Raw genomic sequence first — 57,671 nt, forward strand, 5'->3', positions numbered from 1 at the left:
GAAAGCTTTTTATGAACAGCGTTCTCAAGGTGAACTTACCCCTGCGCAACTGTGTGACTTAATGGGTGAAAAGTGGGCAGACTGGTATGGTGATTCAATGTCACAAGCTGATCGCTACTTTTGGGCAAGCAAGCTCCATTTCAGTATCTCTGAAGTAAGTTTTTACAATTATCCTTACCTGTTTGGTTATCTGTTTAGTTTGGGCGTTTACTCTCAGCGAGAAGAAAAAGGTGCCCAGTTCTACAGTGATTACATTGCGTTGCTACGAGATACGGGCTCAATGAAGGCTGAGCAAGTGGTTGAAAAACACTTAGGCATGGATCTGACCAAAGCCGATTTTTGGCAACAGAGTATTGACCGAGTCAAAGAGAAAGTAGATGCTTTTGAAGTTTTACTCAATAGTGTCGAATAGGCACATGACCACTGTGGTTAAATCGAGTAGAATCAAGCATATAACAGTAGAAGCACTTCAATCTGTTTCAATCAATATCGCTTTATTGGACTAGATTGAAAAATTACGATCTAAGGCGGGATTTCCCTTCATAAGTGAGATCCCCTCAACATATTTCGTTTCTACAATTCATTAACATACCGCTGTGCAATAAAGGAGTCGAGCATGACGAAATCTCTCTTTCGCCAATCGTTTTTATTTGACAGCCTAGATCTATCTCAAGAAATGCCAAGTGGTGAGATCACGCTTGATAACGGCATTTCTGCGATCCTTCATGAGAGAGGCGTGCTGGAAGTGGTTCCTGCCACTCAATCTGAAGAGACAAAAAGTATTATTTTATCGTGTGGTATTCATGGAGATGAAACCGCACCCATGGAGCTGGTGGACAAGATTGTTGATGACATCTTCTCTGGCTTCCAACCGCTAGAACATCGCTGCCTGTTTATCATTGCTCATCCTGAAGCAACGAATCAGCATACGCGCTTTGTAGAAGAAAACCTAAATCGTTTGTTTGACGAACGCGCTCACAATCCAACGAAAGAAGTGGCAATTGCGGATAATCTCAAAGTCATCGTCAATCGCTTTTATGCGAGTGTAGAAGAGAGTTTGCGTTGGCACTTGGATTTACATTGTGCCATTCGTGGTTCGAAGCATTATACCTTTGCGGTCAGCCCTAAAACACGTCACCCAGTAAGAGGGCGTGAACTGTTTGACTTCTTATCGAGTGGTCACATTGAAGCTGTTTTACTGTCGAATGCGCCTTCAAGTACATTTAGCTGGTTTAGTGCGGAAAACTATGCGGCTCAAGCGTTGACGCTTGAATTAGGCCAAGTTGCCCGAATAGGCGAGAATAACCTGGAAAAGTTGATAGCGTTTGATCTTGCAATGCGCGATTTGATCGGTGGAACACAAGCAGAGCATTTGCCAAAAGCCACTAAGATGTATCGTGTGAGCCGCACTCTTGTGAGACTTCACGAAGAGTTCGACTTCCTGTTTGATGACGACGTAGAAAACTTTACGACATTTAAACATGGTGAGGTGTTTGGTCGAGATGGTGATAAACCTCTAATGGCGAAAAACGAAGACGAAGCGATTGTGTTTCCAAATCGTCGTGTCGCTGTAGGCCAACGCGCTGCTCTAATGGTGTGTGAAGTTAAAGTTCGTTACGATCATGGTCAACTTGTCTACGATTAATCGCGTTATTAGCATAAGCTTGTCGTAACGCTTTCTATTTCTATGGCTTAACGGTATCGTTAAGCCATTATTTTATCTGCGAAGACCATTTGGTCTAGGTTATGGATTTCAACCAGTTAGTCGTTCAAAAACGCCAAAGATGGCTTAAGTACACCATGTTAATCGTTGCCCTTCTTATCGCAATGAGTAGCTTATATCTCATGGTGGGCGAGATTTTTATTTCCCCTTTCTCTGAATGGTCCTCTCTGGAACAGCAACTTATCAGCCAGCTTCGCATGCCACGCTTACTTGCCACTATTGCCATTGGTGCATCGTTAGCACTTTCTGGGGCTGTACTTCAAGTATTACTCGGAAACGTCTTGGCTGAGCCCGGTGTCTTAGGGATATCCGGTGGTGCCAGCGTTATGATGGTGTTGGTGCTTTTCTTTTTCCCAATGGCTGCGACGCCAATCGGCTTTATGATCGCAGCGGTGATTGGCGCACTTATTTTCACTCTTATCTTAGTTTCCATGGCGAAGGCTTTGCATCTCACCACCACACGTTTATTGCTAGTGGGTGTCGCGTTGGGAATTTTGTCGAGCGCCATTGTGACTTGGGCATTCTATTTTAGTGATGACCTCAGTCTTCGTCAGTTAATGTATTGGTTGATGGGTAGTGTAGGGGGTACAAGCTGGTATCAGCATACGCTCACCTTAGTCATGTTGCCGATCGTTGTTTGGCTTTGTTTACAGGGCAAAACGCTCGACAAACTGATGATGGGTGAGGTTCACGCCAAACAACTGGGTGTTGATGTCGAATCTCATCGTCTAAAGCTCATCGGGGCTATCTCTATCTTGGTTGGTGGCGCGGTGGCTCTAGGTGGAATCATCGGCTTCGTTGGATTAGTTGTACCGCATTTACTTCGTTTAGCGTTTGGCACGGAGAATCGATACCTTCTTCCTATTTCAGCGCTTTCTGGTGCGTTATTGCTTGTTTTCGCAGACTTAATTGCCAGAACGGCAATGGATTCAGCTGAGCTGCCTTTGGGGGTTGTCACAACCAGTTTGGGTGCGCCTGTGTTTATTTGGATGTTGGTAAAGAATCATGATTCGCGTTAACAGTATACAAATGAACAGCCGTTTATTGCCGCTATCTTTTACCTGTCAGCATGGAGAAGTGCTTCATGTGATAGGGCCCAATGGAAGTGGGAAAAGTACCTTGCTAGCCGCAATTTCTGGGGTCATTGAGGCGAAAGGTGAGGTATTTATTGATGAGAAAGCGTTGCATGAAATGGACTTAGAGTCCCTCGCTATGTATCGCGCTTATTTATCGCAGTCTGCTCGTCCGGCTTTTAACATCGATGTGTACCAGTACTTATCTTTATCTGTTCCAGCTTGCAGCAAGTCCGAAAGTGAAACCCTAGTGAGTGTGGTGAATGAGCTGGCATCACTGGTGCAAATTGAAGATAAACTGCATCGTTCTATCCATCAGCTATCCGGCGGAGAATGGCAACGGGTGCGCTTAGCTGCTATCTGTTTACAAGTGTGGCCTGCGCTCAATCCTTATGCGAAAGTTCTTCTACTAGATGAACCCGCCGCACCATTGGATATTGGCCAAGAGGTGATGTTGTATCGATTAATCCGTCGCATCTCAGAGCTTGGTATTACGGTCATTATGGCCAACCATGATTTGAATAGAGCCTTGCGTCATGCCGATAGAGTACTGTTGTTGGATAAAGGCGTCTTACAGGCTTTTGGTAGCGCTGAAGAAGTCCTCACTGAAGAACAGTTGTCTGCAACGTTTAACACGAACGTGAAAAAGGTGCATGTGGAAGGAAAGCCACTTCTCTTTTTTGATGATGAGTGACCTCCTCAAACCCTCATCATTGGGACGTGCACAATAAATTACGACAGACCGAAAACATTCCACTAGTCTTAAAGTTAGGTTTCTACTAGGACTCACAGCATGAAATGGATTGCGACTTTAGCATTACTAGTGTGCATTACAGCGTCAGTACAGGCGAGTCCCCAAATAAACTTAATGACTGAAGAATTTCCTCCGTTTGGTTATTACGACGATAAAGGACGATTGGTCGGTGCGGGTGTTGAGATAGTTCAAGGGGTAATGGTAGAGCTAGGTTATACGACCAATATTTCTGTCGTGCCGTGGTCGAGGGGGATCAAATTACTCGATATGGAATCGAATCATGCTCTGTTTTGTATGGCTCGAACACCAGAACGTGAAGATAAGTACGAGTGGGTTGGGCCATTAATCTCAGATGGTGTATACCTTTATCAAAGTGCTGGAAGTGCCCCGTTGATCAGAAATGTTCAACAGGCCAAGGTATTAGATGATATTGCTGTTACCGCCAATTATCCTGAGCACTCACATCTGCAGGGTTTAGGCTTCAAAAATCTATTATTAACAGAGAAACCTTCTCGCAATATTCAAATGTTGATGCGCAATCGAATTGATGCGATTGCAGCGGGTGAGTTTGCCTTGCCCAACTTGCTAGAGAGTGAAGGGTTTACAGTCGACCAAGTTAGAAAAACAGAGGTGAAACTATTTGAGGTTGATCTCTATGTTGCTTTTTCAAAAGGAACGGATAAAAAGATTCTAGAGGATTGGCAGATAGCTTTTGAACGTTTCCAACAGACTAAAGAGTATCGAGAAATCATCGAGCGTTACACCGGAATGTAAAAGCCTATTTTTATCTTTGAGATAAACAAAAAAGGATGAGTTGTGGCTCATCCTTTTGTTCGTGTCTTTACGCCGCTTATTGCGTCAACGGAGCTAGGTCCGCTGGACGGTAGTAAACCGATTTTAGTACTTTACCCTGACGAATCGTTTTAGCTTCAGATACAAAATCTTCCGCGCATTTCGCAATAATGTAATCGCCTTTTTGAACAGCCATTAGCTTGATACCTTGTTCAGCATAGTGCGCTTCGGTTTCAGAATACTCTTGTTCTGTTCGGCACACTTTACTCATGTTGCTTGAATGCACTTCATCCCAACAAGGCAAGAACTCAATACCACGGTTAACAGCAACGTTGAGCAGCAGATCAATCAAGTAGCTAATGGCTAGGTTGTCTTCAACCTTGGCGTGACCTAGGTGAACTAAACGGCCCATAAGAACATAAACACTATCAATGATCGCATCCGCTTGCTCCATCTTGCTGTCTGCTTCGGCAAGCTCGGTCAGCTCTTCGATCGCTAGAGAGGTGTGCAAAGTGTCAGCCTTGTCATCTAAGCTCTCTGGGCTCGCTACTGGCAAGTCGAAAGTGCTACGAAATTCGGTGATGTCGCGGTAAAGGTGATCAAAGAGCTCTTGGGTCAGTTTAGATAAATGCATTATCAGGTCCGTTGTAAAATGATTGCGCCATTTTAGCAAAATCAAAATGGCTATGTTATGCAAAAATAAGTGTTAGATGAAAATAAGTTGACGCGAAAAGTGAACCTAGGCGAAAAGATAAGGAAACAGCTTTTTCCTCTCGTCTTCCGTCAAGTTAGACACTCTTTCAATATTGGTGTCTGGGATATCTTCCGGATTAGGGTAGTGGCGCAACACCTTTTCCATACTTTCTTCGCGAATGAGATGAAATATCGGGTATGGAGAGCGGTTAGTGAGGTTTTCATCATCTTCAGGGGCTGCACCACCGAAACAGTAGTTCGGGTGGAAGGTGGCCACTTGATAAATCCCTTGCCAATCTTGTTGTTTAATCAAAGCTTCGACCCAATCGATAAACGCATTGTAGTCGTAAAAGTCATCGAGCAAGTTAGGAACGACAACAAGCGTGGTCTCTAGCTCATCAGGAGTATGGTTCTCTAGGAGCATAAGCTCTTGAAGAATGTCTTCCAGTAATGTCTCTTCCGTGACAGCGTCACTCACAAAAGTTTTAATCTGTTCATTTCGCTGCGGCTTGGCGGCGAATGGGCATAAATTCAGCCCAATAACGACATCATTGAGCCACTGTTCAACTTGCTCTTGAACTTCAGAAGATGAGTATTGCTTCGTCATTGAAATCTCATAAATCTAAGGTGTTTATTGCCGTAGAGTCTAGCGTATTTCAACATTGGACAGAAAACTTTTCACAACCTCTAGGGCGTTTTTGTCGTTAAATCTTGCTCACCAATAGGCTCTAATTGGTACAGCTTATGGCATAGGAAGAAAATACCAGCAAAGAGCAATGAGCTGCCAACAATCACGTTAGACCATCCACCGGTTTGCCAACAGTAAATAAGCCAGAATCCTCCAGCGCTTCCACCAATATAGTAGTGAACTAAGTAGAGAGCGGTTGCGGTTGATTTTGCACTGACTGCTTTTTGACTTACCCATCCATAAGCGAGCGTGTGAGTGAAGAAAGCCCCAAAGCTTATGAGCATCAAGCCAAGTAGCATCAGTGGCATTTGCTCACTGACGGCGATGAGAGTCCCGAGTACCGTCACCAATGTGCCTGCCACCATACCGGATTGAGACGAGAAATGATGAGTCCACTGCCCAGTTAGTTTAGAGCTGACTGTTCCACCCAGATAACAGAGGAAAATCAGTGAAGCAGCGCCGACTGACAGGTTATGAGGGGCATCGGTGAGGCGAAAACCCATGACGGAGTATAGATTAACGAAGAGAGCAAAGTTGAGGCCACCAATGAGCATCGCACAATAAATCTTTGGGTTTTTAATGTGTTGGATTAAGGCGCGATTGTGGTGGAAGAACAAGCCCGATTGCGGCTTGAAGTTCTTCTGATGTGGCAGCAGAGTGATAACAACGCACGCGCCGACAAAGGTGAATATGGCAAGCAGCCCAACAGCATGTTGCCAACTTAATAAGTCAGTCAGGATGCCTCCAGCAATTCGTCCACAGATACCGCCTAATGAATTTGCTGCGATATAGCCCCCGATAGCGTACGAAAAAGCTTTAGGTGATAGCTCTTCTACCATATAAGCGACGGCAACGGCGGCAAATGCCGCGAGCGCCATTCCCATTAATGCGCGCGTAGCAATGAGAAATACGACGGACTCGCTCGTGAGCATGAGTAGCCCAATTAAGGGCATTGAGAATAAGCTGATAGCCATCGCTCGTCGTCGGCCAATAGATTCTGAAATGATCGCCCACGGTACAAGGCAAACCGACAATCCAAGGGTAGTAGCCGCGAATACCCAGTTAATTTGCGTATTGCTAAGGTGAAAGTAGTTCGCAAGAAGTGGCAGCATTGGCTGCATAAGGTAGAGATTACAAAATACAATAAAAGAGCCTAAGCCCAGAGCCCAAGTGATTTTTTTGTAGCCATCGGTGTGGTATTCGATCATGACTCAGTAAAGCTCTCTAAGGAAGTCGGTTAGTTGTGATCAAATTAGCAGTCGAAGTTAAATTAATAAAATATATTAAAATTATCATTGTAATATCATTTGGATATCAATATGGACAGCCGGCAGTTAAAGTACTTCGTATCTGTGGCCGATTACGGCCATTTCACTAAAGCTGCGAAGGCCCTGCGAATTGCTCAGCCAGCGCTCAGTATCGCAATAAAGAAGTTTGAAGCTCAGTTAGGGCTGCAATTATTCGAAAGGGGCGATAAACAAATTAGCCTTACTCAAGAGGGCAAAGTGCTTTATGGTCACGCGGTTGGAATTCTTCGCCAAATGAAAGATGCTGAGCTGGCGATGAATGAATTAATAGGGCTTGAGAAAGGGGAGGTTAGGCTAGGGGCTCCGAGCATGATGGGCTCTTACTTCTTTCCAGAGATACTAATGGCTTTTAAACACAAGTACCCCAACTTAAAGCTCACGCTGGTGGATGCAGGCACTCAATCTATTCGTTCGATGTTAATGAATGGGGAGCTCGATATTGGTGTTATCGTGAATCAAGATGTGCCAGATGATCTTGAAGTCGACCCGTTAATCTGCGCAGAAATGGTAGCGGTAGTCGGGCAAGAGCATCCGTTTGCGAATAAAGAATCGATACGAATTGAGGAGTTCCTCTCAGAAGAGTTGGTGATGTTTAAGCCGGGTTACTTTCACCGCGAGTTTGTCGATGAAGCGTCGAAGACACACCAAATCACCCCGCAATTTTCATTTGAAACCAATTTGCTGCCCATGATTCTAAATATTGTTAAACACGAGTATGCGATAACGGCACTACTGAAATTAGTGACAGACAATGAATCTGATGTTTGTGCCGTGTCATTTACTCCTAAGGTTGAGCTCGATCTAGCCCTCGCTTGGAGAAAGCACGGATATCAGTCAATCGCGGATAAGACCTTTATTGAGTTTATTAAAGAACATTCGAATGCTCAATAAACATGAGGTTCTACTAATTTCTGTCTAAATCCCATTCAGAGACACTTAGAACTTGATTGTGAAAATACCACGCTAAATGAACTGGTGATAAGAGTATTTTTTAATTCACACTGTAACCTTCCTATCTAAGTACTCAATGACAATGAAAAAATTATGCGCATATACATTAATGGGAAAGTGTATATTTACCTTTATTGTAATCATATTGACTAATTGGCCTGTCATTTTGAATGGTTCTTATTTTCCAATATACAACTAAGTTCGTTAATGTTAGTTTCGTTATGACAATAATCCACAAGTTTTTTAGTGGTTTAGGTGAGTGCGTCAATATGTTGTTCTATCGATTTAGAAAGGCTACAAGATTTATTGCTGCTCTAATCTAAATGATAATTAGCTGTTCGTTTTTATGAGTATTAGTGAAGTTTTGGCAATGCATACGGAAAGTATTGAAATAAAAAATGGAACCCTAGATATAAGTGTTCATAGTCAAAAATTAGCGCTCAATGAATTACTTGACTTTGCCTCTAGAGAAAATCCTAAAAGAGGTTTTTTGTTTGTTTCCAAAGTACTTGGTAAGCATATTCCTGTTAAGCCAAACATGATGCGTAAGACGTATGATTTATTAGCGTCAGATCTTTTTGAAGATGTATCTACCTTCATGGTTGGAATGGCAGAGACAGCGACTGGTTTGGGGGCTGGCGTAGCAGATAGCCTCGCTCGAAAACAAAAAAGAGATGTTTATTATCAGCATACGACTCGACATGAATGCAATAAACCGATCTGGTTTACATTGGATGAATCTCATAGTCACGCCGTGGATCATATCTTATACGAACCTGATTCAAGATTGTTTGGGCAGATTTTATCATGTGAAAGGTTAGTACTTGTAGACGACGAAATATCAACAGGAAGAACGCTAGGGCTACTGGGAACTAAGCTACTGAACAGGCTCCCGAATGTAAAAGAGGTTGTTATTGTTTCACTCGTAAACTGGTTAGGTGAAAAAGACCATTCACAGTATGCCGATTGGCGAGCCCAGTATCTTATGTTTCATTGCTTGAAGGTAAATTTACATTTGAATCAAAACCAGGCTTGAATCTTTCTCTCCCAAAGTCTGTCGATTCGGGTCTTGTTAGAAAAGGTTATAGGTCTGATTTAGGTAGATTTGCAATGCAGATGCCGTACAAGGGCCATGTGGCTGCCATCGATATAGATAAGCCGAGGACTGTTATCGGAGATGGTGAGTATTTATATTTGCCTTTCTTGATAGCAGAATTAGCGGAAAAGAGAGGTGGCGAAGTTCTTTTTCAGTCGACAACTCGGTCGCCGGTAATGGTTGGAAATGGAATACAAACGAAGAGATCTTTTAAAGTGGATCACCGGGATATAGAACACTATATCTATAATTTACAAGACTCGAATAGATTGCCGATACATCTTTTAGAAGACGAATCGTCGAGAAGCTCTAATGAGCTAGCTGTTTTGTTTTCGCCGCTGAAAGGTGAAGAGCTCTCATGAAGAAAATACTTTTCACCGATATTGATGATTGCTTTATTTCGACAGCGAATAAATTTAACAACGAAGAAGTATTAACTATTGCGGCAACGGATATAGATGGAAATGCTCGTTCCTTTATCTCTAAGAAACAACTGGCTTTACTAGATCTATTTGTGACTAGTGGGGTCGAAATTATTCCTGTTACAGGTCGAAGTTACAGCACATTGATGAGATTAACAGTAGGTTCATTGTTGAACTCTTGGAAAGTCGTGTCTCATGGCGCAATGATTGTAAAATCAAATGGGGATTATTGTGAGCAGTGGTTAGAATACCTGAATAGCAATTTTCCACTAGAAAACTGGTCAGAAACACTGTCTAGATTTAATCAAGTATTAAATTATTCGATCCGCCACTTAGGTGTCAGTGCCAAAAGCTATATTGTTTCAGAGCAAGGGGTGGATTGTTATATTTGTATAAAATGCGTTGAAGGAATTGACTACACTAATGTATTTGACGCGATATTAGGTCATTCTGAATTAGATCTCGATGATTTTAAAATACACAGAAATGGTAGAAATGTAGCATTACTCCCCCTTATGCAAGAAAGCAGTTAGCGGTTAAGTTCTTAAAAGAGAAAATTTGCGTCGAAGAAGAATGTCTTGCTCTTGGTATGGGTGATAGTTTATCCGATATTCCCTTTATGAAGCAGACAGATTTCTCCTTCATACCTAGTCAAAGTCAGATTGCGGGTACACTGTCATGGTGAAAAGTCAAATGACTCCGGTTTTATCACCGCTGAAGGGAAGCTATGAGCTTAATGATTGCCAGTTTTTATTAGAAGAGGTTAACTGCGAATACTCTACCATTGAAGAGAAGGAAATGCTGATTCAATCGGGTAAGCGCCATTATTCAGAGCTATTATCTCAGGAGGCGAAACCTACAGATGAATATCAAAAGCTCTTTTTTGATTTTACTGAGCGTTACAAAGTAAAACTCGCCAGCCATATTTATACACTCGCTAAACATATCAATGACAGCAAAATGGGGCCAATTGTTATTGTGTCGTTAGCACGTGCTGGTACGCCTATAGGAGTCTTAGTAAAGAAAGCACTGATTCACTTTTTTTCTCGTGACTGTGTTCACTACAGCATCAGTATAATCCGAGATCGTGGGATAGATGCAGTTGCCCTTGATTACATTGTGAAGATCAAAAGACATGACCCTGCTTCACTCTTGTTTTTAGATGGTTGGACAGCAAAAGGCGTGATCACGGAAGAGCTGAAACGTTCCATTATTAGATACAATGTATCGGAAGAAACTGAGATTTTACCTGAACTTTACGTTGTGTCAGATACTGGAGGCGTTGCGGATTACTGCGCTACTAGGGAAGATTATCCGATTCCGTCCTCCATGCTTAACTCCACTGTATCTGGCCTTATATCGAGAAGTATTTGGAAGGATCCTTACAAAGACGCGTTTCATGGATGTGTCATCAATACGCATTTAGAAAATGTAGACCATTCACAGTGGTTTGTAGATACAGTTTTCCAAACAATGAAACAAACTTCTTTGGATTGTCGAGAGGTCTGCGAACCTATGAGCAGGAAATGTTCTTCCAAAGACAAGATGTCTAACTTCATCGGGATGATAGCCAAAAAATACTCGGTCATCGAACTAAACCATATTAAACCAGGAATCGCAGAGTCAACCAGAGTAATGTTGAGAAGAGTGCCATCATTACTCTTAGTCAAATCACTGGATAACCAAAAAATTAGGCATTTACTGATGTTAGCGAAGGAGAAGAAGATCAGAGTATTAGAAGATCCTTCGCTGCTTTTTGAGGCTTGTGCTCTTATAAAAACACTCAACCTTGAGGAAGATAAATGATTCAATCGAGTTACTTTTCTCTCGGAGCCACGCTTTACACGCCATGTAACCATCGACATTTAAAAAAAATTGTACGAGATGGCATGGGTTCTAAGAGTATGGTCTTCTGTACAGAAGATTCGGTGTCGTTACATGATTTAAAATTTTCATTAAACAACCTACAGGAAGCCATTCAAGGACTCGATGAAGTTGGGCAACCATTCCGTCGATTCATTAGACCCAGGAACTCGAATATATTGTCCCAAATACTAGATTTTCAAGGGGTTGAAAATATAGACGGTTTCGTTTTGCCTAAGTTCGACTTGAAAACAAGTGTCGAATACAACAAGGTGCTTCAAGGACATGAACATAAGTTTAAGTTGATGCCTACTTTGGAATCACTAGATGTGATGAATCCGAATAAGTTGAATCACATAAGAGAATTGCTGCAAGGTATTAATGGTGAAGTTATTTGTTTACGGATCGGTGGAAATGACCTCTTTAATTTGCTGGGTATAAAGCGTATGCCAAGGCAAACAATTTATGAGACACCACTACGAACCATAATCGATAATTTGATTATCGCCTTTAGGCCTTATGGGTATGAATTGTCTGCTCCAGTTTTTGACATGCTTCATGACCAAGAAACCCTAATTAGAGAGCTTGAAATGGATGTCAGTTATGGATTTTTTGGAAAGACTGCTATCCATCCAACGCAAGTTAAGATCATTGAAGATTACTTCCATAATTATTCGTCAATTCATATTGACCAAGCTGAATCTGTACTGAGTGAACTTCCATCAGCTGTATTTAAAATGAATGGTCAAATGATGGAAGCTGCATGTCACGGCAATTGGGCGAGAAGAACAAAGAGTTTAGCAAACTCATACTGAATTAATGATAAATAAGAGTATAGATATAATCTTACCTTGTAACCTTCTATAGCAGTACATTTAACTATGGTAAAAACATTTCATAATAATAAGTCGATTAAAAAAGCCAGTATTGATCCTGTTTCACCACAAGCTAAGGGAAAGGAAAATAAACAATCTGTAAAAAAATTTACGCATGTTGAACCAACGGTCAATGTTGAAACAACTGTCGAAACAGAACAATATGTTGAGCGCAATAAAACGGGAAAAGGGAGTGTTAAGAAGTCACCCTCTGTATTATTTACCAATAAAATTAGCACCATACAGAGCGATATTGTTGAGGTCGATCCTAATATAAAAGCTAGTATCGATCGAGTAAGTGCTCGAGAGTTTAGAGATATTGAGTTGGATAATAGCGAGTATATTCTGGTAAATAATATTTACCAGACCATCGACTTTGATGATTTTGGATCTCAACTCGAGTTTGGTAATCAAGAATCTAGACGATTTCAAGATATCCAAGGTTTCTTATCGGATTACGCCAAGATTGGTAAAGTCGATAGGATATTGGAATTAGGTCAAAGTATAATTCATCTTGCTAAGAGTATTAATATCGATGTATTTAATCCAAATAAGCTTGGAACCAAAATATCGAGATTCTTAGGCAGCCATCAAGATAAAGTTAGAAAGATTAAATTCGAATTTGATAGCGCTAGTGATCGAATTGATGCGAGGATCAATAGAGTATTTGATAATACCTCTGAAATTCAGAGGACATTGTCTGAATTTCAATCGTTAAAAACAGAACTTCAGGGTCTACATAGAGGGATACAACTGAAGATGGTCGCATTATCAATGAAGATTGACTCTGAAGTTAGTCAAAGAAATTCCATGAAAGAAGGGAATAACACTGTCTTTGATGACAGTTTTAATGAACACAAAAGGCGCTGGGAACGGAAAAATCAAACTCTATTTTCTCTCAATCAATCGGTCAGTTTGACTTTTCCTCAAATCGATCTTTATACATCAAATCTTGTAGCGAGCTTTGAACGATTAGAGGAGATAAAAGTGAACATAATACAAGTATGGAAACAACAATTCTTGACAGTAATAGCGGTTGATGAGTCAAACGACTCGATTCTTTACTATGAGCTTAGTGATATTCAAGATAATTTGATTCGTAATATAGAGGGCTTGCGATAAATGGCATTTAAACCTAAAACTTTCAAAGCAAAAACAGTAGATTCAAATTTCAATACTAGTGATGTTGTCCCAAAGGCAGAATCATCCTCATTAGTAATAAATAGTCCTACGAGCGAGATTATCACAACAGGTCGCGGAGAAGTTCTTCCAGCAATTCAACCTTATGTAGAAGACGCTATAAACACATATAAACATGACCTGAATGAAGCAGATTTAAGTGAGCAAGACGTGCTTCGTCGTATCGTTGGGCAACTGAATCAAATCGATATTTATTCATCCAACGGTATCGCCACGTTGGGACAAGAGTCCGCAGAAATGATCTCTAAGTACTCGGATTCTATGCTAAGTCAGGTTAGGACCAAAGATCTTGAGGAAATGGGTGAGAATCTTAATCAAGTCGTTGGTTTAGCAAAAGGTGTCGATCTAAGCGGTCTGATTGGCAAAGAAAGCTTTTTTGGAAAGTTGGTCTCTAAGTTTAGGAATACCAAGGAAGCAATACTTGCACAATTCAATTCTGTAAGTACACAGCTTGAGAGAGTCGTTAAGGAAATTGACTCGCAACAAGGGCGTTTGCGGGAAAGGTCAGTTCAGTTAGAGACTGTGTTCACACAAAACATCGCTCAATATAAAGCCTTAACTGAAGCAATAGTTTACGGGGAAGCAAGAGGACTCTTGATCAATGAACGAATGTCGAGTTTGGAAGCACAATTAGTGAATGAAACATCGCCCTTAAAGATGCAAGAGCTGAGTGATCTCCAATCGACCCATAGTCGCATTGAAAAGCGTGTACACGATTTGAAGTCATTACAAATGTTAGCTCTGCAAACTGCCCCGATGATCAGGATGGTGCAGACAAACAACGTTACGCTGGTAGAGAAATTCGACAACATTAAAACGTTAACGATCCCAGCATGGAAGAAGCAGTTCACATTGGCGATTTCAATGCTCGAGCAAAAGAAATCATTGGAACTGGCTGGAAAAATTGATGATGCCACGAACGATTTAATTAGGAAAAACGCAGATCTCCTGAAACAAAATACCTTGCAATCAGCACGAGCAAACCAACGTTCAGTTGTTGATATTGAGACTTTAGAACATGTCCAGAACAGCTTGATTTCGACCCTCGAAGACGTAGTTTCCATTGAGCAAGAAGGGGCTCGAAACAGAAGAATTGCTGATGAAACCATGGTCAACATGAAAAATGAACTTTCTAACTTTATGAAAAAGAATAAGGAATAATTAATGGCAATTAATTTAGAAAAAGGCAGCACAATCAATCTTACTAAAGCTGAGCCAGCACTAAGCAAATTAAGGTTGGGGCTTGGATGGGACCTATTACCATCAGAGCCCCCGATAGATATTGATTGCTGTGTTTTTATCTGTAAGCACGATGCCCAAGAGCAACCTAAGTTGATTTCGGATCATCATTTTATTTTTTACAACAACCTAAAGTGCCCACAAGGTGCAGTTGTGCATCAAGGAGATAATCGTACTGGAGCGGGTGACGGCGATGACGAAGTCATTAACCTTGACCTTCAGTTAATTGATCCTGCTGCAGAGGAGTTGTCAATTTTCGTGACAATCCATAATGACACTCGTGGTTTTTCGCATGTGAGCACGAGTTACATTAGATTGTATAACGAAGCAAATGGTAATTTGATTGCTGAGTACAAGCTTGGCCAAGAATTTGCGAATGAGTCAGCGGTACAAGTTGGTTCATTAGTTAAAAATGCTAACGAATGGGAATTCCATGCAGTAGGGGCAGGGTACCAACTGGGTCTTGGCGATATTGTTGCTGGATATCAATAAGGAAGAGATTATGTCTATTAACTTGTCGAAAAACTCTACGATTTCCCTTACCAAAGAAGTAGAGAAACTCTCCAATATAACCGTAGGACTAGGTTGGGATGTCGCTAAAGCAAAGAACAAAGGCTTCTTTGCATCCTTGTTTAGCTCTAGCACCATTGATCTAGACGCATCATGTTTGCTTATTGATGAACATCGCCAAGTGTTAGATTCTGTTTGGTTTCGTCAGCTTAAATCCGAATGTTTGGCTGTGCAGCATCAGGGCGACAATACCACGGGAGAAGGTGACGGTGATGATGAACAGATTAAGATTAATTTGAAGAATCTACCTAAAGCGGTGAAGTACATTGCTATTACCGTCAACAGTTTTACAGGTCAAACGTTTGATAAAGTGGATAACGCTTTCTGTCGTGTTCTGGACCAATCTTCAAAGGAGATTTGTCGTGTGACTTTAAATGATCAAGGGAGCCACACAGGTATCTATATCGGACTATTGAGCCGAAATAATGAAGAGTGGAACTTTACTTCAAAAGCCATCACAACAAATGGTCAAAATGTAAAACAAATCGCAAGCACCGTAGTACAGCACATCTAGCACTTGAAGCAGTTAGTGGTGTAAATAATAAAAAACGTTCAATGTTATCATTGAGCGTTTTTTTATTAGCAAGGAGAGACCGGTGATAACTTAGGTAGATAACTCAGCTCAAAGTTGCTTGGATTCTAACGTTTCACCACGACGTCACCGATTTTCTATATCGGCCATGCGCCCGCTCCATGGGCATTCACCTTTCCATTATATAGTCGGCATTTAATGCCTTTTTCGTTGAAGTAAGGTAAACACGAGCACTTCGATGATGGTAAAACTATGATAGCAGCATTACAGGGCATTCTTATAACCCACAATCTTATCTAATTTGCGTCGGTTTACATTTCTCAACTTTCACTGAAATTACTTTTTTGAACTACTTCACTAATTGGATCAAAATTAGGCTAATTGGTTAAAGTTTGAAAACTGTGATTTTTGTGGCAGTTACCGTGTAGCTATATGCATTACTTCTGATTTGAATCAAGTTACCTTGCTTAATGTCCTAAAATATCAATAAATAACGCCCGTTTTTCGGGTTAATTTCCAGTTTACAAAAGTGAACTTCCTATTGTTCTACTACTAATTGGGTAGTAAAGTTTAATTATTGAGTTAACAATTTTAAACGAAAACTATGAAGCTGAAGCAAGTGACATTTACTCAACAAGATCGCGAGTTGCTCGATAACTATTTTCGAATTGCCGATACCATTGCCGATCTGATTGGGCCACATTGTGAAGTGGTGATTCATTCCTTTGAAAGCTTCGAAAGCTCAGTGGTGAAAATTGTTAATGGTCATCACACGGGGCGAGCTATCGGCTCACCCATCACCGATCTTGGTTTAAAGATGTGGAGTAACTTTGAGAAAACGGGTGAAGTGTCACCCAGCAGTTACTTTACAAACAGTAGTGAAGGCGCTCTGTTAAAGTCTACGACCTGTATATTAGCGGGTTCTGAAGGTAAAGCGATTGGCATGTTGTGCGTCAACATGAACCTCTCATTTCCATTTCCAGAAATTGTTAAAACGCTGATGCCGGATGTCTCGGCGGTCACGACTGTCGTGAATGAAAACTTCAGCACCAATGCTAGCGATGTGATTCAACAAGCACTTGATAGTGCCATTGATGACATCGAAAAAGACACGGCAATATCCCCTAAAAGTAAGAATAAAGCGATAACAAAGCGCCTTTTTGACAATGGCGTATTTGAACTGAAAGAGACCACAACTTTGGTTTCAGAACGTTTAAATATTACCCGTCAGGCGGTTTATAAATACCTGCGTGAGTTCAAAGCAGATCTGTGCGAAAACTAATTTTTATTAAATAAGGTGAAACAATGAAACACATAATCAATACCAAAGAAGCTCCAGAAGCGATTGGACCTTACTCTCAAGGCACAACGTTTTCGGATTTGGTGTTTACGTCTGGTCAATTGCCTCTGCATCCAGAAACGATGACTTTTGTTGAAGGTGGTATTACCGAACAGGCGCGTCAGTCGCTAGAAAATCTAAAAGCAGTCTTAGAAGCGAGTGGGGCGAGTATCGATACCGTTATCAAAACGACGTGTTTTTTGTCTGACATGGAAAACTTCGCGGCATTTAATGCGGTATATGCAGACGTATTTGGTACAGAGAATGCTCCAGCACGTTCATGTGTAGAAGCAGCAAGACTCCCAAAGGACGCATTGGTTGAAGTTGAAGCCATTGCATACAAGAAATAGCCAACATTGGCAAAACATGGGTATCAATAGGAGAGCCTCATGAGTATTTCATTTATTGGATTAAGCGTTCTGTTTTTTGGCTTCTATGCGATGCTAGCCAATTTCAAGAAACAGAAAAAAACATTTAACTTCCGTGTACTAAGTGCACTGGCTGCGGGCCTTTTATTCGGTGGTGCTATCCAACTGGTGTTTGGTGTTGGAACGGTAGCAACGGCAGGCTTTGAAGAGCTCATTTCTGTTTTCGGTAAAGGCTACATTAAGCTGCTACAAATGATTGTTATCCCGCTTGTTTTCGTGGCGATGATCTCTTCAATCATGAACGTTGATGGTGGAGGCGCGCTTTCACGCATTGCACCAAAAATCATTGGTATTTTACTTCTAACGTGTGCAATTTCTGCAGCAGTTGGTATCGCGAGTATCTACATGTTCGGCATTGATGCAAACGCGTTAGTAAGCACCATGGGTACCAACAGTGCTATCGAAGCACGCGGCGACTCACTGATCGCAACTCAAGATGCGATGGCAAGTAGCGGTCTGTCTGGCATGGCACTGTCTATCATTCCATCGAATATTTTTGACATGCTAACGGGTTCTCAACGTACTTCTACATTGTCTACTGTTCTGTTTGGTATGTTCCTTGGTTACAGCATTCTTCAAGTTAAGAAACGTAAACCAGAGAAAGTGCAAAGCTTTGTCGATTTCATCAACTCTGCGAAAGAAGTGGTGCTGTCGATGGTACGTGAAATCTTGAAGCTAACGCCATACGGTGTCTTTGCACTGATGACAACATTCATGATGACCAACGATCTGTTCGCACTGGCTGAAATGGGACGCTTCCTAGTCGCAAGTTACGTGGCGATTGGCATTATGTTCGCGATTCACTTCGTGATGGTTTCTATGTTTGGTTTGTCACCAATGAAGTTCATGAAAAAGACATGGCCAGTGTTAGTCTTCGGTTTTGGTTCTCGCTCAAGCATGGCAGCGATTCCACTGAACGTAGAAACACAAACACAGCGTTTGGGTGTTGATGAAGAAACGGCAAACATGTCAGCGACATTTGGTACCAGTATCGGTCAAAATGGTTGTGCCGGTATCTACCCTGCGATGCTTGCTATCATGGCGGCACAAGTGATGGGTATGCCAGTTGATATGAGCTTCATCCTGCAGTTGATTGCGGTGATTGCGATTGCCTCATTCGGTATCGCGGGTGTCGGTGGTGGTGCAACCTTTGCAGCGGTCGCTGTACTGACTATCATGGGCCTAGACATCACGGTTGTGGCGATTCTTGTCTCGATTGAAGCGTTAATCGATATGGCTCGTACTGCGCTTAACATCTCCGGTTCTATGTTGTCTGGTGTGTTGACCGCGAAGAAGAATGGCTCTCTTAATGAGCAAGAGTACAACGCAGATAATGCCGCGACACCTTCGAATGAAGCAACGGTATAAATCTGAGTTTTACAGCCAGTAATAAAGTAGGGCACTCCTTAGTGGGTGCTCTTTCCCATTTCCCTGAACATCAGGCTATTTAGGTACAAAAAGATGAAAGTTGTCGTTGTTGGCGGTAACGCCGCGGGTATGAGCTTCGCAGCAAAATATAAAAGAAATCAACCTTCTGATGAGATCGTCGTAATTGAGAAACGTGATTACATTTCGTTTGGTGGATGCGGTTTGCCTTACTTTGCTGCAGGCATGTTTGACGATACCAAACGTATGATTTCTCGCACTCCGGAGCAAGCGATTAAGTCTGGTTTAGATGTTCGAGTGAATACCGAAGTGGTAGCGGTAGACAGAGCAAGCCGACAGGTAACTGTGTCGCATCAAAATCAAGAAAGTACGATGGATTACGACATGCTTATCATTGCAACAGGCGCACGTCCTATGGTGCCGCTATTTGGGGAATATAACCCTGAACATGTTTATACGCTGACGAGCCAAGAAGATGGTTTAGCTGTAAAAAAAGCGTTTGAAGATACTAGCAAGCAGCGAGTATGCGTCATTGGTGGCGGGTTTATTGGCCTTGAGGTGTTTGATGCTGCCCATTTGCTGAGCAAAGATGTGACGATTATCGAACGCGAGCAACATGTTATGAGCCGTCAATTTAGCCCAGAGATGATAAAGGTGGTGGAAAGCGCTATCCGAGAATCGGGAGCGGAGCTAAAAACAGGCTGCAGTGTGTCTGCCATTCGCGATGCGAAGAGCGGCGGCTACCTTGTAGAGACGGATAATGGAACCGTTGAAGCGGATGTGGTTATCTTATCCCTTGGCTTTAAGCCAAATACAGAGATGTTTGATCTGCCAAAAGCCGCAAACGGTGCGCTGTTAGTGGACGAGTTTGGCGCGACTGAAGATGCACATATTTTCGCAGTAGGCGATTGTGCGGTGGTACACCACATGGCGCTTGGCCAATCCATTTATGTACCTTTGGCAACAACGGCAAACAAACAAGCTCGTATGATGGCAGATAAACTTGCGGGTAAAGACACTCATATGACGGGTTTCCTAGGGTCGTCTTGTTTGAAAGTTCTCGACTATGAACTGGCCTGCACTGGCGTTTCAGAGTTGTTGGCTCAAGAGCATGGTTTAGAGGTAAAAGTGTCGACCATTTCAGACAAGAACCAAACGGATTACTACCCGGGGCAAGAAGACATTAAGGTGAAGTTGGTGTATCACCCAGAAACCAAGGTGCTACTTGGCGGCGAAATTGTCGGTAAGAAAGGTGCGGTGGGGCGAATTAACGCGTTAGCTGTTGCGATTACCGCGAAACTGACGACTCAACAATTAGGCTATATGGACTTTTGTTATGCGCCACCGTTCGCACGCACGTGGGATGCATTAAACGTTGCCGGTAACGTTGCCAAATAGCGGTATTCGACAAGAATCAAAAAAGCCAACCGATGGGTTGGCTTTTTGCTTTCTGGAGTCTAGATGTGAGAATGAGTCGACAGGGGCGAATGATTACGAACGATAAATCTTATCGAAGTTACCTGGGTTCCAGCCGAGCATCACGCGATCACCAATCTTCAAAACTGGAACAGAGCGAGCACCCAGCGCATCTAATTCTTTACGACCACGCTGCATTTTGGCATTGCATAGTCGGTATTTAATGCCTTTTGAGTCTAAGTAACGCTGTGCGTCTTTGCAGTGTGGGCACTTATCTTTGATGTATAGGACAACTCGTTTCATTGCAAAGCTCTCTTAATAAAATAACGAAGTAGATAGCGGTACATTGGACCGCGCGGCAGTGTATCCCAAATGGTCAGGTGTTTAAAGATACACCTCGATTTTGGAATGAATCACAACGCCTTTTTCGCTACACTGTGCGCCTTAGAAATTCTTCACTTAGAGCTACATGCTTCATGCCGCAATCTAATCAATCTTCGATCCTGCGATATATACAAGGCTACCCAGAGAACATTGTGTCTCAAGTTGAACAGCTGATCACATCCAATCGGTTGGTAAATTGGTTTGAATCTCGATATCCGGAGAACCACACCATAAAAAGTGAAAAAGCGCTCTTTGAGTACACTATGGCGATCAAGAATCGTTATATGAAAAAGACCGCGCCACTGAGTAAAGTGTCTACGACAACAAAATACATTTGATCAATAATGCGCTCGGCCTGCACACGTACGTTAATCGCGTTCATGGTAATAAAGTGAAGACAAAGAATGAGATTAGAATTGCCAGTGTATTCAAAACGGCTCCGGAGCCGTTGCTTCGAATGTTGGTAGTTCACGAGTTGGCTCATATCAAAGAAAAAAATCACGACAAGGCCTTTTACCAACTGTGTTGTCATATGGAACCTGACTATCATCAGCTTGAGCTGGACGCTCGATTATTCATGATCTATCAAGAACTGAAAGACGCTTAACTCGCGCTTGGACAAACTCAATGAAGACAGAGAAACAACAAAAACCATCGTACAGGCCGGGCAAACCTAAAAAAAATCGAAATGCAGGCAGTAACAAACGCTCTTTAAAAAAAGCGGAGAATGATGCGATAGGCGAACATAACATCATGAAATTCGCTGTGGTGAAAAGTGTTGCTGGCTTGCACAAACGTAATAAGCACCAAGGCCGATATGACTTTAATGTTTTGACTGCGGCAACGCCGGAGTTGAAGGAGCAGCTGGTTAGGAACCCCAAAGGCGATAGCAGTATTGATTTTTCTAATTCCAAATCTGTTAAGTTGTTGAACAAAGCGCTGCTCGCTCATCATTACAATGTGAAAGAATGGGATATCCCTGATGGCTACTTATGCCCACCGATTCCAGGGCGTGCGGACTATATTCATCGAGCAGCCGACCTTTTGCTCACTGAAGGGAAAGGGCTGAAACATTCATTGGTGCGAATGCTAGATGTGGGTGTCGGGGCGAACTGTATTTATCCAATTGTTGCGGCAGTGGATTATGGTTGGCAGGTTAAAGCCAGTGATATCGATTCGGTTTCCGTGGAATGCGCAAACGAGATAGCACAGTCCAATTCCGTGCTGTCTGGCAAGATTGAATGCCATGTTCAATCTGACAGTCGCCATTTCTTCAAGCATATTATAAAGCCAGGTGAGCATTACGATATCACCACATGTAACCCACCATTTCATAAATCTCTCGAAGAGGCACAACAGGGAACGGACCGTAAGTTGGCAAACCTGAATGCTAATCGGAAGAAGCGTGGTAACGGTGAAACTCAACTCACTACGAAAGCGGGCTCGCCTAAATCAAGTGCTTTGAACTTTGGTGGCCAAAAAGCAGAACTGTGGTGCCCGGGCGGCGAAGCGGCTTTTATCAAAAATATGGCATTCGAAAGTCGTGATTTTGCGAACCAAGTGTTGTGGTTTTCAACGCTAATTTCTAAGAAAGAGAATGTTCGTTGGATGCGCAAGAATCTTGAAAAAGCAGGAGCATTGGAAGCGCGTGTGGTCGAGATGCAACAGGGACAAAAGATCAGCCGCTTCATCGCATGGACATTCAAAACTGAAGCCGAAAGAAGAAAGTGGCTGAGTTTAAAGTGCTAAGCTTAATTTAACATCAGTGTTTATTTGGAGGGCATATGGAGTTTGAAATCTATCTGCCTGTGAGCCCAAATGGATATGTGACAGTCTGAATGTTCTCTTTGCCTTCTTGCTATTTTCGGCTGCCTCGCTTTCGTTCGAATTGTTTATCTTGAATACAAGAAGGTAAACCGAGTTCGGCGCGCAAGAAGTCGCCGTCAGAAAAACTCAAAGCACACAGTAGACGACTGATTAACCTGTCTATGCCACCTTTACCATTCTCTAGGCTAAGCTATCGAGCTGCTTCTGATATTTCTCTTTCAACGCTTCATTGCCGGCTTGCTCTTCGAGTCGAATTAACAGCTGTAGAGAAGGTTTTTTCAATCCGTATCGTTGATGGAATTTCATGAGTCGAATACGGGCATCCGTATATTTCCCTTGTTCAATCTCTAGGTTAGCAATCTGCAGTATTGAACGAGCTCGGTTCGGGTCGTGATCGAGAGTGCGTTGAAAATAGGTATAAGCTTGTTCTTTGTTACCTGATTTTAAAGCGCAGAGTGCGGCATTCTCATAACTTGCAGACACCAAGTAGTAATAAGGCTGATCAATAGCTTGATTGAAGTAGCGGTCAGCTTGCGCATATTCCCCTTGCTTACACAAAAATGTTCCGTAATTGTTGAGTACATTGCCGTTTCGTGGATGTTGCTTCAATGCAGAACGATAGTATTGACGTGCCATATCGGGCTCGCCCACTTTTTCATAGTAATGCGCGATGGAAAGTTGAGAACGGTAGTAATTAGGTGCATGAGTCAGTGCTTTCTCTAAGTTTGCCCGCGCCTTCACCATGTTGCCTTGACCCATGTATCCAAGACCTAAAGCAATGCGTGATTCCGCCATTTCGATATCGCTTGATTGCGGAGCAGTGTCTACGGTCTCCGTCACTGTGACACAAGCAGACAGCGTTAATGCCAAGGTGATGGGTATGATTTTCATGGTTTCTTCCTCAAACGACTTTGCGACAACTCATAATAAGTGTGTTGATGTATATAAAAATAGTTAGAGACCAACGTTGCGACGTGGTTGGCAATTGGCCGAGTAATCAATGAGATAAGTCGTGTCGGTATAAAAAAGAGCCGCAATGGGCTCTTTTAAATACACTGTTTAGGAAGGCAATAAGCAATATGGGCTTAATCGTCTTTCGTGAAATGGTCTTCGCTGAAGTGTTCCAAATCGTAAGGTGTTTGCTGGTAAACACAGTAGTTTAACCAGTTAGAAAATAGCAAATGGCCATGACTTCGCCAGCTAGCGCATGGTTTATTGTCTGGGTTGTTATTCGGGTAGTAATTAATTGGAATTGCAGGTTCCATGCCTTCGCCTAAGTCACGTATGTACTCGTTGTGAAGTGTATGAGCATCGTATTCAGGGTGACCAGTAACGAACACGTTTCGCTTATCCTTGGTTGCTGCTAGATAAACACCCGCGACGTCAGAAGTCGCTAGAATGTCCAAATCGGTGTGCTCTTCTAAGTACTCAGGTGAAAAGTCAGCGTAACGCGAGTGAGGCGCTAGGAATGTATCATCAAAACCACGTAAAACAGGGTGGTAAGGTTGATGAATCTTATGATGATATACACCTGACAACTTCTCTTTTCTTGTACGTTTTGGTAAATCAAACAGAAGCTTTAAGCCCGCTTGCGCAGCCCAACACACGTAAAGTGTGGAAGTAACGTGCTGTTTTGCCCAGCTCATAATGGTTTGTAGGTGATCCCAATAAATCACATCTTCAAACTGCACCAAGCCAAGTGGCGCACCGGTGATAATCAATCCATCAAAGTTACGGTCTTTGACCATCTCAAACTGGCGGTAAAAGTTATCGAGGTGTTCTGTAGGGGTATTCTTACTTGGTCTGTTATCAATACGCAGAAGTTCCACATCCACTTGAAGTGGACTGTTCGATAGTAGACGTAAGAACTGAGTTTCAGTCTCAATTTTCTTTGGCATTAAGTTCAGGATCAATACCTTCAGAGGACGGATCTCCTGAGTTGAGGCGCGAGACTCCGGCATAATGAAGATGTTTTCATTACGAAGTACATCAGATGCAGGTAATTGATCAGGTATCTTAATTGGCACAGCTTTCTCCCTAAGCGTATAGACGTCTATACATCTAAAGCTAACGTAATCGGTTGGCATTGTCGATAGAAAAAACCAACTATTTTTCGTAACATGCCATCCTCACTCGATGTACGAGACTCAAATGACAGCAAAGCTCACCTTAATAAGGGGATTGCCTGGCTCTGGAAAGTCCACCTTGGCGAAAACATACACCGATGCGACGCATTTAGAAGCCGACATGTACTTTGTCGATAGGGATGGTGATTACCATTACGACGCATCTAAAGTAAGGCTAGCTCATAACTGGTGCCAAGAAGAAACTCAAGCGGCTCTATTAAGAGGAGAGAGTGTAGTTGTATCCAACACCTTTATTCGGTGCTGGGAAATGCAGTTTTATACTCAGCTTGCGAAACGGCTACAGATAGATCTCGAAGTGATTGAGTGCAATGGCGAATATCCAAACATACATGGTGTGAGTCATGAAACCATTAATCAAATGAAGAAGCGTTGGCAGAAATGGCGAAACGATCAGCAATCGTAGAAATGACGTCCTATGGCGTATATAGCACTTGGGATTCACGTTCAAAACAGCTTCCTAAGATCCAAGAATTTACAACTCAAGTGGTGGCCGATGAGGCGGTAGAATTTGGCTTTGTCGTAAATATCAAGAAAGGTAAAGGTGAAGTCATCCATTACCGAATAGAGCACCCAGGAGTACTTGGTAAAAAAGGCCAACTATTAGAGTCTTTTGAAGGAGAAGAACACATCGGCAACAACGATTGGGAGTTTTATCTCGGCGACACTATTCAACTTCTTTATCCTGATGGCGGCTTTGAATCCAACCTTGGTCCTTGGAGAATGGTTATCGAGATGGGTGGAAAGATTGTCGCGGAAAAACTTTTCACCTCTATGCAAGAGATGAAGGGCAGTTTTGGAAACAGCGCGGTTTTTAACGCCGCGCAATGTCAAAAAGTAAGATTAGACTTACGAACTATCTAGCGAAGTAGCTTTTTCAGTGCCTTGAGTGTCAACGGCTTGAAAAATAGGTACCCTTGGAGCAACTGCACGTTATGTTTGCTTAACAGCTCACTTTGTTCTTCAGTTTCAACCCCTTCAGCCACGATTGTCACGTTTAACTTGTGGCCCAGTTCAATGATAGTACTCAGCACTGGTGCGTTGACCGTATCGACGCCAATTGTGTCCACGAAGCACTTATCAATTTTTAGATAGTTAAACGGTGCATCATTGAGCAAAGACAGCGATGTTTGCCCGGTTCCGAAATCATCTATAGCAATAATTACCCCTTCACTGGCGAGTGCATCCAGCACTTTTATACCACTTTCATCGAGCGCCTGTCGCTCGGTGATTTCGATGCATAGGTGATAACCTGCATCGTTCATTGCATTGTGGTAGCGCTTTAATGTTTGTACACAATGCTTTTCTTCAAGGTAACTCGGTGGAATGTTTACACCAACATGGAGTGGTTTGTTGGGTTGAGTTGGTTGTAAGTCTGTCAGCGCTCTTTGCAAGACAACATCAGTGAGTTGATTGATAAGCCCTTGCTGTTCAGCAAGAGGAATGAAAATATCAGGTCTCACCAAACCAAGTTTTGGGTGTTCCCAGCGTACTAATGCTTCAACTCCTTCGACTTCATGGGACTGACTGTTGACAAGCGGTTGATATAACAAGAAAAGCTCATTCCTTTTTAGGCCTGATTTCAAATCATCCAAAAGAGAGTCGCGTTGGCGATATCTTCTCGTAAAACCATGAATGAGCAAAGAGAGTAGAAACGCTGTTGGAATGGTAATGATCGCGATAGATATTAGTTTGGAATACACGGTTACCGGGCGTGCTTCTACTAATATGTCATAGTCATACAGGAGCGAAGCATGAACATGGTGTAACCCATTGGAAGAGAAGGGTTGCTCTGGTGGGTACAACAAGTCCTTGAACTTAATAGAAACTCGACTTAATTGTGTGCTGGCATCTCGACGTAATGTTTCAATTAAATAGTTACGATTGACGAGCGCGACGATCCCACTGTTTTCTTTATCGGGGAAAGCATCAACAACGGCGAGAGAGCGTTGCGAAATATCATTGCCGTAGTCGAAGAGGTACTCGCCACTGTCAAACTCCCACTTTTGAAACACACTATTGATATCGACTTCTATGTTACCTCGCTTGGAAGAGCAGACGATCACTCCTTCATCTACGATAACAAGTTCACGAAGTTGGTTCTCATATAGGAGCTGTTCTTGCATAACTTCACACTGGTCTTCACTTTGTGCGATGAGCGCAGATTCTGCATGCAGCTCTGTGATGATGCTATCGATATAGTTGGCGTAGAAACGACTAATTGCTACTAATTCAGATTTAACGTCTTTCTGGGCGAAGTAGTAAGAGATTGGAATCGCGACGAGTATAGGGATGAGAAAAAGTGCCAAGAATGATTTAGTTTCAATAGTAATAGAGTGGCTTGTATTTGTCTGACCCATGCTTTGACTTGTATTTATAGTGTTGATGCTATCGTAATGATAGTGTTATTAGGGGAAAAAGTATCTTTTGCACTCAATAAATTACAAAAATATCACATAACACAAGTGTTTATCTCAATTATGAAATGTCACGGTTTGATTTATTGAGTAGATAAAAGGCGATACCTAGCCATAAAAGACTTTGAACCCAGAGTCTGATTACATGATCGACGATGGCATCTGCACTAGCACCCATGTGATTAACCTTTAGCAAGGCTGGGATGGCTTGGCCGCTCGGAAAAATGGATGACAGGCTTAGAAGCGGTGTTGGAATGCTCTCCACAGGCCATATGAAGCCTGAAGTAAATATTAGCGGCATGGATAGAAACAGTGCAATAACCGTGACTAGCTCTCTTCTTGGCACAGCCTGTCCCAGAACAACTCCAATAGCCGTGCTGCATACGAACATTGGGATAAAAATCGAGAATAGGTCAAATGCCGCCCCAAGTTGTGAAATGGCGTAGAAGTCTAAGCTAAACCCGAAATAGTACATGGCAAGTACAAGATAGATGACGCCCAGCACTGATACTCGTGTTAATAGAGTTGCTAATGGTCCTGCTTGGGTCCAGTAGTCGTTAGAGGTTCGCTGTGTCGCACCCATTAGGCCAGACGCATGATTAGTGTTTGTTGTAGTATCAATACGAACACAGCGGGTACGACATAGTTGAGATAGCCAATTTCAGGGTTGAATGTCGGTTTCATGTTTACGTGAAATGCTGCATATTGCTGTTCTGCCATTGACATTGGTACGCCTTCAGAGAGGAGTCTGACAACATTGACCTTTCCAGCAAGTGTCCCGCCGGCATGAGCTAAGCCTTCAACAATGGTGCCGTAAACCAGAAAATAGGAAGCGTCACCCGCAAACGCGAGGGTAGGACTTTTCTCCAACATTAAATCGCGATAGAAATGCTCTGGGATGACAAAAATGCCACTCACATCGCCATTTAGTAAATGCTCTTTTGCTTCTTCAATGCTGCCGCTACGCGCTACGATGTTGACCTGAGGGGTAGCATCGACCATTCGCTCAAGCTGGTAGCTTGCTTGGCTTTTGTCCAGGTTTACAACGGTTATCTCTTGCTCTGTAGGCGTTTGGTTGATGTAGGGGAGCGGGTACAAAAAGGAGTAAAAGATAACACCGCCGAAAACCGTGAGTGCGACAACCGGGTTAGTGAAAATCGCCTTAAACTCAGAGCGCAAAAGTTGAAAGAGTGACATCAATTGGTCTCCGTGTTAGCCGTATTTTGTGTGGCTCTTTTAATCAAATATCCGCAAGCCAGTGCTGGTATGAGATACCCAATCATAGGCGTGAGTTGATTAAGGCTATGCCAAATACTCGCTCCGTAGCTTGCCTGTCCAACTTGCATTTCAATATAGTGACTAATCGGCAGCAGTGATCGCCAGAATTGAGCTAGGCTGTTCATATCACTGACTGGGAAAGTAATGCCCATAAAAGCGAAACTCGGGGCAGTAAAAGCACCTGCAAAGCTCATGGCTCTCGCTGCATCCAATGACAAGAAATAGAACAAGGTAGCCATGATGAGACAACAAACAACGGTGACGACCTGCGCTATTGCGATAATCAACAGGCTGCCTTGCATTGGCCAGTTAAGAACCCCGTAGAACAGCCATAAAAATCCTATACCTTGCAAAAGATATAACGGTAGGTAAGGGAGTAATGTTCTGATCACATTGAGAAAAGGTTGTCTATTTAGCCATTGGTGAACGCCTCTTTCTCTGTTATTGGCAGATAAAGTCATTATGCCCGTTACAATGATACCTATTTGCCAAATGGCAGGAATAATGGCGCCCACTAGAAACTGAGCGTAATTGCTATTGAGATTAAACAGCGCAGTAATTTGAGTTTGAATCGGTAGAGCCTTACCAAGCGCAGCGGATAAGGTTGAGTTTCCTTGGCCCAAGTTATTCCCCATTGCCAACTTAGTATTAAGGGTGCCTTGTGCTTGCATAACGGCTGAGTTAATCAGCTTGCCGACAAGGATGTATTGGCTGTTGTAGAACACAGAGACCTGAGGTGAACGACCTAGCCTAACTTGCTTATCAAACTCGTGTGGAATCACGACGTATGCATAGATGTCGCTTTTTGTTAGGTCTCGTTTCGCTTCGGCTGCTGAGCTGTATTGTTGTGTAATGGCCAGTGTTGGTGTGGCTTCCAAGTGCCGAGTAAAACTGCGCGAAAGTTGGCTTTGATCCAAGTCGACGACACCAATAGGCAGGTTAGTCGCAATGCCTTGAGAAAATATCCACCAAATCGTAAGTGCCAGCGCAACTGGCACCCACGTAAGGGAAGATAGAAGCCAAATATCACGCTTGACGATACTAAGCTGTGTCTTAACGGCGTTTTCACTCATGCGATTGACCTACTTCGCTCTATTGATCTTCTGGCTGCTGTCTAGCTCAACCACAAGGCTCATGCCCATTCGAAGCTGAACACTTTTGTCGACGGGTTTTGCTTCGATCTCGAAAGTTCTCAAGTCAAAACCTTGTGATGAGTCGGTAGAACGCCATGTGGCGAAGTCACCCATCGGCGCAATATGACTCACGACGAATGGAATTGTTGAATCCAATGCAGGGAGATAAGCGTCAAACTGTGTGCCTTTTTCAAAATGCTTCAATCGATCTTCTCGTACGTTTAGAACCGCCCAAGAGTCATTGGTATCGATAATGGTGACGACAGGGAAGCCTTGAGGCGCAAGTTCGCCACTGTGCAGCAATACTTGGGAGACCTCACCGTTAAACCAACTCGAAATTCGAGTGTCATTGGCATAAGCTTCTACTTCAGCTACCGCACCTTCTGCCATACGGGCTTTTTCTGCTGCCGCAGTTTTAGTTTCACTTCGCGCACCTTCTTGCGTCATCTGATACATCTGATAAGCAGCACTTTCTGTGTATTGAGCCGCTTTCCATTGAGTTTTCGCTTCATCACGCTTCTGTTCTGATACGACGCCGTCTTTATATAAGTTGTTGACTCGTAGATAGGTTTTCTCCATCAGTTGAGCCGCTACTTGTGCTTTGAGCCATTGATCTTTTGCCGCTTGTATCTGCTGTTGTCTTGCGCCAGTTTCTGCTTCTTTCGCGATTGCACCAGCCGCTTTTTGGCCTGCGATCGCCTGCTCAAGTTTTGCATCAATCTCTGGAGTGTGAAGCGTGAATATCAAGTCCCCTTGCTGGACGTTGTCGCCTTTGCGAACCAGCACTTGATCGATTCGGCCTGGCACTTTAGACGAGATACTGTACTGCTGCGCTTCAATCTGTCCTTGTAAACGAATAGGTTGGGGTTGATGTGCTTGGTAAAATTGATAGCTAATCCAACCAGTTACACTAAGAGCCGCAACAGCTAGGGCGATGGGTTTAAGTTGTTTCATGTTAGATCCTTACTGGTTGCTCGAGGTGATTGAAGTGCGTTCATAGGTATCAAACGCATCCATTTGGCTAGATAACGCTAAAAGCTTGGTGAGCGAAAGTAGGTAATTGAACTTCGCCGCTGACTGTTGCGTTTTTATGCTGGCAAGGTAGAGCTCAGCATCGACGACATCCAGAGAAGTTGATAGGCCTTGCGCAAACGCTTTTTGACGAAGAGATAAGTTTTCGCTGGCCAGTGTAAGGCTCGATTCTAAACCGTTAACCTCTTGTTTTGCCTGCTGGGCTTCGAGGTAGGTCTTCTGGACCAGCACCGATAAGTCCTGTTTGGCTTGGGCTTTTAAATACTGAACCTGTGAGACTGCGCTGTGCGCGGCTTTGACCTTTTGGTTTCTACCGCCATTTTCTATCAGTGGCACACTTACCCCGATGCCGACCATCCAATCGGGTTTCATTTGGCTAGCCAGTGAGTCTTCTTCATACAGACTGTAATCTCCATACAAATAGACTTCAGGGTAATACTTACCTTTTTCAGCCTTAATCAGGCTGCTCGCTTGCTTCTCTTTGGCATCCAATAGGGCTAAGCCAGGGTAGGTGGATAGGGTTTGGTCGACAAACGCGCTGAGTGGTGGCAGAGACTGGTTGATAAACAAATTGCCATTAGGCTCAACCACTTGATTCTGATTAAGTATTTGATTTAAAGCCGTTTGGGTAATTTCTAATGTGGTTTGAGCCTTTTGGCGGTCGACAATCGCTTTATCTAGAGAAGCTTCGGCTTGAAGTCGTTCGATTTTGGCAATTTGCCCTTGCTCTTGGAGCTTGATGGCATTTTCCAGGTGATGTGTCAGTCCACTCTCAACACTTTGACGTGTAGCAAGAACATCTTGGGCAAGGAGTACACTAAAGTAATACTTACTTAAATCTTCGTACCTTGCCTGAACTTCCATCGCCAGTTGGCTAGCGGCTTCTTCGGTTTTACCTTGGGCTGCGGTTTGGGCAGCAGAAATTCGGCCACCAGTGAAGATAGGCCAGATAGCACGGATCGATGAAGTGAAGATATCGCGCTCGGTAACTGTTGACGTAATCGAGCCGAGTTCAGCAAGTACGGGGCTGAGGATAGGCGCTAAATTAGGCGGAAGATGAATACTTTGACCTGTGCTGTCGAATAACTGCTGACCAGACACGGTAACGTCACTGTCCAATCGGGTGTAGTTTGCACCAACTGATACAGAGGGCAGGTTCAAATTGGAGGTTGCATTTTGAAGGTGCTGTTGGCGTTCGACATTGGCGCGCTGTGCCGACAGAGAGTAGTTGTTTTGTTGAACCACTTCCCATGCTTGTGAAAAGCTAATCGGGGCAGAGAGTGCCATGCTGCTCGTAAAAAGGCCGATTGAGAGAGCAGTAATGACGTTTAACTTATTAGTCATCATGTGAGTACCCGTCGTTGCGAAGAAATTAGAGTATATACTCTAATTTTTGAGTGCTCAATCCGTTTACTGTGCAATTTTGCAACGAATTGCAAATAAGTGAGAAAAAGAGTTCTTATAAAGTTTAGATCTTACTGTCTGTATCTAAAGCCAATTATTGTGTATACCCAAGTGACTTCAAGATGCAGGATTCAGAGCGTTATCACTGGTTCAAGTTCAAGGCAAATGACGCAGCGGAATAACGGGTTCTTTCCGAGTCATTTAACATAGAAATTGAGCCAGTGATACGCTCCCAAAGGGCGAGTTTGCCTAGCTCGCCTACTTTGTTAACAACTCTCAATTTAGAACCACTAGATTTTCAACCGTTGCCGCGTATGCGAACTAGGCAATTCTCGCTGAACCACGCATATTGAGGTTACTTGGGTATATGTTAGTGAGTAAAAGCGCGCATTTTAAATAATGACTATTTTTCATAAAAATCGAGCTAGTTTGCTATTCACCACACCTGATACTCTCGAGTTATTGAATTAAACACACCTCTAAAGTAGTAGCAGGTACACGCCAATGAGTTGTTAGAGGGTGAACACTTAAAACTAAAAATGTAAACGAGGTAGAACATGTCTAATGCATTCTATATCCCATCTTTGAACCTTATGGGCGCAGGCTGTTTAAATGACGCTGTTGGCTCAATCAAGTCTCAAGGCTTTTCGAAAGCGCTGATCGTAACTGACCGTGTATTGAATGAACTTGGTGCGGTTGCCAAGCTAACCACTCTTCTAGACAAAGAAGGTGTTGAAGCGGTTGTGTTCGATGAGACCAAGCCAAACCCTACAATCGGTAACGTCGATGATGGCCTAGCACTACTTAAAGCAAATCAATGTGACTGTGTTATCTCGTTCGGTGGTGGTTCTCCACACGATTGTGCAAAAGGCATTGCGCTGCTTGCAACCAACGGTGGTGAAATCAAGGACTACGAAGGTGTTGATGTTTCTGCTAAACCACAGCTACCACTTATCGCGATCAATACTACGGCAGGTACTGCGTCTGAAATGACTCGCTTCTGCATCATTACTGATGAAGTTCGTCACATCAAGATGGCTATCGTAGACAAGAACGTAACGCCAATCATCTCGGTTAACGATCCTGAGTTGATGCTAGAGAAACCAGCATCTTTGACAGCGGCAACGGGTATGGATGCACTAACACACGCAATCGAAGCGTATGTGTCAGTTGCTGCAACACCAGTAACCGATGCGGTGGCAATTAAAGCCATTGAGATGATTCAAGCGAACCTACGTGAAGCAGTACAAAATGGGGACAACCTAGAAGCTCGCGATAACATGGCTTACGCACAGTTCATGGCAGGTATGGCATTCAATAACGCATCACTGGGTTATGTCCACGCGATTGCTCACCAGTTGGGTGGTTTCTACGACCTACCACACGGCGTATGTAACGCAATCTTGCTGCCTCACGTTCAAGACTACAATGCACAGGTGGCTCCTGCTCGTTTGGCTGACGTTGCTCGCGCAATGGGTGTGGATACTGCAGGCATGACAGACGAGCAAGCAACAAGCGCTGGTCTAGATGCTATTCGCCAACTTTCAAAAGACGTAAACATTCCGTCTGGCCTAGAAGAGCTTGGTGTGAAGCGCGACGATTTCGATGTGCTTGCTGAGAACGCACTAAAAGATGCATGTGGCTTCACTAACCCGAAACAAGCAACTCATGAAGAGATTGTAGAAATCTTGTCTGCAGCGCTTTAATTTGCTTCGTTAAGTTGACTGAGTGCAGGCCAAACGATTGCCTGCACTTTGTGAAAACTAAATCGAAAGTTTAGCCGAGTGAGATCAATGTTCACTCGGTTTTCTGTGCTTACTATGTCCCTACGTGTATTTTAAGTGGCACAGAAGCCTATGCATAAGATCAGTAGTTTTAGTCGAGTTGCGGAGCGCGAATATGCGTTGTCGACACAGGGTGTTAACCTGTTGTATTACGATCTACCGAAAGATTATTACGACGAATACCATTCTTACGAGCTTCCTCGTCTGTGCACCATCCTACAAGGTGCAAAGTCCATCAAAATCAATAATTCAGAAGAGTTGAGCTACCAGCGCGATCAATTTGTATTGCTGCCGCCTGAAACGAATGTCTTTATGAAGATGCCTGAGCATACCAAGGCGTTGGTGTATGAGTTCGATGACCATATGGTTGATCACGTCAGTCAACGGGTGCTTGATGTGTTGGAAACGGACATGACAGACATGCACGCGCCAAAAAGCTTTGCTGTTGAAGTCGTCGAGAACCGTATTGCCGCGCTTCACTCCCGAATGCAAGAGATATTGCTTGCAGAGGAAGCTGGACAAGAGTTTCTCGTTGATTTGACGGCGCAAGAGATGGTTTTCGAGCTACTAAGAAAGCAAACGTGCCAGAGGTTAATTGCGGGCAATAGTAATCATCCAATCCAAAAAGCCATGCGTATCTTGAATTCGCCAGCTGGAATGCAGATGACCCTGTCGCAAGTGGCCGAAGAAGTAGGGCTGTCACTGTCTAACTTTTCCCAAAAGTTTAAAGCGATGACAAACACAAGTCCGAAACACTACATCACACAGCGTCGCCTTCAGACATCAAAAACAAATCTCAAGAAAATGAACGTGACGGATGCGGCTTTGGAGTCGGGCTACGACAATATCTCACATTTCATTCGACTGTTTAAAAATGAATTTGGTATGACGCCTAAACAGTATCAAACGGGCTTACTAAACTAGATTTTTACGGCGATGTGTTGAACGAGAAAAAGGAGCGAAATCGCTCCTTTTTGGGGTTTATTGCTTTAGTTCTTCAGTTGTTTAGTTCTATTGGGACTGAACTTGTTCAGGTCGACCTTTCATGCGCTTAACCAATGAGACGACGATAGGGCTAATAAGGACTAATGCCGCAAGCACAGTGAAGGTCAGTGTGATAGGGCGTTCCCACAAGAAGCTCAGTTCACCATCACTGATCATCAATGCGCGGCGCAAATTCTCTTCCATTAACCCACCTAAGATGAAACCAAGTAACAGCGGGGCTAATGGGAAGTTAGCCAATCTCAATGCTATAGCAGCCATGGCGATGATCAACATGATGAACACATCCATGGTATTGAACGATACAAGGTAAACACCTGTGATAGAGAAGAACAAAATCATAGGCAGTAGTACCGTTCGTGGCACTGCTAGTAGCTTAGAGATGTACGGAATCAACGGTAGGTTTAGGATCACCAATACGATGTTGCCAATGTACATAGAGATGATAACCGACCAGAACACGTCCGGATGTTCAACAAACAGGCGCGGGCCCGGTTGAATGCCATAAGCAATGAGTGCACCAAGCATAATTGCAGTTGTACCAGAGCCTGGAATACCCAGTGTAAGCAGAGGAACAAGTGAGCCACTTGATGCGGCGTTGTTTGCTGACTCTGGTGCAACTAGGCCGCGAATACTGCCTTTGCCGAACTCTTCTTTTTTGTCTTTTGGCGCAAGGTTGCGCTCCATACCGTAACTAAGGAAAGCGGCGATCGTTGCCCCAGCGCCCGGAAGAACGCCCGTGAAGAAACCCAAGATTGAAGAGCGCAGTGAAACAGGAGCGACTTCTTTGATCTCTTCTTTGGTGACTTTCATGCTACCGATGTCGCTCATTTTCTCCTGCTCTTGCTTACTAGTGTCTGCGCTTGGCTTAAGAATGCCCATTAGGGTTTCACCCAATGCGAATGTCGCCATAGCTAAAAGCAAGAAACTAAATCCATCCATTAAATCAGTTAAGCCAAAAGTAAAGCGCTCAACGCCTACGCCTTTGTCGATACCAACCGTCGATAGCATTAAGCCCAAAACCGTCATCATCCATGCTTTGATTACCTGACCCGGGCCGGCAAATGCTGCAACCGCTGATAAGCCAAGCACCATCAATGCGAAGTAATCAGAAGACTGGAAGCTTAGCGAAACGCTCGCCAGAGCGGGCGCTGCCACGAGAAGCATAATGGCAGAAAGGGTACCACCAGTGAATGATGAGTATGCCGCCAACGCTAACGCTTTACCCGCTAGGCCTTTTTGGGCCATTGGGTAGCCGTCGAATGCGGTAACAACGGTAGAAGAACAACCTGGTGCATTAATCAGAATCGATGATGTTGATCCGCCAAATACGGCTCCGTAATACACACCCGCCATCAAAATTAGTCCCGAAGACGGGTCTAGACCGTAGGTGATTGGGATCATGAGAGCAATGGCCGAAATAGGGCCAAGACCCGGTAACATGCCAATAAAAGTACCAACAAAACAACCCACGACAACCATCATGATGTTGGTTGGCATCACTGCCGTCGACAGGCCTTGTAAAATTCCATCTAACATAATGAGTCCTACCAAAGAGTGAAGATGATTCCAGGCTCAAGATAGATATCTAAGCCTTCGGTGAGTAAAAGGAAAAAAACTAATACGAAAGGAAATGAGGCGCCGAAGAGCACTTTCTTTCTGCGCTCACCTAATAAGTAAAATCCGGCTAGTAAGAACAAGCTGGTGGCAATGACAAAGCCAAGGTAAGTCAGGCCGACGCCATAAAGCGCCATGAGTGCTAGAAAGCCACCGAGTAGCTTCCAATTGAAATCCATCACTGCGCCACTTTGAATGTCTGGTTGACCAGTCACCAACAGGATCAGAGCCAAAGCAATACCCGCAAATGTGAGTAATGTTGGTAATGTGCGTGCGGTGAAGGGTTCGTATTCATCTCCAGGGAATAGTGGGATTTGTGAGGTTTGGTAGCCATAGCAGAGACAGACGATCAAAAAAATCATCGCTCCAACTCTGTCGCGACTTAACAAGTTTTCCTTGCTGAAAAATGAATTTGTTGGCGAGTCCGACATATCCAACTCCATTTGCTTGAGGTTCAAAAGAGAAAAAAAGGCCGTATTTAAGAGGTTAATGAGTCAATGTCAGGGTATTCATTAACCAATGTAAGCGTGTTGCTGCTAGTCAATAGGCTTACTGTTCGTTCATAAACAGATAGCTTAAAAAGAGTGTTAAACAGTCAGTTCAATAAGCGTTCTGTTAAATAAACAAAGGAGTTTTTGGGGTTCTATCAAGTAGTGCAAGATAGAGTTCTTAAATACGGCGAAACATTAGGGTTTGTTGACCTTTCGAGGTCAAATTTTGTTCGAGATAAAATCGTTTTAGGCGCGGCGAAGACTTTGTAGCTAGTCATTCTAAGCAAATAGTCTTCAACAAAGCACAAAACGATTTTAGCCGAACCCTTCGGGCAGCCTTTGTGGCTCATTTCTACTGTGTTATCGGCTTTTCATGTAGGCTAGCTACACTTCAAACCCTCTGCCTAGTATAAATTTCCCACAAAGAGCTGCAAAAACTAGCTCGAAAGGTCAACAGACCCTAGACAGTGGGCTAGAGGGATTTAGCCCAGCTATCATTTAACTATTTAGAGCGATTGTTATTATTTTAAGAAACCCAGTTCACGCATTAGGTCGCCCATTTGCTTCTCTTGATCTTCAAGGAAGGCATAGAAGTCTTTGTCGGCTTTGTAGTTGTCGATCCAGCCATTGCGGTCGCGAACCACTTGCCACTGGTCAGTGGAGTACATCTTGGTAAGTGCTGCGTTCCACTCATCAATCTTCTCTTGGCTAGCACCAGGTGCTGCGAAGAAACCACGCCAGTTAGCGAAGACTGTTTCGTTACCATATTCCGTTAGAGTAGGGACATCTGGTGCTGCTTCAAGACGTTTAGGTGCAGTTACTGCAAGAATCTTGACTTGGCCAGACTTAGACATTTCTAGCACTTCGCCCAAGCCAGTTGAAAGCAGTTGCGTTTCGCCAGATAGAAGTGCAGCCATGGCCTTACCACCGGCATCGTACGCGATGTAACGAACTTTCTTAGCATCAAACCCTTCACCTTTGAAAGCCGCAGCGACGACTAGGTGGTCCATACTGCCTCGAGCAGAACCTCCCGCAATTTTTACTTTACGTGGGTTAGATTCAAACTCAGCAACTACATCTTCCCATGTGTTATACGGTGAGTCTGGAGACGTCACGATCGCACCGTAGTCGGCGATTGTAGCCGCTACAGGCGTTAAATCGCGGAATGATTGAGGAAAAATACCGGTTAGAGAACGAACGACGATAGGCGTCGAGTTCACCATTAATGTATCTTCTTGGCGTTTGGCAGTTTCGATTAGATGTGCGATGGCCTTACCGCCGCCACCACCAGATAAGTTTTGGAAAGAGACGTTTTCAACGATGTCTTCTTTAACTAGAACATCCCCTGTGCCACGAGCCGTCATATCCCAGCCACCACCTGCGCCACCAGGAATTAAGAAATGGATTTTTTCTACGTCTGCGGCGATTGCGCTCATTGAGAAAGACGCTGCAATAATTGATGCAGCCAGAGTTGGTTTTAGTACCTTAAACATGATTCACGTTCCTTATGTAGGCACACCCTGATTTGTTTGGGTGTTTATTGTTATCATTTATGGCTGAAGTAAGAAGCTTTCGTCACTTCAGATGCGTTTAAGGTTAAGAGAATGTTACAGACCTGTCTCTAATGCGTAGATAAAAACAATATTGAGCATTAAAGGGGTTTTGTTCATAAAGTTTATGGCAAGAGAGAGTTGTTGAAATGTGCCATTTTTACCTTTTAAAACAATGAGTTGGAGGTGGCTAACTGCTAGTGTACGCTTTTTGTATGATTCGTGCATAGCGAGCAGGGAGGTACTCAAGATTGGGCGTGACGTGCCTTTCTACAGCCATGTTAAGAGGAAGTTCTTGAAATGGATGCGCCCCTTGAAGATGACAGGCGATAGAAACGGCTAGGCCAAAATAATCATCGATTGAGCTCGCTTTGCCTTTACGATCTAGCACATTTTTTGTTGCGAAATAGCGGCTACCGCCGTGAAATGGGTTTTGTTCATAATGTGTTTTGATTGTAATGGATTGACCAAAGTCGATAAGCCAACCGATGCCTGATTGGTCAATAATGATATTACTCGGTTTGACATCGCCGTGGACGTAACCTGCCCGATGTAAAGCGGTAAGCTGACGTTCAACATTATGATGCCAGCCGTCGATTCCAGAATGAACTTCAGAATGATCCTGACTTAAAGCGATGGCTTTTAAATGGTCAGTCAGTGTTTGACCTTGAATCGCCTTTACTGCCATCAAAGCCCAGTGACTGGATTGCTGAAAATCAATCATTGGATTGACAGCCCACTCGGGTAGGGCTTCTCTGATATGAACTTCGTTTGAAAGCTGTTGAATCTTGGCTTTTGATTGCGCGATTTTGACAATGACGTCGTCATGGATTGGGTGGTGCGCCGAGAAAACATGCGAAGAAATACTCATCTTAAAGTTCGCATTGTCAACAATGTGTGATTTTAAATGAACTGAATGGACTAATTTTGATCTACTTTAGTCTAAATTGTCGACAGTTTGCTTGCGTGTTTGTTTTTTGATCAGCTAGAGTGATGGTTAACAAAGAAGTAAAAGTCGAGATGAAATCACTATGCCTAATTCTTCAACCTCAACCTCAGCGTCGGCTGTTAAAGATGCGAATGTTCTGCAGGATAAAGAGTCGACCAAATCTGAAAATCTGACTGAGCGTCTGGTTGAGGCCATTGTTCAGGGCGAGATATTGCCTGGAGATAAAATCTCCGAACCTGAGCTGGCAAAGCAGTACGAGGTGAGCCGTGGCCCTTTACGCGAAGCATCATGCGTGTGGAGGGGCTCGGACTCATTGAGCGAATTCCTCATGTCGGGGCGCGGGTAATTACGTTAACGCCAAGCAAACTGGTCGAACTCTATGCGGTGCGTGAAGCGTTAGAGGGAATGGCTGCCAGACTGGCTGCTCGTTTCATCAACGAAAAAGAGCTCAAAGAACTGAAACGGCTGCTAGATACGCATTCCTCTCACGTTGAAGAGGTCGATGGGGCTTCATACTTTCATCAGTACGGTGACTTCGATTTCCACTATCGAATCATTCAAGCCAGTCGCAATCAAAAACTCATCGGGTTGCTTTGCGATGAGCTCTACCATTTACTGCGAATGTACCGATACCAATCCCCCAAGCAGCACGCCAGACCCATCGAAGCACTAAGTGAACATAAATTTATCTATAAGGCGATTGAAGATGGGGATGAAGAATTAGCTGAGATGCTGATGAGAAGGCATATCTCAGGCAGTCGTAAACTTCTCGAGCAACGCATTGCTTCGGAATCTGATTAGAAAAGGACTAAACATGACAACACCTGGAATGAAGTTTCGCCAAGCCGTTGAGCAAAATGATCCATTGCAAATTGTCGGTACGGTGAACCCGTATTGCGCGATGATGGCAAAGAATATCGGGCATCAAGCCATTTATTTGTCGGGCGGTGGCGTGGCAAACGCTTCATACGGCTTACCCGACCTTGGTATCACAACTCTTAACGATGTTTTGGTGGATGTAGAAAGGATTACCAATGCTTGTGACCTTCCGTTACTCGTCGATATTGATACTGGATTTGGTGGTGCATTCAATATTGCTAGAACGATTAAGGCAATGGAGAAGGCAGGTGCAGCAGCCATACACATGGAAGATCAAGTGTCACAAAAGCGCTGTGGCCATAGACCAAACAAAGCCATTGTGAGTCAGCAAGAGATGGTAGACCGCATCAAAGCTGCCGTCGATGCCCGTACAGATGACAATTTTGTCTTAATGGCACGAACAGACGCGCTGGCTGTTGAAGGTTTCGACAGTGCGGTTGAGCGCGCGATTGCCTGTGTACAAGCGGGTGCCGACATGATTTTCCCAGAAGCAATGAACGAGTTGCAGCAGTATCAGCAGTTTTCCCATCGGCTGAATGAGGCTATTGGTCGTCACGTTCCTATCCTCGCCAACATTACTGAATTTGGAGCAACGCCTCTCTATGGTCGTGAGGAATTGGCTGGGGCAAATGTGGATATGGTCTTGTATCCATTGAGCGCATTCAGAGCCATGAATCAGGCGGCAGAGCGTGTTTATTCCCATCTCTTAAAGGAAGGTAATCAACGAGATGTGGTTGATCAAATGCAAACACGAAAAGAGCTTTATCAACACCTTAACTATCATGATTACGAAGACAAATTAGACAAGCTGTTCGAGCAAAAAAGTGAACAGAACTAACTGAACTTAAACAAAACTAATCCAATAACGTGAAAGATTCAGTCAGGTTCCAATCAAAAGCTCAAGCCCCGTTAGAGGGCTGCTAGGAAACTGATTTGAACATCAAGGAGCATATTATGGCGCAAAACATGTCGCAGAAACCGTTAGGTGGCGCGGGTCTTAGAGGCCAGAGCGCAGGGAGCACTGCACTATGTACTGTCGGAAAGTCGGGGACAGGATTAACCTATCGAGGTTACGATATTACAGACTTAGCTAACAACGCTGAGTTCGAAGAAGTGGCTCATTTGCTACTTCAAGGCCACCTGCCTACTCAGTCTGAACTGGATAACTATAAACGAAAACTTGTTCAGTTGCGCGGTTTACCGGAAGGGCTGAAATCTATCTTAGAACTCATTCCAGCCACAGCGCATCCTATGGATGTGATGCGAACGGGTTGTTCTTACCTTGGGAATATTGAACCTGAAGAGAGCTTTGAGCAGCAGCAAGCGGCTACCGAACGTATGCTCGCTCTGTTTCCTGCCATTATTTGTTATTGGTATCGCTACAGTCACGATGGCGTAAGAGTGGATACTTTTGATCAATCTGAATCTTGTATCGGTGGTTACTTCCTCAAGCTATTGACGGATAAAGCGCCAAGTGAATTGCATAAAAAAGTCATGCATTGCTCTCTTATCTTGTACGCGGAGCATGAGTTCAATGCATCAACATTTGCGGCAAGAGTATGTGCATCGACTCTATCTGACCTTCATTCTTGTATTACTGCTGCGATAGGTACATTACGTGGCCCGCTACACGGTGGCGCAAATGAAGCGGCGATGGCCATGATTGAACACTGGCAGACGCCGGATGAAGCAGAATCCAACATTATGCAAATGCTGGCCAACAAAGACAAAATCATGGGATTTGGCCACGCCGTTTATCGTGAAAGCGACCCGCGAAATGCTTTAATCAAACGTTGGTCCGAAGCGTTATCAGAAGGCGCTAACAACAGCCATCTTTATGATGTATCTGTGAGAGTGGAGTCAGTAATGAAGCGAGAAAAGGGCTTGTTCTGTAATGCTGACTTTTTCCATGCAACGGCGTATCACTTCATGGATATACCAACACCTTTGTTTACACCAATTTTTGTCATGAGCCGGCTCACTGGCTGGGCAGCACATGTTTATGAGCAGCGCGCTCACAACAGAATTATTCGCCCGAGTGCCGACTATACAGGCCCTGAACATCAAGATTGGCTGCCAATATCACAGCGTGGTTAGTACTTCTTTCCGTCAGTCAAACGGGTAGTAAACCATACCGGCAGTAAACCAAAGGACAAACGGCGCATCAGTTGTTTTGTAACATGCTTAAAGTGCAAGCTCAAAACAGAGCAAACAGGGTAGGTGCGCCCTAAAAAGGAGACCGTTATGAGTCGTAACAGTCGATATATATCTACATTGAAATCAACCAACCTCGAAAAAAATGAGATTGAGTATTTTGATGTTAAAGCAGCGGTTGAAGATATCGCTCCAGGAACTTATCAACACCTTCCCTATACAGCGAAAGTACTCGCTGAGCAGTTGGTTCGTAATTGTGATGAACACGAACTCAAAGACTATCTGACCTCCATTATATACGGCGCTAACAGTGCATTGCGCGAAGAAGCAGACACTTCAATAACAGAGTGCGACTTCCCTTGGTACCCAGCGCGAGTCGTTTGCCACGATATCTTAGGCCAAACTGCGTTGGTCGATTTAGCAGGACTCCGTGACGCCATTGCTGAGAAAGGTGGAGATCCAGCAAAAGTGAATCCGGTTGTCGAAACGCAGTTGATTGTTGATCACTCACTCGCCGTTGAGTATGGCGGGTTTCAGCAGGGAGCGTTTGAGAAAAATCGCGAAATAGAAGAACGCAGAAATGAAGACCGTTTTCACTTTATTGATTGGTGTAAAACTGCATTTAAGAATGTCAGCGTCATTCCTGCAGGCAATGGCATCATGCATCAAATCAACCTCGAGCATTTGTCGCCGGTGGTACAGCTTAAAGAGGGCGTCGCCTTTCCTGATACCTGTGTGGGCACAGACAGCCATACACCGCATGTTGATGCGCTTGGTGTGTTAGCAATTGGCGTCGGTGGTTTAGAGGCCGAGACTGTCATGCTAGGCAGACCTTCCATGATGCGGCTGCCTGAAATCGTGGGCGTAAAGCTCGTAGGTGAAAGGGCTCAGAATATTACCGCAACTGACATTGTGCTGAGCCTCACTGAATTTTTACGTGAGCAAAAAGTGGTGTCAGCGTACCTTGAATTCTTTGGTGATGGTGTGGACTCATTAACGATTGGCGACCGCGCCACCATCTCGAACATGACACCAGAGTACGGTGCCAGTGCGGGCATGTTCTATATCGATGAGCAAACGCTGAGATACTTAAAACTGACGGGACGCGAAGATAAGCAAGTCGATCTCGTTGAAGCGTATGCCAAGCAAATTGGACTGTGGAAAGATGAATTGAAGCAGGCCAAGTATAAGCGTGTGCTTGAGTTTGATTTGTCTTCAGTGACGCGAAATATGGCAGGGCCGTCTAATCCTCATCGAAGGCTACCGACATCTGCTCTTGTAGAGAGAGGCATTGCTAAGCCTGCGGAAATTAATGACAGTGAACTGCCTGATGGCGCAGTGATTATTGCTGCCATAACCTCTTGCACGAATACCAGCAACCCGCGAAATGTGGTTGCAGCAGGGTTGCTTGCGAAAAAAGCTAATCAGCTCGGGTTAGCTCGTCAGCCTTGGGTGAAGTCGTCATTTGCTCCTGGCTCAAAAGTAGCCAAGCTCTATCTTGAAGAGGCGGGCTTACTTGATGAGCTAGAAACTTTGGGTTTTGGCATTGTTGGCTATGCGTGTACCACCTGTAATGGCATGAGCGGCGCTTTAGACAAGAACATACAAGATGAAATCGTGAAGCACGATCTCTATACCACCGCGGTCTTATCGGGAAATCGAAACTTTGATGGTCGAATTCACCCTTATGCTAAACAAGCGTTTCTTGCGTCACCGCCACTCGTTGTGGCGTATGCGTTGGCAGGGACGATTCGGTTTGATATCGAGAAAGACCCGCTAGGACAAGATTCGTCAGGCAAACTGGTTTATTTAAGTGACCTATGGCCAACGGATCAGGAAATCGATGAGGTAGTGAATCGATGTGTGAAACCCGAGCAGTTCAAGCAGGTTTACATTCAAATGTTTGATTTGAGTGATACACAAGATCCAACGCCACCTCTTTATGATTGGCGTGCGAAGAGTACTTACATTCGTCGCCCTCCATATTGGGAAGGTGCGCTTGCGAAAGAGCGCACACTCAGCGGAATGCGTCCATTGGCCATCCTTGGTGACAACATCACCACCGATCACCTTTCTCCATCAAATGCGATTTTGCCAACCAGCGCGGCTGGTGAATATCTTGCCTCAATGGGGCTTCCGGAAGAGGACTTCAACTCTTACGCTACGCATCGTGGCGATCATTTAACTGCTCAACGTGCGACGTTTGCGAATCCTAAATTACTCAACGAAATGGTGTTTGAAGGTGCAGAGCTTAGCCAAAGAAAGGTTAAGCAAGGTTCATTGGCACGTGTTGAGCCCGAGGGTAAAACCATGCGTATGTGGGAGGCGATTGAGACCTATATGAATCGTAGCCAGCCTTTAGTGGTGATTGCTGGTGCCGACTATGGGCAAGGGTCATCACGTGATTGGGCGGCAAAAGGCGTGCGCCTCGCGGGGGTGGAAGCCATTGTTGCCGAGGGCTTTGAACGAATTCATCGCACGAATCTTGTCGGCATGGGCGTACTTCCTCTTCAATTTCAAAACGGTGATTCCCGTCATACGCTGGGGTTAGATGGTACCGAGACGTTTGATGTGATTGGGGAAATTCGAGCTGCAGGCTTGGTGACGTTAAGAGTGAATCGATCCACCGGAGAGAGCATAGAGTGCGAAGTGCTGTGCAGGCTCGATACTGAAGATGAAGTTATGGTTTATCAAGCTGGTGGCGTGTTGCAAAGATTCGCTCAGGACTTTTTGCAGAGTTCCTCAACGGTGAATGATTCTGAGCTAAAAACCGCATAAGGGGGCGGCATGACTAGACAAATAAGAGTGCCCGCCACCTATATGCGCGGAGGCACAAGCAAAGGAACGCTGTTCTGTCTAAATGAACTTCCATTGGAGGCTCAACAACCGGGTGAGTTTCGTGACGTCTTGTTAATGCGAATTGTTGGCAGCCCAGACCCTTATGGTAAGCATATCGATGGTATGGGTGGTGGAACATCAAGTACCAGTAAAGTGGCGATAGTAAGTGAAAGTCACCGAGCTGATCACGATGTTGAGTACCTTTTTGGGCAAGTGGCTATAGGCAAACAAGCGATTGATTGGTCGGGCAACTGTGGAAACTTATCCGCCGCGATTGGTCCTTTCGCTATAGAAAAAGGCTTGGTTCCAGATTCAAGATTGGTTGATAACGGCACCGTTACAGTACGAGTGTGGCAAGCGAACATTGGCAAAACGATTAACATCCAAGTCCCAATGACAAACGGTGAAGTCGAAGAATCGGGGGACTTTTATCTGGATGGTGTCGCTTTTCCGGCTCCCGAGCTAAACGTTGAGTTTATGTCACCGGCTGATGAAGGAGAGTCGATGTTCCCAACAGGGAATACGGTTGATTCTTTGGAAGTACCCAATGTGGGGACATTCAATGTCACTATGATAAGTGCAGGGATTCCGACTGTGTTTCTTGATGCCGAAGCTTTAGGTTACAAAGGCACTGAGCTTCAAGAGGATTTTAATCAAGATGAAGAAGCGCTGACGCGTTTTGAAACCATTCGCGCTCATGCCGCTTTGTGTATGGGTCTCATCGACAATATTGAGCAAGCGAAGGTACGTCAGCATACGCCTAAAATAGCCTTTGTCGCACCTTCTCAGAGTTATCAAACATCCAGTGGAAAAGCGGTATCGCCACAAGATTGTGATCTGCTGGTGAGAGCGCTTTCGATGGGGCAACTTCATCACGCGATGATGGGAACGGCGGCGGTCGCTATTGCCTGCTCAGTTGCGGTGCCGGGGACTGTGCCGAACATGGCTGCTGGTGGTGGAGAGCGAGACAGTGTCACTTTTGGTCATCCTTCGGGAACACTAAAAGTAGGCGCAGTTGCTAAGAAAAATGATTATGGATGGGTCGTCGATAAAGCGGTGATGAGTCGAAGTGCCGAATCCTTATGGAAGGCTTTGTGAGAGTGAACAAGCCCCATTATAAAAATTAGACCGATTGGAGGAAGCACTATGTCGGCGACGAGTACATCGAATTATCAAGAAGCTTATCAGTGGGCTCAGGAAGACCCTGCTGAATATTGGCAACAACAAGCCAAGAAACTCGACTGGTTCAAGCTGCCTACAGAGCCATTGAAGAAAGACGAGCATGGTATCGAACGCTGGTTTTCAGATGGCGTTATGAATACCTGTTGGATGGCGCTTGATTCACATTGTGTTAAGGGGCAAGGAGACAAAGTTGCGCTCATTTATGACTCGCCCGTAACAGGGACTAAACAGCAGTACACCTATCATGAGCTCAAAAGCGGAGTTGAAAGAACAGCGGGAATGATTGCGGCTCAAGGTGTAGGCAAAGGTGATCGCGTAGTTATCTACATGCCAATGATTCCGCAAGCCGCGATTGCGATGCTTGCCTGTGCAAGACTTGGTGCAATTCACTCTGTGGTGTTTGGAGGGTTTGCCCCTAATGAGCTGGCGGTAAGATTGGAGGATGCTGAGCCCAAGCTCGTGTTAACCGCCTCTTGTGGGATAGAGATAGATAGAGTCATCGAATACAAACCTCTGGTTGACCGCGCGATCATGGAAAGTCGTTGGAAGCCCAATAAAGTCATTGTCTATCAACGAGAGCAGTGCATGGCGAAACTTGTTGAACCACGAGATTTAGATTGGCAATCGACGTGTGAAATGGCAGAGCCTCACCCTTGTATTGAAGTCAAAGCTACCGACCCGTTATACATTCTTTATACGTCTGGTACCACGGGCAAGCCCAAAGGCGTCGTACGTGACAATGGCGGTCATGCTGTAGCGATGAAGTATTCCATGTCAGCTATCTATAACATTCCTGAAGATGGCGTTTTTTGGGCGGCTTCCGATGTGGGTTGGGTGGTGGGGCACTCTTATATTGTCTACGCACCATTAATCCACGGCTGCACCACGATATTATACGAAGGTAAACCGGTGAGAACCCCGGATCCCGGTGCATTTTGGCGAGTTTGTGAAGAGTATGATGTCGATGTGCTTTTCTCCGCGCCAACCGCGTTTAGAGCGATCAAAAAAGAAGACCCTGATGGCAGATTGATTAGTGATTACAACCTCAACAACTTAAAGTCCATTTTTATGGCGGGAGAGAGGCTTGACCCTCCAACTCTCGAATGGACCAAATCGAAAACGAACAAACCCGTTATCGACCACTGGTGGCAGACAGAGACAGGGTGGGCGATTGCGGCAAACCCTCTAGGCATTGAAGTCTTGCCTGTTAAGTCAGGGTCCGCTACCAAAGCGGTTCCCGGTTACAGTGTTGAGATCCTAAACGAACTTGGGGAGCCGGTAGAAGCGAATCAGCAGGGCTTTGTTGCTTTAAAACGACCACTACCTCCAAGCTGTTTACCCACTATTTGGCGTAATCATGACCGTTTTGAATCAGGATACCTGAGTCAGTTTGACGGTTATTATGTTTCTGGTGATGGTGGGTACCTAGACGAAGACGGATACTTGTTCATCATGGGACGTATCGATGATGTGATTAACGTTGCCGGTCACCGTCTGTCTACTGGTGAAATGGAAGAGATTGTCGGTGATCACCCAGCAGTTGCTGAATGTGCCGTGGTCGGCATTCATGACGATTTAAAAGGGCAGTTACCTCTTGGCCTAGTTGTACTCAAAGATGGCGTGAAACTCGACGAACAAACGATACAAGGAGAGCTTGTGGGTAAAGTTCGAAATGAAATAGGGGCCGTCGCCTGTTTCAAAAACACGCTAGTCGTAGAGAAGCTACCTAAAACACGTTCTGGAAAAATTCTGCGACGAACTATTCGTCAAATAGCAGATGGAGAGCAATATACGGTTCCTTCGACCATAGATGACCCTTCGAGTCTCAACGAAATCGAACAACTCTTAAACAGAAACATTTAAGCACACTCTAAAGCCCCAATTTTGGGGCTTTACTAGGGCGTGCATATCTTTCGATGTTAAATTTTGTTCGAGGTAAAATCGTTTTAGGCGCGGCAAAGATTCTGTAGCCTAGCATTCTAAGCAAAGACTCTTTAACAAAGCATAAAACGATTTTAACCGAACCCAAAAAGGCAGCGTTTGTGGCTCATTTCTACTGCGTTATCGTCTTTTCATTTGGAATAACCAAACATCAAATCCTCTGCCTTGTATAAATAACCCACAACCAGCTGCAAAAATCACATCAAAAGGTTTGCACGCCCTATTGCACTCCTAAGTATTTCAATTCAAACTGAGACTTTGTTTTCGACTCAAATTAAACCATACAGTGAACTACTCATTTCGTTCGGCCAACCCTAGAGATCTTGAAGCGCTTAATGAAGGCATGTTTATGCTTCATGATGAGCACCATGCGGCTTGCCCAGAACATTTCAAAACGGCCGAAGAGATAGAGCAAGAGAAAAGCATCGCTCGTTACTTGGATGACCCAGAGTGTTTTGTGTTGGTTGCCTGTTGTGATGAGCAAATTGTCGGGTTTATCACTGGCCATTTCTGTGAGTTGGTTTCAACGGTGAGTAAACCCGTTCAAATGGGCAGTATTGACGAGCTATATGTCTATCCAAAACATCGCCAAAATGGCCTAGCAAAGCAACTCATTACCAACCTCGAACAAAGATTTGAAGAGTATGGTGTTGAGCAAGTGTTTGTCGAGGTGTGGGCATTCAACCAGCAAGCTCAAGCGCTGTATAAGTCGATAAACTTCCAATCGCATATTAATTGGTTGCGCAAAGCGCTGCCTAAACAAAATTAACCGTATTCTATCTTTCAGGCGCTACTTGGCTTCCTGGATACATACATCAACATAAGGATTCATAGTGGTTGCCCGTATTGTGTTAGTAGTGATGAGCTTGATGTTGTCACTGATTTCATTCTCTTCTTTGGCGAATGGTGAGATTCGAGGAGCGCTTTGTGCCATCAAAGCTGACAACAAAATCGTTCTCGTTAATGAAATTCTTACCAAGAAACTGTCTTTGCCAGGAGGCACAATTGATGCGGGAGAACGTCCTCAAGATGCCGCGCAAAGAGAAACATGGGAAGAGACGGGCTTAGTTGTCACGGTTGGCCCAGAGTTAGGGCGCACAGAAACGGCGGTCGTTTATGATTGTGTTTCAGACTCCGATGTCATCGCATTTGATTTTCACAACGCGATGGATGGTAATGAACTTCCGGTTTGGTTTGCACCAGACTACGGAATAGAAATTTCGAGCGCTATGCTGATTTCTCCAAATGAGCTGACAAGTGAACAGTACCGTTATCCTAAGCAGTGGGATCAGGTTGTCGGTTTCTTTGGTAATGCAACGAATCAATCGGTCACCTATCTGGATCATCTGATTGAAGGTGCACCATTCTTCAACCAAGTGGAGTTGCATTGGATTGCAGCGCTTCAATATTGGGTTGGGACGTTACCTGACGGCGTCAGTAGCGCGATTAAGGGCTTTCTATTACTCGGCAATCAGCTAGCGCTGCCGTGGCTTACTCTCGTTTTATTTCCTTTGCTGTATTGGAAGTTTGGTAAGGATTTTAGTTACAAAGCATTTTTCGCCGTTGCGGTCACTTCTCTGCTGTGTCTAATCGGACAACAAGGCTTTTCGCTGCCTCGTCCTCACGTATATTTACCGATTATTGAACTCTCCCACAGCTACGGATTCAGCTTACCAAGTTTGCCATTTGCCGTGTGGTCTAGTGTTGCGACGCTAGTTTTCTATCGCATGGGTAAGCTTTCTATTAATAGACTGACACTGGTATTCGGCGCCGCCATGGTGTGGATGGGGCTTGCCAAGTTCTACAGTGCAGTGCATTCATTGTCGATATGTTAGCCGGTGCTGTCGTGGGTGGCTTGACAACGTGGCATATCATTCGATTGAAATTGAAACCAGAACTGGATGTGCAGGCCTTGTTAACGTCTCGAGGCGTATGGTTCTTCCTAACAGCTGTGTGCGCTGTACTTTCAGTCTTTTGGCCGATCCCGATTTTTACCGTTTGGCTAGCTATTTTAGTGACAGTGTCTGGTCTAATATTAACGCTGGATCGCAATCGAGAAATTGCGAGTGGACAAGCGGTTGTGACGATTATTGCAGTACTTTTGCTTCTTAACTTTGGTATCAGTTATTTGGCTACATTGGTTTCGTTTAGCAGTATGTATTCATTGATTGTTGAAGTGGCGCGCTATCCCGTTTTGATTTTGGCTTATGCGTTGTTTGTTCGACAGAAACAGCCGTCTTCGCCAAAAGCCTAACTACATACAAAATAACGCTGTATCAACAAAGGCTCGGTTTTTATCGAGCCTTTCTATTTGCAATAGCATCTGTAAAGTAAGTCGGGTGCATAGTCAGCCAGTTGTTCATGCCCAGCATTTCTAAGGTTGAATTTTTACTATGACTGCTTTAAGGTCTCCTCCCCAGTTTTACTGCTCGGCTATATTGAGGTTATGTTGTACAAGTTAAACGAAATGTTTGAGACCATTCAGGGTGAAGGTATTTTTACCGGTGCACCTGCTGTTTTTATTCGTCTGCAAGAATGCCCTGTGGGTTGTTCATGGTGCGACACTAAACAAACATGGGATGCAACACCTCAAGATGAATCGTCGTTAGAGAATATACTCGTTAAGACCGGAGACTCGCCAAATTGGGCCAAATGTTCATCGCAAGATCTTGTTCAAATCTATAAAGACCAAGGATACTCCGCGAAACACATTGTCATTACAGGCGGCGAGCCTTGCATTTATGACTTAACCGAATTGACTCAAGCGTTCGAAGAAATGGGGTGTCAGTGCCAAATTGAAACAAGTGGAACCTTTGAAGTTAAGGCTACCGACAACACTTGGGTGACAGTGTCACCAAAGGTGGCAATGAAAGGTAAACTTCCAGTATTAAAAAGTGCGCTGGAGCGAGCGAATGAGATTAAGCACCCTGTAGGCACTCAGAAAGATATCGACCATTTAGACGCTCTATTGGAAAATGCGGAAGTACCTTCGGCCACTGTCATTGCTTTGCAGCCAATTAGCCAGAAACCGCGCGCCACACAACTTTGTATCGATGTGTGTATACAACGTAACTGGCGCCTCTCTATTCAAACACATAAATATCTCAGCATAGCCTAAGGACCGAGCAATGAATAAAGCAATGAATAAAGCAATGAACAAAGCAGTAGTTGTGTTTAGTGGTGGACAAGATTCTACGACATGTTTGGTACAAGCTCTCCAGCAGTATGATGAAGTGCATGCAATCACCTTTGACTACGGCCAAAGACATAAGCTTGAGATCGAAGTTGCCCAAAGCCTTGCTAAAGAGCTTGGTGTAAAGGCTCATAAGGTGATGGATGTTGGTTTATTGAATGAACTGGCCATCAGCTCTTTGACTCGTGACGATATTCCAGTCTCTCATGAGCTAGGAGAAAACGGCTTACCGAATTCATTCGTTCCGGGTCGCAATATTTTATTCCTGACTTTAGCTGGCATTTACGCTTATCAAGTTGGCGCGCAAACGGTCATTACGGGAGTGTGCGAAACAGACTTCTCGGGCTACCCAGATTGTCGAGACGAATTTGTGAAGTCAATGAACCAAGCGTTAGTACAGGGTATGGATAGACAGTTAAAAATATCGACCCCTTTAATGTGGTTGAACAAAGCAGAAACTTGGGCGCTGGCAGACCAAAACGACGCGTTGGACTTAGTTCGTGAGAGTACACTGACTTGTTACAATGGCGTAATTGGTGATGGCTGCGGCGATTGTCCGGCGTGTGAGCTGCGTAAAGTGGGCCTGAACGATTACTTGAGTAATCGCGAAGCGGTTATAGGTGAACTGACACGTAAGCAGTCTTTGGAAGACTGATAGGGTCATTATAGGCATCTACAATGCAATCTCTTCCATTTTGCTTAGCCTGATACAGGGCTTGATCCAAGATTGAATAGAGTTCATCGAAGTCATCCAGAGGCTTCGATGTCGATAAAAATGAAAAGCTTGCAGTAATATGTATCGGCTGGTGGCTTTCAGTAAAAAATGGTTTTTCCGAGATAGCATTGTGAAGCTCTTCAACTCGATGCCTTACGTCCAATTCATCAACAGAACGAAGAAGCACGATAAATTCCTCTCCCCCAATCGACCTAATACATCTTCTTCAACTAAAAACTCGCTAATAATCGACGTAACATGCTTTAAAGCCTTGTCTCCCGAAGGGTGGCCATAAGCGTCATTGATGTTTTTGAACTTGTCGAGATCCAGCAATATCAAAACGTTTTTAATCGAGTGATTCTGATAGCCCATGGTCTGTTTGATGTGATTAATAATGGCCGCTCTATTTAGGGTGCCGGTCAAACCATCTCGTGAAGCTTTTTTGGCATCCACCTGCCTCGAAACCACAAGCCAGACCAAAACCCCAATCAGGACAAAAATGATAAGGTTGTACATGAGTCGTCGTTGCTTGGCTTTATTTAAAAGTGCACTTTGCTGCTGGTTCTGCTCTGTAAGCTGGGCCAGTTTTAGCTGCTGCTCAAACTCTACCGCGGCGTGGTCGATCGCTGATAAAGTGACCCGATTGACTTGGTTAAAGGTCGTTAGCTCAATGTTGGCATATTCTCGATAGGAGATTAGTGCTTGGTTAAGGTCACCCTTGGTTTCGTAAATCGAAGACAACGTTTTTAGCACTTGTGCCTGCATTTGAACATCGCCTGTTTGTTTTGCGATATCTAATGCTGAGTTTGCATTTTTTAGCGAGGCGCTGTAGAGCCGTCTGTCCAAATAGGTCTGAGCCAAAGTCAGAAAAATGTCACTTCGTATATGATTATTATTCTGCTGAGCGGCTGTATCTAATCCATTAAGAAGATAAGCCGTTGCCATCTCATAGCGTCCAAGGCCAATGTTGGCTTTACCTAGGCCAAGCTCAACATGGGTCAACCCGTACAAATGGTTGTGTTGTTTAAGAATTGTATAAGCGCTATTAAAATATTTAATGCTTGCTTCGTATTCCTCGAGCTGATCATCAAATCGCCAAGGCTGTGGTAGGTTTGAGCGAGCTCAAGCGGAGTACCGTTGGCTTTTCTTAGTTCTAGTGCTTTGTTGAGGAAATTTGAGCTCTGTTCAAGCTGGCTCATTCTTTTTAGTAGAAGCCCAACATCGTTGTATGTGCCTGAAGGATCTCGATAGGTTGGAGTGACCTCAAGAAGCTTCCTATAGGTTGCAAGGGCACCTTGGTAGTCACCAATAAACTCATAATTATTGGCAATCACTCGAAGTGACTTGTATTTAGGGAGCAAGGTGTAATCTTGTTCGGATAGAAGTTTCTCGAGTTCATTGCAGTGTAAGCTTGCTTGATAGTAGTGGCCCTGTTTATTAACCGAACGGCAGAGTTGATAACTGAGTAATTCCTGACCTTTCAGGCTTCCAATTTGACGGGCCTCGGCCAGAAGTTGCATGTATATTTCTATAGCCTCTTTGAAATTCAACTCATTTTCCAAGTTTAATGCTTGGATAAATTTGTCTTCTCTTTGCTTGTAATCATTATTGAAGAGGTTTGAACTGCCATGAAAAGGTTGGTTTCGTTTGTTCATGAAGTTGTAAAGCTTGGAGCTCATATACAACTTTTCGTAACCAATGGGAAGGGCACGATACTTTTGCTGTAAAAGGGCAAGGGCCTTGGATTCATTAACTTTCAGGGTTTGCTCATACAGGGCCTCCCAGCTTCGAAGTGGGTCCGGTTGAGCGAATGCAGTGCAACTCATTAGCAGTAAGCCAATGGTTGGAAGTCTAAAAAGTCGCAAACCTAATTCCAGCCTGATGAGTTAATGAGTTTCCAGTGTAAATCTGTATGGTTCGCTGCAGTAGCGGTTACTGTAACAGGCGTGATTGACATCAAATAAAAAAGCCCCTTGATGAAAACCATCAGGGACTTTTTCGATCAGCGTTATTTGGTGGTTAAAAACTATAGGTATAGTTTTGCAAGATCAGAAGGCTCAAGCTCTTTACCTTCAAGGTTCGCGTTCCAGTTAACGCCAACGAGTACACCATCTTCAGCAAGTGTTAGCAGCCAATCTTCTACAAAAATATCGAGTGGGATATGCAGTACTTCGAAGTCCGCCCATTCTTCAACATTGTGCGTTTTTGCGTCTTCTTCACTCGACCAAAATGGCATAACTTCACTGTTTTCAAATTCTGTTGAATCACATGCTAACCAACCTTCTTCGTTACGAAGGCCCCAAACCAGTTTAGATTGCTTTGACTCTTCGATGAATAAATCAAGGTTTGCCTGGATATCTGCGGTAAGTTTGCTCATTAGACAGTTCTCATAGTTGAATTCGGCGCTAGATTAGCAGTTTTCAAACAGTTTTCACATTGCTTTCAGCAATTAAAACCTAGTACGTAAAAAGGAGCTCTAAATGAGCTCCTTTGATTTGCAGTTATCTACTCATCTTAAACTTTCAATGTTACTTTGGAATAGTAGTAAAGATTGTCCATTCTTCATCAATGGATTCGTAACTGCCTACAACAGTGGCTTTCACCTTACGGTTTCGAGCATGACTAACTTCATCATTGCCGTAGTCCGCGAGTTTGGTATCACCAAACCCAACAATTTTGATTCGGCTTTCATCGATACCATTATTGAGCAAAGCTAAACGCACATTATCTGCTCGTCGTTTTGACAGCTTGAGATTGTATTTGGAATTACCCACTTTACTGGCGTAACCTTGCAGCTCGACAGAGGTCTCAGGATATTGAGTCAAAAAGTCAGACATGGTATCGATTTGCTGCTGAAACCCCGAATTTATTTCTGCAGAGTTATTGTTAAAAAGTATCAAGATAGATACTTCTTCACTAGCGCTGATTTTAGTTCCACAACCATCATTATCGATTTCCGCTGTTCTAGGAGTCTCTGCACACAAGTCACGAGCATTGATAACGCCATCGTTATCCTCGTCAAGGAGGTCGTCTATTTGATTTGCAACAGGTGTTTCGATGTATTCCAATGCTATTGATTGGATAGAAAAGGTTGTCATCATACCCGCTGATAAGGCTAGTGTGATCAGCTTCTTGTTCATCTTAGTACTCCACCGCTTCATGCCATTCTTCTGGCGTGTCGACACGCAATGCAGCAAGTAAGCCACCTGTTGCGTTCATCAATCGATACTTTGCATATTGCTCGTCATATTTGGCGTCTAAGTAACCCTTACGCGCTTCAAAGAGCTCATTTTCCGTGTTGAGTAGGTCTAGAAGTGTACGTTTGCCCAATCGATATTGCTTCTCGTAAGCGATTACCGTTTCTGAAGCTGAGTCCACGTGGTCGGCCAAAAACTCTTTTTGCTGAACAGTTAAATCTAAAGCGCTCCAAGAGAGCCTTAACCCCTCTTCGACGCTCCTAAACGTGCGGTCACGAAAATCTTTTGCTTTATTCAGTTGATAGGCCGCACTTTCCGTTCTATCTGCGTCAGATCCACCGTTAAATAGGTTGTAACGCATACGTAGCATCGCGGTGGTTTCATCAGTGCTCCCTTCGATACCACCTGCATCATCGCGCCATGTTTGAGCAGCTTCTAAAGAGAATGTCGGGTAATTGACCCCTTTAGTTTGCTGATACTGGAATTTTGCCGAATCGATATCCGCTTGAGCGATTTTAATAACAGGGTGTTCTTGGAAGGCGATGTTTAACGCATCATCAATGGTGTAAGGGATAGCATTTTGGTCAGCTCTCGGAAAGATGAGTCCCAATGGCGCTTGTCCTACGATACGTTTGAACTGAGTGTGTACATCAAACAGATTGTTTTGAGCCGCCAGCAAATTTCCGTGAGCCTTTGCGATACGTGCTTCAACCTGAGTCATGTCCGCAGTTGAACCTATGCCAGATTCGACACGTCGTTTAATATCCTTATAGATGTCTTTGTGCACGGCTAAGTTACTTTCTGAAAGTGCCAACACTTCATAAGCCTTAGTCGCGTCTAGATAGATCTTAGTGACTTCAAGCGCAATGTCTTGAGCATCGGCAAGTAATTGATAACGAACAGATTCAGCATCCGCGGAAGTTCTGTCCATATCGTTTAAAGTCGTTGAACCGTCCCATAATAACTGAGTAAGGGATAACGTGGCTTCTTTTCTAGTGAGATCGGTTTTATCGCCTTCAGCAGGGTTAATTCCTTCGTAGCCTATTCCTGCGTCGAGATCTAACTTAGGAAGGTAAGCCCCCGAAGCTGCCTCTGAATCATAACGTTTGCTAACGAATTCATTGTATGACGCTTTGATTTCAGGGTTGGTTTTGATGGTGTAAGCAACAGCTTGCTCTAAGGTTTGAGCATAGGTAGTGGAACTTATAATCATCGCCACACTGAGGACTTTTAATCGTGTGTGCATCACGTAGACACTCCTTGAACGTGTAATACTCTGCAGATATTAATCATTGCTTTGTCTCGCTGCTGAGACTAAAGAATAGATGACGTCAATAATTTAACGCATCAAGACAGAGCTGGCTTGTTTTTTTTTACATATTCACACAAAAGGTGCCGAAAAAATAACAATTTATGTGATTTGAGTGAGGTTTTTGACACTAAAGAATTAGAAGTTTTTAAAATAAAACCGCCTTAAAGTGTGATCTTAATTCCGAGACTTGGCGTGATTCATGTCACTTGTTACTTACATTGTTGAAGAAATGTAACCACTTTCCTTTGTTTGTAACCTGCAAGGTGGTAAATTATAAGGCGGGTAAATAATAAGAGTGCCAACATATTGACCTTAGGTCGGAAGGGTACTCAAGGAAGACTTTAGAGGCATTGTTATGGGAATCAAAACACTGATTGGTAGTGGCTTGGTAGTTGGGCAAATGATCGTCATTGACGTTAACGGAAATGTGCGAGTGCTTAAAGAAGGAGAAGCTCCTTTACCAGGTGAGGTACTGGTTACTCCCAATGGTGAAGATGGTCAATTGAACCCAAACGTTGAAATCGTACTGGAAGATGAGCAATTACAAGATATCACAGGCGAAATCGGCGACATCATAGCTGCATTAGAGGAGGGTGAAGACCCAACTCAATTAGGCGAAGAATTCGCAACAGCAGCAGGTGGTCAAACAGGCTCAAGCCCAACAGCAACTCCAACGCTAGAACGTGACGGTGATGAAACCATCGCCTCAACTGCTTTTTCTACAGCTGGCTTCCAGTCCCTAGGTCTTTCAGAAACTCAGAGCTTAACTCTCCTAGATCAATATCGCTTTGCACAAGTAGAACCACTATTTGTTGACGCGTCGGCTGTAGACATTGGCGAAGTGCTTTCATTATCTACGGAAGAAGATAATGCATTAACGGGTCAGCTTCTTGCTGAAGAC

49 protein-coding genes and 7 pseudogenes (2 of these 56 cut by a window edge) are annotated in these 57,671 nt (G+C 44.1%); 36 read left to right on the plus strand and 20 right to left on the minus strand.

Features of this window, described 5'->3' with window-relative positions; all coding sequences use genetic code 11:
• From UA76_RS02785 to UA76_RS02805, 5 genes are all read left to right on the plus strand, one after another.
• Positions 1-412 carry the 3' end of a M3 family oligoendopeptidase gene (locus UA76_RS02785; RefSeq protein ID WP_047042740.1) on the plus strand. Its footprint begins 1,385 nt before the window's first position, so the window shows 412 of its 1,797 coding nt (coding positions 1,386-1,797); its start codon lies off the left edge, out of view; it ends in the stop codon at positions 410-412.
• A gap of 204 nt (positions 413-616) precedes the next feature.
• The gene (locus tag UA76_RS02790; protein WP_047042743.1) at positions 617-1,645 is read left to right on the plus strand and encodes a succinylglutamate desuccinylase; all 1,029 of its coding nucleotides are present in this window, start codon (positions 617-619) and stop codon (positions 1,643-1,645) included.
• 101 nt (positions 1,646-1,746) lie between these two features.
• Positions 1,747-2,742: a vitamin B12 ABC transporter permease BtuC gene (gene btuC, locus UA76_RS02795; protein ID WP_047042746.1), complete on the plus strand. Its 996-nt coding sequence runs from the start codon at positions 1,747-1,749 to the stop codon at positions 2,740-2,742.
• Positions 2,729-3,490: a vitamin B12 ABC transporter ATP-binding protein BtuD gene (gene btuD, locus UA76_RS02800; protein ID WP_047042749.1), complete on the plus strand. Its 762-nt coding sequence runs from the start codon at positions 2,729-2,731 to the stop codon at positions 3,488-3,490. The genes btuC and btuD overlap by 14 nt, the downstream gene beginning before the upstream one ends.
• Before the next feature lie 99 nt (positions 3,491-3,589).
• Positions 3,590-4,324, plus strand: a complete 735-nt coding sequence (locus UA76_RS02805) for a substrate-binding periplasmic protein (RefSeq protein ID WP_047042752.1) — start codon at positions 3,590-3,592, stop codon at positions 4,322-4,324.
• A gap of 76 nt (positions 4,325-4,400) precedes the next feature.
• On the opposite strand, the gene UA76_RS02810 is transcribed toward UA76_RS02805, so the two are convergent.
• From UA76_RS02810 to UA76_RS02820, 3 genes are all read right to left on the minus strand, one after another.
• A complete protein-coding gene (locus UA76_RS02810) occupies positions 4,401-4,976 on the minus strand; it encodes a nucleoside triphosphate pyrophosphohydrolase family protein (RefSeq protein WP_047042753.1) in 576 nt (191 codons plus the stop codon).
• A 105-nt stretch (positions 4,977-5,081) separates the two neighbouring features.
• Positions 5,082-5,642, minus strand: a complete 561-nt coding sequence (locus tag UA76_RS02815; protein WP_047042756.1) for a DUF1415 domain-containing protein — start codon at positions 5,640-5,642, stop codon at positions 5,082-5,084.
• Positions 5,643-5,722: 80 nt separating this feature from the next.
• Positions 5,723-6,931 (minus strand): MFS transporter, encoded by a 1,209-nt coding sequence (locus tag UA76_RS02820; protein WP_047042760.1) that lies wholly within the window; start codon positions 6,929-6,931, stop codon positions 5,723-5,725.
• Between the two features lie 111 nt (positions 6,932-7,042).
• Here UA76_RS02820 and UA76_RS02825 point away from each other — a divergent pair, with 111 nt between their 5' ends.
• From UA76_RS02825 to UA76_RS02885, 14 genes are all read left to right on the plus strand, one after another.
• Positions 7,043-7,921 carry a LysR family transcriptional regulator gene (locus UA76_RS02825; RefSeq protein ID WP_047042762.1) on the plus strand — a complete coding sequence of 293 codons (879 nt, stop codon included), beginning with the start codon at positions 7,043-7,045 and terminating at the stop codon, positions 7,919-7,921.
• 406 nt (positions 7,922-8,327) lie between these two features.
• Entirely contained in the window at positions 8,328-9,017 is a 690-nt protein-coding gene (locus UA76_RS23315; RefSeq protein ID WP_052771921.1) for a phosphoribosyltransferase domain-containing protein, read from the plus strand.
• 80 nt (positions 9,018-9,097) lie between these two features.
• Positions 9,098-9,439 (plus strand): TRSP domain-containing protein, encoded by a 342-nt coding sequence (locus UA76_RS25545; RefSeq protein ID WP_420340888.1) that lies wholly within the window; start codon positions 9,098-9,100, stop codon positions 9,437-9,439.
• Positions 9,436-10,032: an HAD family hydrolase gene (locus tag UA76_RS02835; RefSeq protein ID WP_047042765.1), complete on the plus strand. Its 597-nt coding sequence runs from the start codon at positions 9,436-9,438 to the stop codon at positions 10,030-10,032. The genes UA76_RS25545 and UA76_RS02835 overlap by 4 nt, the downstream gene beginning before the upstream one ends.
• A gap of 145 nt (positions 10,033-10,177) precedes the next feature.
• A complete protein-coding gene (locus tag UA76_RS02840) occupies positions 10,178-11,305 on the plus strand; it encodes a cysteine protease StiP domain-containing protein (protein ID WP_202906901.1) in 1,128 nt (375 codons plus the stop codon).
• Positions 11,302-12,177 (plus strand): HpcH/HpaI aldolase/citrate lyase family protein, encoded by an 876-nt coding sequence (locus tag UA76_RS02845; protein WP_047042774.1) that lies wholly within the window; start codon positions 11,302-11,304, stop codon positions 12,175-12,177. Before UA76_RS02840 ends, UA76_RS02845 begins: the two co-directional genes overlap by 4 nt.
• Positions 12,178-12,243: 66 nt before the next feature.
• Positions 12,244-13,359, plus strand: coding sequence for a toxic anion resistance protein (locus UA76_RS02850; protein ID WP_047042777.1), 1,116 nt, complete (start codon positions 12,244-12,246; stop codon positions 13,357-13,359).
• Positions 13,360-14,598, plus strand: a complete 1,239-nt coding sequence (locus UA76_RS02855) for a toxic anion resistance protein (RefSeq protein WP_052771923.1) — start codon at positions 13,360-13,362, stop codon at positions 14,596-14,598.
• A 3-nt stretch (positions 14,599-14,601) separates the two neighbouring features.
• On the plus strand, positions 14,602-15,168 hold the full coding sequence (locus tag UA76_RS02860; RefSeq protein ID WP_047042779.1) for a TerD family protein: 567 nt from the start codon (positions 14,602-14,604) through the stop codon (positions 15,166-15,168).
• A gap of 10 nt (positions 15,169-15,178) precedes the next feature.
• Entirely contained in the window at positions 15,179-15,760 is a 582-nt protein-coding gene (locus UA76_RS02865; protein ID WP_047042782.1) for a TerD family protein, read from the plus strand.
• 622 nt (positions 15,761-16,382) lie between these two features.
• Complete coding sequence (locus UA76_RS02870) at positions 16,383-17,060, plus strand: helix-turn-helix transcriptional regulator (protein WP_047042786.1); 678 nt, start codon at positions 16,383-16,385, stop codon at positions 17,058-17,060.
• A gap of 23 nt (positions 17,061-17,083) precedes the next feature.
• On the plus strand, positions 17,084-17,467 hold the full coding sequence (locus UA76_RS02875; protein ID WP_047042788.1) for a RidA family protein: 384 nt from the start codon (positions 17,084-17,086) through the stop codon (positions 17,465-17,467).
• Between the two features lie 39 nt (positions 17,468-17,506).
• The gene (locus tag UA76_RS02880; RefSeq protein WP_047042790.1) at positions 17,507-18,913 is read left to right on the plus strand and encodes a cation:dicarboxylate symporter family transporter; all 1,407 of its coding nucleotides are present in this window, start codon (positions 17,507-17,509) and stop codon (positions 18,911-18,913) included.
• 93 nt (positions 18,914-19,006) lie between these two features.
• A complete protein-coding gene (locus UA76_RS02885) occupies positions 19,007-20,329 on the plus strand; it encodes a CoA-disulfide reductase (RefSeq protein WP_047042793.1) in 1,323 nt (440 codons plus the stop codon).
• 93 nt (positions 20,330-20,422) lie between these two features.
• Here UA76_RS02885 and UA76_RS02890 read toward each other — a convergent pair whose 3' ends face one another.
• Complete coding sequence (locus tag UA76_RS02890; RefSeq protein ID WP_047042796.1) at positions 20,423-20,650, minus strand: glutaredoxin family protein; 228 nt, start codon at positions 20,648-20,650, stop codon at positions 20,423-20,425.
• A 173-nt stretch (positions 20,651-20,823) separates the two neighbouring features.
• Here UA76_RS02890 and UA76_RS02895 point away from each other — a divergent pair.
• Positions 20,824-21,338, plus strand: a pseudogene (locus UA76_RS02895) (M48 metallopeptidase family protein).
• Between the two features lie 20 nt (positions 21,339-21,358).
• Complete coding sequence (gene rlmF / locus UA76_RS02900) at positions 21,359-22,480, plus strand: 23S rRNA (adenine(1618)-N(6))-methyltransferase RlmF (protein WP_047042798.1); 1,122 nt, start codon at positions 21,359-21,361, stop codon at positions 22,478-22,480.
• Between the two features lie 258 nt (positions 22,481-22,738).
• Here the strand turns inward: rlmF and pilW are convergent, their stop codons facing one another.
• Both pilW and metA read right to left on the minus strand, forming a co-directional pair.
• The gene (gene pilW / locus UA76_RS02905; RefSeq protein ID WP_047042800.1) at positions 22,739-23,449 is read right to left on the minus strand and encodes a type IV pilus biogenesis/stability protein PilW; all 711 of its coding nucleotides are present in this window, start codon (positions 23,447-23,449) and stop codon (positions 22,739-22,741) included.
• Positions 23,450-23,643: 194 nt separating this feature from the next.
• Entirely contained in the window at positions 23,644-24,585 is a 942-nt protein-coding gene (gene metA / locus UA76_RS02910; protein WP_047042803.1) for a homoserine O-acetyltransferase MetA, read from the minus strand.
• Between the two features lie 124 nt (positions 24,586-24,709).
• Here metA and UA76_RS02915 point away from each other — a divergent pair, with 124 nt between their 5' ends.
• Together UA76_RS02915 and UA76_RS02920 are read left to right on the plus strand one after the other, a co-directional pair.
• Positions 24,710-25,108 (plus strand): AAA family ATPase, encoded by a 399-nt coding sequence (locus tag UA76_RS02915; RefSeq protein WP_047042809.1) that lies wholly within the window; start codon positions 24,710-24,712, stop codon positions 25,106-25,108.
• Positions 25,084-25,520 (plus strand): annotated as a pseudogene (locus tag UA76_RS02920) (DUF3859 domain-containing protein). Before UA76_RS02915 ends, UA76_RS02920 begins: the two are co-directional and overlap by 25 nt.
• 42 nt (positions 25,521-25,562) lie before the next feature.
• On the opposite strand, the gene UA76_RS02925 reads toward UA76_RS02920, so the two are convergent.
• The 5 genes and pseudogenes from UA76_RS02925 to UA76_RS02945 all read right to left on the minus strand — a co-directional run bounded on the left by UA76_RS02925 (position 25,563) and on the right by UA76_RS02945 (position 31,849).
• Complete coding sequence (locus tag UA76_RS02925; RefSeq protein ID WP_047042812.1) at positions 25,563-27,062, minus strand: EAL domain-containing protein; 1,500 nt, start codon at positions 27,060-27,062, stop codon at positions 25,563-25,565.
• Positions 27,063-27,180: 118 nt separating this feature from the next.
• A pseudogene (locus tag UA76_RS02930) lies at positions 27,181-28,316 on the minus strand (ABC transporter permease).
• Entirely contained in the window at positions 28,316-29,470 is a 1,155-nt protein-coding gene (locus tag UA76_RS02935) for an ABC transporter permease (RefSeq protein ID WP_047042815.1), read from the minus strand. The pseudogene UA76_RS02930 and the gene UA76_RS02935 overlap by 1 nt, the downstream one beginning before the upstream one ends.
• 9 nt (positions 29,471-29,479) lie before the next feature.
• A complete protein-coding gene (locus UA76_RS02940; RefSeq protein ID WP_047042818.1) occupies positions 29,480-30,484 on the minus strand; it encodes an HlyD family secretion protein in 1,005 nt (334 codons plus the stop codon).
• A 9-nt stretch (positions 30,485-30,493) separates the two neighbouring features.
• Positions 30,494-31,849, minus strand: coding sequence for a TolC family protein (locus tag UA76_RS02945; RefSeq protein ID WP_238322151.1), 1,356 nt, complete (start codon positions 31,847-31,849; stop codon positions 30,494-30,496).
• Positions 31,850-32,523: 674 nt separating this feature from the next.
• On the opposite strand from UA76_RS02945, the gene yiaY reads away from it, so the two are divergent.
• Both yiaY and UA76_RS02955 read left to right on the plus strand, forming a co-directional pair.
• On the plus strand, positions 32,524-33,672 hold the full coding sequence (gene yiaY, locus UA76_RS02950) for an L-threonine dehydrogenase (RefSeq protein WP_047042820.1): 1,149 nt from the start codon (positions 32,524-32,526) through the stop codon (positions 33,670-33,672).
• 150 nt (positions 33,673-33,822) lie between these two features.
• Positions 33,823-34,674, plus strand: a complete 852-nt coding sequence (locus UA76_RS02955; RefSeq protein WP_047042822.1) for a helix-turn-helix transcriptional regulator — start codon at positions 33,823-33,825, stop codon at positions 34,672-34,674.
• An 87-nt stretch (positions 34,675-34,761) separates the two neighbouring features.
• Here the strand turns inward: UA76_RS02955 and UA76_RS02960 are convergent, their stop codons facing one another.
• The 4 genes from UA76_RS02960 to UA76_RS02975 all read right to left on the minus strand — a co-directional run bounded on the left by UA76_RS02960 (position 34,762) and on the right by UA76_RS02975 (position 39,281).
• Positions 34,762-36,291, minus strand: coding sequence for a tripartite tricarboxylate transporter permease (locus UA76_RS02960; protein ID WP_047042825.1), 1,530 nt, complete (start codon positions 36,289-36,291; stop codon positions 34,762-34,764).
• Positions 36,292-36,299: 8 nt separating this feature from the next.
• Entirely contained in the window at positions 36,300-36,800 is a 501-nt protein-coding gene (locus UA76_RS02965) for a tripartite tricarboxylate transporter TctB family protein (protein ID WP_047042827.1), read from the minus strand.
• Positions 36,801-37,381: 581 nt separating this feature from the next.
• Complete coding sequence (locus tag UA76_RS02970; protein ID WP_047042829.1) at positions 37,382-38,353, minus strand: tripartite tricarboxylate transporter substrate binding protein; 972 nt, start codon at positions 38,351-38,353, stop codon at positions 37,382-37,384.
• A 247-nt stretch (positions 38,354-38,600) separates the two neighbouring features.
• The gene (locus tag UA76_RS02975; RefSeq protein WP_047042831.1) at positions 38,601-39,281 is read right to left on the minus strand and encodes a serine/threonine protein kinase; all 681 of its coding nucleotides are present in this window, start codon (positions 39,279-39,281) and stop codon (positions 38,601-38,603) included.
• A gap of 160 nt (positions 39,282-39,441) precedes the next feature.
• On the opposite strand from UA76_RS02975, the pseudogene UA76_RS02980 reads away from it, so the two are divergent.
• From UA76_RS02980 to queC, 10 genes and pseudogenes are all read left to right on the plus strand, one after another.
• Positions 39,442-40,160 (plus strand): annotated as a pseudogene (locus UA76_RS02980) (GntR family transcriptional regulator).
• A 13-nt stretch (positions 40,161-40,173) separates the two neighbouring features.
• Complete coding sequence (gene prpB / locus UA76_RS02985; RefSeq protein WP_047042834.1) at positions 40,174-41,076, plus strand: methylisocitrate lyase; 903 nt, start codon at positions 40,174-40,176, stop codon at positions 41,074-41,076.
• A gap of 128 nt (positions 41,077-41,204) precedes the next feature.
• Complete coding sequence (gene prpC / locus UA76_RS02990; protein ID WP_047042897.1) at positions 41,205-42,335, plus strand: bifunctional 2-methylcitrate synthase/citrate synthase; 1,131 nt, start codon at positions 41,205-41,207, stop codon at positions 42,333-42,335.
• Between the two features lie 147 nt (positions 42,336-42,482).
• On the plus strand, positions 42,483-45,170 hold the full coding sequence (gene acnD, locus UA76_RS02995) for a Fe/S-dependent 2-methylisocitrate dehydratase AcnD (protein ID WP_047042837.1): 2,688 nt from the start codon (positions 42,483-42,485) through the stop codon (positions 45,168-45,170).
• A gap of 9 nt (positions 45,171-45,179) precedes the next feature.
• Positions 45,180-46,357, plus strand: a pseudogene (prpF, locus tag UA76_RS03000) (2-methylaconitate cis-trans isomerase PrpF).
• 19 nt (positions 46,358-46,376) lie between these two features.
• On the plus strand, positions 46,377-48,275 hold the full coding sequence (locus UA76_RS03005) for a propionyl-CoA synthetase (protein ID WP_047042840.1): 1,899 nt from the start codon (positions 46,377-46,379) through the stop codon (positions 48,273-48,275).
• A gap of 364 nt (positions 48,276-48,639) precedes the next feature.
• On the plus strand, positions 48,640-49,122 hold the full coding sequence (locus tag UA76_RS03010) for a GNAT family N-acetyltransferase (protein ID WP_272945997.1): 483 nt from the start codon (positions 48,640-48,642) through the stop codon (positions 49,120-49,122).
• A 100-nt stretch (positions 49,123-49,222) separates the two neighbouring features.
• Positions 49,223-50,607, plus strand: a pseudogene (locus tag UA76_RS03015) (bifunctional NUDIX hydrolase/phosphatase PAP2 family protein).
• A gap of 192 nt (positions 50,608-50,799) precedes the next feature.
• Positions 50,800-51,471: a 7-carboxy-7-deazaguanine synthase QueE gene (gene queE, locus UA76_RS03020; protein WP_420340886.1), complete on the plus strand. Its 672-nt coding sequence runs from the start codon at positions 50,800-50,802 to the stop codon at positions 51,469-51,471.
• Between the two features lie 10 nt (positions 51,472-51,481).
• A complete protein-coding gene (gene queC, locus UA76_RS03025; RefSeq protein WP_337588491.1) occupies positions 51,482-52,201 on the plus strand; it encodes a 7-cyano-7-deazaguanine synthase QueC in 720 nt (239 codons plus the stop codon).
• Here the strand turns inward: queC and UA76_RS23330 are convergent.
• The 5 genes and pseudogenes from UA76_RS23330 to UA76_RS03045 form a co-directional block, all read right to left on the minus strand.
• A pseudogene (locus UA76_RS23330) lies at positions 52,161-53,206 on the minus strand (GGDEF domain-containing protein). The gene queC and the pseudogene UA76_RS23330 sit on opposite strands and share 41 nt — an antisense overlap.
• 53 nt (positions 53,207-53,259) lie before the next feature.
• Entirely contained in the window at positions 53,260-54,126 is an 867-nt protein-coding gene (locus tag UA76_RS23335) for a tetratricopeptide repeat protein (protein ID WP_157617546.1), read from the minus strand.
• A 161-nt stretch (positions 54,127-54,287) separates the two neighbouring features.
• Positions 54,288-54,638: a DUF2750 domain-containing protein gene (locus UA76_RS03035; RefSeq protein WP_047042843.1), complete on the minus strand. Its 351-nt coding sequence runs from the start codon at positions 54,636-54,638 to the stop codon at positions 54,288-54,290.
• A gap of 151 nt (positions 54,639-54,789) precedes the next feature.
• Positions 54,790-55,401, minus strand: coding sequence for an OmpA family protein (locus UA76_RS03040; RefSeq protein WP_047042845.1), 612 nt, complete (start codon positions 55,399-55,401; stop codon positions 54,790-54,792).
• Position 55,402: 1 nt separating this feature from the next.
• Positions 55,403-56,704: a TolC family outer membrane protein gene (locus UA76_RS03045; RefSeq protein WP_047042847.1), complete on the minus strand. Its 1,302-nt coding sequence runs from the start codon at positions 56,702-56,704 to the stop codon at positions 55,403-55,405.
• Positions 56,705-57,125: 421 nt separating this feature from the next.
• Between UA76_RS03045 and UA76_RS03050 the strand changes: the two genes are divergently transcribed.
• Positions 57,126-57,671, plus strand: part of the annotated coding region (locus UA76_RS03050; RefSeq protein WP_047042849.1) for a tandem-95 repeat protein (this coding region is incomplete at its 3' end). Its footprint extends 875 nt past the window's final position; 546 of its 1,421 annotated nt are in view.

Origin of the sequence: Vibrio mexicanus, assembly GCF_001012815.1 — a bacterium.
Taxonomy (GTDB): Bacteria; Pseudomonadota; Gammaproteobacteria; order Enterobacterales; family Vibrionaceae; genus Vibrio; species Vibrio mexicanus.

What these genes read in the sequence shown, in the direction of transcription:
- prpB (WP_047042834.1), top strand. Translation starts at nt 40,174, where the DNA reads ATGACAACACCTGGAATGAAGTTTCGCCAAGCCGTTGAGCAAAATGAT.
- UA76_RS02835 (WP_047042765.1), top strand. Translation starts at nt 9,436, where the DNA reads ATGAAGAAAATACTTTTCACCGATATTGATGATTGCTTTATTTCGACA.
- yiaY (WP_047042820.1), top strand. Translation starts at nt 32,524, where the DNA reads ATGTCTAATGCATTCTATATCCCATCTTTGAACCTTATGGGCGCAGGC.
- rlmF (WP_047042798.1), top strand. Translation starts at nt 21,359, where the DNA reads ATGAAGACAGAGAAACAACAAAAACCATCGTACAGGCCGGGCAAACCT.
- btuC (WP_047042746.1), top strand. Translation starts at nt 1,747, where the DNA reads ATGGATTTCAACCAGTTAGTCGTTCAAAAACGCCAAAGATGGCTTAAG.
- UA76_RS02880 (WP_047042790.1), top strand. Translation starts at nt 17,507, where the DNA reads ATGAGTATTTCATTTATTGGATTAAGCGTTCTGTTTTTTGGCTTCTAT.
- UA76_RS23315 (WP_052771921.1), top strand. Translation starts at nt 8,328, where the DNA reads ATGAGTATTAGTGAAGTTTTGGCAATGCATACGGAAAGTATTGAAATA.
- UA76_RS02915 (WP_047042809.1), top strand. Translation starts at nt 24,710, where the DNA reads ATGACAGCAAAGCTCACCTTAATAAGGGGATTGCCTGGCTCTGGAAAG.
- pilW (WP_047042800.1), bottom strand. Translation starts at nt 23,449, where the DNA reads ATGAAAATCATACCCATCACCTTGGCATTAACGCTGTCTGCTTGTGTC.
- UA76_RS03040 (WP_047042845.1), bottom strand. Translation starts at nt 55,401, where the DNA reads ATGAACAAGAAGCTGATCACACTAGCCTTATCAGCGGGTATGATGACA.
- UA76_RS02810 (WP_047042753.1), bottom strand. Translation starts at nt 4,976, where the DNA reads ATGCATTTATCTAAACTGACCCAAGAGCTCTTTGATCACCTTTACCGC.
- btuD (WP_047042749.1), top strand. Translation starts at nt 2,729, where the DNA reads ATGATTCGCGTTAACAGTATACAAATGAACAGCCGTTTATTGCCGCTA.
- queC (WP_337588491.1), top strand. Translation starts at nt 51,482, where the DNA reads ATGAATAAAGCAATGAATAAAGCAATGAACAAAGCAGTAGTTGTGTTT.
- UA76_RS03045 (WP_047042847.1), bottom strand. Translation starts at nt 56,704, where the DNA reads ATGCACACACGATTAAAAGTCCTCAGTGTGGCGATGATTATAAGTTCC.
- UA76_RS02820 (WP_047042760.1), bottom strand. Translation starts at nt 6,931, where the DNA reads ATGATCGAATACCACACCGATGGCTACAAAAAAATCACTTGGGCTCTG.
- UA76_RS02970 (WP_047042829.1), bottom strand. Translation starts at nt 38,353, where the DNA reads ATGTTTAAGGTACTAAAACCAACTCTGGCTGCATCAATTATTGCAGCG.
- UA76_RS02870 (WP_047042786.1), top strand. Translation starts at nt 16,383, where the DNA reads ATGAAGCTGAAGCAAGTGACATTTACTCAACAAGATCGCGAGTTGCTC.
- UA76_RS02845 (WP_047042774.1), top strand. Translation starts at nt 11,302, where the DNA reads ATGATTCAATCGAGTTACTTTTCTCTCGGAGCCACGCTTTACACGCCA.
- UA76_RS25545 (WP_420340888.1), top strand. Translation starts at nt 9,098, where the DNA reads ATGCCGTACAAGGGCCATGTGGCTGCCATCGATATAGATAAGCCGAGG.
- UA76_RS02815 (WP_047042756.1), bottom strand. Translation starts at nt 5,642, where the DNA reads ATGACGAAGCAATACTCATCTTCTGAAGTTCAAGAGCAAGTTGAACAG.
- UA76_RS02925 (WP_047042812.1), bottom strand. Translation starts at nt 27,062, where the DNA reads ATGGGTCAGACAAATACAAGCCACTCTATTACTATTGAAACTAAATCA.
- UA76_RS02960 (WP_047042825.1), bottom strand. Translation starts at nt 36,291, where the DNA reads ATGTTAGATGGAATTTTACAAGGCCTGTCGACGGCAGTGATGCCAACC.
- UA76_RS02875 (WP_047042788.1), top strand. Translation starts at nt 17,084, where the DNA reads ATGAAACACATAATCAATACCAAAGAAGCTCCAGAAGCGATTGGACCT.
- UA76_RS02975 (WP_047042831.1), bottom strand. Translation starts at nt 39,281, where the DNA reads ATGAGTATTTCTTCGCATGTTTTCTCGGCGCACCACCCAATCCATGAC.
- UA76_RS02825 (WP_047042762.1), top strand. Translation starts at nt 7,043, where the DNA reads ATGGACAGCCGGCAGTTAAAGTACTTCGTATCTGTGGCCGATTACGGC.
- queE (WP_420340886.1), top strand. Translation starts at nt 50,800, where the DNA reads ATGTTGTACAAGTTAAACGAAATGTTTGAGACCATTCAGGGTGAAGGT.
- UA76_RS02840 (WP_202906901.1), top strand. Translation starts at nt 10,178, where the DNA reads ATGGTGAAAAGTCAAATGACTCCGGTTTTATCACCGCTGAAGGGAAGC.
- UA76_RS02805 (WP_047042752.1), top strand. Translation starts at nt 3,590, where the DNA reads ATGAAATGGATTGCGACTTTAGCATTACTAGTGTGCATTACAGCGTCA.
- UA76_RS02885 (WP_047042793.1), top strand. Translation starts at nt 19,007, where the DNA reads ATGAAAGTTGTCGTTGTTGGCGGTAACGCCGCGGGTATGAGCTTCGCA.
- UA76_RS03035 (WP_047042843.1), bottom strand. Translation starts at nt 54,638, where the DNA reads ATGAGCAAACTTACCGCAGATATCCAGGCAAACCTTGATTTATTCATC.
- UA76_RS02890 (WP_047042796.1), bottom strand. Translation starts at nt 20,650, where the DNA reads ATGAAACGAGTTGTCCTATACATCAAAGATAAGTGCCCACACTGCAAA.
- UA76_RS02865 (WP_047042782.1), top strand. Translation starts at nt 15,179, where the DNA reads ATGTCTATTAACTTGTCGAAAAACTCTACGATTTCCCTTACCAAAGAA.
- UA76_RS02790 (WP_047042743.1), top strand. Translation starts at nt 617, where the DNA reads ATGACGAAATCTCTCTTTCGCCAATCGTTTTTATTTGACAGCCTAGAT.
- UA76_RS02935 (WP_047042815.1), bottom strand. Translation starts at nt 29,470, where the DNA reads ATGAGTGAAAACGCCGTTAAGACACAGCTTAGTATCGTCAAGCGTGAT.
- UA76_RS02855 (WP_052771923.1), top strand. Translation starts at nt 13,360, where the DNA reads ATGGCATTTAAACCTAAAACTTTCAAAGCAAAAACAGTAGATTCAAAT.
- UA76_RS02850 (WP_047042777.1), top strand. Translation starts at nt 12,244, where the DNA reads ATGGTAAAAACATTTCATAATAATAAGTCGATTAAAAAAGCCAGTATT.
- UA76_RS02965 (WP_047042827.1), bottom strand. Translation starts at nt 36,800, where the DNA reads ATGTCGGACTCGCCAACAAATTCATTTTTCAGCAAGGAAAACTTGTTA.
- UA76_RS02860 (WP_047042779.1), top strand. Translation starts at nt 14,602, where the DNA reads ATGGCAATTAATTTAGAAAAAGGCAGCACAATCAATCTTACTAAAGCT.
- prpC (WP_047042897.1), top strand. Translation starts at nt 41,205, where the DNA reads ATGTCGCAGAAACCGTTAGGTGGCGCGGGTCTTAGAGGCCAGAGCGCA.
- UA76_RS02940 (WP_047042818.1), bottom strand. Translation starts at nt 30,484, where the DNA reads ATGAAACAACTTAAACCCATCGCCCTAGCTGTTGCGGCTCTTAGTGTA.
- acnD (WP_047042837.1), top strand. Translation starts at nt 42,483, where the DNA reads ATGAGTCGTAACAGTCGATATATATCTACATTGAAATCAACCAACCTC.
- UA76_RS03005 (WP_047042840.1), top strand. Translation starts at nt 46,377, where the DNA reads ATGTCGGCGACGAGTACATCGAATTATCAAGAAGCTTATCAGTGGGCT.
- UA76_RS02955 (WP_047042822.1), top strand. Translation starts at nt 33,823, where the DNA reads ATGCATAAGATCAGTAGTTTTAGTCGAGTTGCGGAGCGCGAATATGCG.
- UA76_RS02945 (WP_238322151.1), bottom strand. Translation starts at nt 31,849, where the DNA reads ATGGCACTCTCTGCCCCGATTAGCTTTTCACAAGCATGGGAAGTGGTT.